This window comes from Castellaniella sp., from assembly GCF_049650445.1.
In the GTDB taxonomy this organism is placed as follows: Bacteria; Pseudomonadota; Gammaproteobacteria; order Burkholderiales; family Burkholderiaceae_B; genus Castellaniella.
In genome coordinates, this window is the sequence record NZ_JBASAD010000006.1 from 1 (window position 1) to 57448 (window position 57448).

Below are 57448 nucleotides of genomic sequence, written 5' to 3' on the forward strand. Positions count from 1 at the left end.
CACCTACCCCGTCCCGTGAGTCCGGCGACGGCCGCCGCCGTGGCGGCGCCTCCAACCGCAATGGCGGCCGCCGAGGCGAACGCCGCTCGGACGCCCCGCGCGGCGAACGCAGCGGCCGTGGCGAACGGTCTGACCGTACCGAACGTGGCGAACGCACGGAACGGTCGGAACACGCTGATCGCCCTGAACGCACCGAGGGCCGTCCGTCCTCGCGCCGCGAACGCCCGGTCGCTGAAACCGCCTTGCCGGTCCAGTCCGACCACACCGCCCTGACCGAAGTTCAGGACGACGCCGAGCCGCGTCGCGGCCGCAACCGCCGCGGTCGCGGCCGCAGCCGTTCAGAAGAAACCGCCGTCCAGACGGGTGAAGTGATCGCTCTCCAGGCCGACGAACTGAACGCCGTCCAGGCTCCCGCAGCCGTCCAGGCCCAGGCGGAAGCGAACCCCTACGGCCTGCCCGACGCCCCCCAGAGCCCGTCCACCGAACTGCAGGACGATGACGCGCTCGTCGCCGGCCCGGCCGTGGACGCGGATGCCGACACCGACCCGGACAATCCGGAACGCAAGCGCCGCCGTCGTCGTGGTCGTCGCGGCCGTCGCAGCGGTGAGGCCAACGATACGGCGTCCACCGAGGACACCTCGGCCGACAGCGATGCGCTGGCCATCGAAACGCACGAAACACCGCGCTTCGATCCCGAAGCCCTGGCCAGCGATACGCCTGCCGCCGCGGCTGAAGCCCCGGCTGCCCTGCCGGTGGATGCGTTCGAAGCCGCGCCTGCCGCCGAAGTCGTGACCCCGGCACCCGTGATCGCCGAAGCCCCCGCTGCCCCGGTCGAAACCGCTCCGGTCCAGGCCGAGCCCGCGCCTGCGGCCCCCGTGGCCGACGCAGCCCGCACCGAAGCGCCTGTGATCGTGGAAACGGCTCCCGCCGCCCTGGTACAGGCCGAACCCGCCCCGGTGGCTGAAGTGGTCGAGGTCGATGTGGCCGAAGCCGACGAGCCCGCTCCGGTTGCCACTCCGGCAGCGTCCGCTCCCGTCCAGGCCGCTCCGGTGGCCGCCCCCGTGGTGGAAACCCCGGCACCCGTGGCCGCCTCGGCCGCGCCGGTCGCGTCCCGCCCGATCACCCTGCCCTCGGACGAATCCCTGCAGGCCGTCGGCATGCAGATGATCGAGACCCGGTCCAGCACGCCTTACGTGCCGCCCGCGCCGCGCAAGCCTTTGGGTCGCGCCCGCAAACCGGTCGCAGCGGTGCAAGACGAACCGCTGCAGCAGGTGGAAACCTCGGACTGAGATCGTCTCAGGGAAAATGCCTCCCCTTAAGGGGAGGCGCTTTTTGCCCTGGGTCGGCCAGGCGGAAAAAAATGCCCGAAACTTCGGTTTCGGGCATTTTTTTGAGTGAAATATGAGCGTGCTCCAGGACACACGCCTGCGGCTGGTGACCGACCGCTACGGCCCGCAGCGCGGGCCTGATCAGGCTCCGCGCCGGAACCGATCAGGCAACCCGGACGACCTCGATCGGCTGACGGGTAAACAGCGCCAGCAGATGCGCCAGTTCAGCCTGCATTTCACGGCGGTCGATCACGCGATCGATGGCGCCCTTTTCCAGCAGGAATTCGGCGCGCTGGAAGCCTTCCGGCAGCTTTTCACGCACGGTCTGCTCGATCACGCGCGGACCGGCGAAGCCGATCAGGGCATTGGGTTCGGCCAGCACCACATCGCCCATGAAAGCGAAGGAGGCCGACACCCCGCCCATCGTCGGATCGGTCAGGATGCTGATGAAGGGCAGACCGGCTTCGGACAACTGGTGCAGCATGGCGGTGGTCTTGGCCATCTGCATCAGCGAGAACAGGGATTCCTGCATGCGCGCGCCGCCCGAGGACGACACGCAGACGAAGGGCAGTCGCCGATCGATGGATTCCTGGACGCCGCGGGCGAAGCGTTCGCCCACGACCGAGCCCATCGAACCGCCCATGAAGGCGAACTCGAAGACCGCCAGCACCGCCGGCACCGACAGCACCGTGCCGCTCATCACCACCATCGCCTCGGTCTCGCCGGTCTGCTTGACGGCTTCGGCCACGCGTTCCGGGTATTTGCGCGAGTCCTTGAATTTCAGCGGGTCCATGGGGCGCGTCTGGGCGCCGATTTCCACGCGGCCATCCTTATCCAGCAGCGCGTCGATACGCCCCCGGGCGCCGAGGCGCATGTGGTGGCTGCACTTGGGGCAGACGTTCAGGGTCGCCTGCAGGTCTTCCTTGTACAGGACGGACTCGCAGGACGGGCATTTCACCCACAGGCCTTCAGGCACACGCTTGGAGGCCGAATCGCTGTTGCGGTTGATGCGCGGAGGGAGAATTTTTTCAAACCAGCTCATGGTCAGCCTTGTTTTCGGATGGGTTCGATGGCCTGGCGCACCTGGGCCAGCCACTGGGCCGCCGCGCCGATGGCGGCCTGGGGGCCGTCGCGCAGGGATGCTTCCTCGATAATCTGGATGAGTTTGCTGCCGATCACCACGGCGTCGGCATGCTGCGCCACGCGTGCGGCGCTTTCGGCGTCACGGATGCCGAAGCCCACGCCCACGGGGATGCTGACATGGCGGCGGATGTCCGCCAGACGGCGCGCCACCTCATCGGTGTCCAGATGGCCGGCACCGGTCACGCCCTTGAGCGAGACGTAATAGACGTAGCCCCGCGCCAGGCGGGCGACCTCGCGGATGCGGGCATCGGCGGAGGTGGGTGCCAGCAGATAAATGGGGTCCAGACCGGACTGCCCCAGCAAAGCGGCGAATTCGACGGATTCCTCGGGCGTGTAGTCCACGGTCAGGACACCGTCCACGCCGGCCTGGGCGGCCCGCTGCGCGAAGGCTTCCTGGCCCATGCATTCGACGGGATTGGCGTAGCCCATCAGCACGACGGGCGTTTGGTCGTCCTGGCGGCGGAATTCGGCAACGATGTCCAGCACCGCGCTCAGGCTGACGCCTGCGGCGATGGCGCGTTCACCGGCCTGCTGGATCACCGGGCCGTCGGCCATGGGATCGGAGAACGGCACACCGAGTTCGATCACGTCGGCACCGGCCGCCGCCAGGGCGTGCATCAGCGCGGGCGTGGATGCCACCAGGGGATCGCCCGCCGTCACGTACGGGATCAAGGCCGCCCGCCCCTCCAGAGAGGCGAAGCGGGTCGCCAGACGGGCATTCGATGAAGTCATGGCTAGTGTTCCTAAACCTTTTAGAGCGTGATGCCGCTGTATTCGGCCACGGTGTGCATGTCCTTGTCGCCCCGGCCGGACAGATTGACCAGAATGATCTGGTCGCGCGGCAGGGTCGGGGCGAGCTTCACCGCGTGCGCGATGGCGTGCGAGGACTCCAGGGCGGGCATGATGCCTTCGATGCGGCAGCAGTCGTGGAAAGCGGTCAGGGCTTCCTGGTCGGTGATGCCCACGTACTGCGCGCGCCCGCTGTCATGCAGCCAGGCATGTTCCGGGCCCACGCCGGGATAGTCCAGGCCGGCGGACACGGAGTGGGTTTCGGTGATCTGGCCGCGCTCGTCCTGCAGCAGATAGGTCCGGTTGCCGTGCAGCACCCCGACCACGCCACGGTTCAACGACGCCGCGTGGCGGCCCGTCTCCAGACCTTCGCCGGCGGCTTCGACGCCGATCAGCTGGACGGACTCGTCCTCGATATAGGGATGGAAGATGCCGATGGCATTGGACCCGCCGCCCACGGCGGCGATCACGTAGTCCGGCTGACGGCCCGCGTCGCGCGGCATCTGTTCACGGCATTCGCGGCCGATGATGGTCTGGAAGTCGCGCACCATGCGGGGATAGGGCTCGGGACCGGCCACGGTGCCGATGATGTAGAAGGTGTCTTCCACATTGGTGACCCAATCGCGCATGGCTTCGTTCAGGGCGTCTTTCAGGGTGCGCGAGCCCGATTCGACGGGCACCACCCGGGCGCCCAGCAGCTTCATGCGGTAGACGTTGGACGCCTGGCGGCGGACGTCTTCGCTGCCCATGTAGACCACGCATTCCATGCCGTAGCGCGCGGCCACGGTCGCCGTGGCCACGCCGTGCTGGCCGGCCCCGGTTTCGGCGATCACGCGCGGTTTTCCCATGCGCTTGGCGAGCAGGGCCTGACCGATGCAGTTGTTGACCTTGTGGGCGCCGGTGTGATTCAAGTCTTCACGCTTGAACCAGATCTGCGCACCGCCCAGTTGCTCGGACCAGCGACGGGCATGGTAGACCGGGCTGGGCCGGCCGACGAAGTGTTCCAGTTCGTAGGCGAATTCACGCTGGAATTCAGGATCCTCGCGATAGCGATCATAGGCGTCACGCAGGGCGTCCAGGGCATGCACCAGCGTTTCGGCGACGAACGAACCGCCGAACTTCCCGAAATGCCCCCGGGCATCCGGCAGATGATAGGGTTTCAAGTCCAGTCTCGCATCAAAGGCGCCGCCGGATTCTGGGGCGGACGCACGGGCCAAACGAGCATTTTAGCAGTCCTGTCCGGCCTGGGGCGCCCAGGGGATCTCTCACTGCCGCCCGGCCTGGACCCCAGGCAGCTCGTTGACGGCGGCCAGCGCCTGACGGATTTCCTCGCCATCGCGCACCTCGACGGTGAACACCATGTGCGCCAACGACCGGCGACTGTGGGTCGTGACGCGCACCACCCGCAGCCGCAGGCGCGCGAAGACTTCGGACAGATCGCGCAGCAGGTTGGGCCGGTCCTGGGCGTGGATGCCCAGGTCCACGGGGTACATGGCCTGGCCGGTCTGCCCCCAGGCGACTTCGATGCAGCGTTCCGGGTGGCGCTGCGCCAGAGCCGCCCAGGAGCCGCAATCGCGACGATGGATGGACACCCCCCGGCCACGCGTGACGAAGCCCTCGATGGCGTCGGGCGGCACGGGCCGACAGCAGCGTGCCAGTTGCGTCATCAGGGAATCGACCCCCACCACCAGCACCCCGCTCTTGCCCGTGCGGGCAACGCTGCCGGCGTCACTGGCGTAGACGCGTGCCTCGTCGGGCTGCTCGCGCGCCGGTTCGGGCTCGCGCAGGACATGGTCGATCTGCCGCAGGCTGAATTCTTCCTTGGCCGCCGCGACGTACAGATCATCGGCGCGGGCGAAGCCCAGTTGCTGAGCGAGGTGTTCCTGGTTGACGGCGGTGCGGCCCAGGCGCTGCAGCTCTTTTTCGACCAGGGTCTGGCCCTGGGCGATGCGCTGCTGCAATTCGACCGCATTGAACCAGGCCCGGACCTTGGCCCGGGCGCGCGGGCTGGCCAGATAGCCCAACTGCGTGTTGAGCCAGTCGCGCGAGGGACCGCCGGACTTGGCGGCGATGATCTCAACGGTCTGGCCCGTGCGCAGGGGTGTGGACAGAGGCACGATCTGGCCATCCACGCGTGCGCCCCGGCAGCGGTGGCCCAGATCGGTATGCAGCAGGTAGGCAAAGTCCACCGGGGTGGAGCCGGCGGGCAGTTCCAGCACGCGCGCCTGAGGCGTCATCACGTAGATGCGTGCATCCGGCCGCGCCTCGGGCGCAGGCGCCGCGCCCCCCTCGTCCTTCCAGGACAGCAGTTGGCGCATCCAGGCGATCTTCTGGTCGTATTCCCCGGCGGCCGACACCTGGCCTCCCCGGGCACCGGCTTCTTTGTAGCGCCAATGGGCCGCCATCCCGTATTCGGCGAAATGATGCATGGCGCGGGTGCGGATCTGGACCTCGAAGGCCCGGCCCTCGGCGTCGGCCACCACGGTATGCAGGGACCGGTAGCCGTTAGGCTTGGGACGGGCGATGTAGTCATCGAATTCCTCGGGCACCGGCGTCCACAGCGCATGCACCAGTGCCAGCGCGGTGTAGCAGGCCCGCTCGTCCTCGACGATCACCCGCAAGGCGCGCAGGTCGAACAACTGGCGGAATTCCAGGTGCTTGAGGCGCATCTTGTTCCAGATGCTGTAGATGTGCTTGGGCCGGCCGCTGAGTTCGGCCCGGATGCCGGCCTCGGCCAGCGCCGTCTGCAGGCGCGCCATCACGTCTTCGATGAAGGCCTCGCGCTCGGCGCGTTTTTCCTCCAGTTGCCTGGCGATGGTCTTGTAGGTCTCGGGCTCAAGAAAACGGAAAGACAGGTCTTCCATTTCCCATTTCAGTTGCCAGATCCCCAGGCGGTTGGCCAGCGGCGTATACAGCGCCATGGTTTCCCGGGCGAATTCCGGCGGACAGGGCGTGCGGCTGGCGGCGTGCCAGCGCAGCGACTGCAGGCGGGACGCCAGCCGCATCAGCACGATCCGCAGATCCGCCGCCATGGCCAGCAGCATCTTGCGCTGCATTTCCTTCTGGTCGGCGCCCGAACCGTCGCCCGCGCGGCCCGCGACGGCGCCCAGGCGCAGCAGGGCGCGCACGCCCTGAACCAGCGTGGTGATTTCGGCGCCGAACGCCTTGCGCAGCGGATCGGTGCGCGATACCTCGCCCGCCGGCACCGGCTGCACCGCCAGCAGCGCCGCCGCGCGGGTGGCCGAGTCCGTATCCAGATCGCGCAGGATCAGGACCACGGCAGCCGCGTGCGCGTCCAACGCCTCGCCCGTACTGGCCCGCGCGCCGTTCAGGGGCTCACGCACCCAATCGGCCGCCTGGCGCAGGATGGCCGCGTCGGCGTCATCCAGTCCGCCCCGTGCGGCCTGGAACCACTCGGGGCCGAACGGATCTGCGGAAACAGGTTGCGAGGGGACGCTCATGATGCCGGATCAGGAAAAATGGGGCCTGGACTTGGAGCCTCTATACTACTTGATTGAGTGAGCCTGGCCCCGCGCAAACGACCTCCATGACGACCCAACTGCTGATCATCTGGCATTCCCGCACAGGGGCTGCGCTGCACATGGCCCGGGCCGCCGCCATCGGCGCGCAAGCCGTGGCCGACGAACTCGGGGCGGCCGACCGCTTCGACCTGCAGATCCGCCCCGCCGACACCGTGCGGACCGAAAACCTGCTCGCCGCCGACGGCTACCTGTTCGCCGCGCCGGAAAATCTGGCGGCACTCAGCGGCGCCATGAAGGAATGCCTGGACCGCACCTACTACCAGGTGCTGGAGCAGATCAATGGCCGGCCCTACGGCGCCATCATCACCGCCGGCTCCGACGGCGAAGGCGCCCGCCGGCAACTGGAACGCATCTGCACCGGCTGGCGTCTGAAAGCCGTCGCCCCGACCCTGATCGTGCCCATGCACGCCCAGACGCCCGAAGCCATTCTGGCACCCAAAACCGTACCCGACGACTGGCTGGCGCGCGGCACCGAACTGGGCGGCACCCTGGCTGCTCTGCTGCTGTAGCGGCATCGTCCACGTCGCGCCTTGCAAGGCGCTCCGATTCGTCAGGCATGGAATAGCCCGCAGGGGCTATTCCATGTCCTGCCTCATCCCTACCTCCCACACGGGCTCTCCGGGTCTTCCCTGATAAATTCGGTAAAATCCCGAAAGGCCTCTTTCTTTCATGGCCCTTGTCTGCAAGCCCGGAGCACCCTCATGACCCACGTCGTCACCGAAAACTGTATCAAGTGCAAATACACCGACTGTGTCGATGTCTGTCCCGTGGACTGTTTCCGCGAAGGGCCGAATTTCCTGGTGATCGACCCCGAGGAATGCATCGACTGCGCCGTCTGTGTGCCCGAATGTCCCGCCAATGCCATCTTCGCCGAAGAAGACGTGCCCCAGGACCAGCTCGATTACATCGCCCTGAACGCTGAGTTGACTCCTTCCTTCGGCCCTATCAACCGTTCCAGCAGCCCGCTCGACGGTGCCGACGACTGGAACGGCGTGGCCGACAAGCTCAAATACCTGGAACGTCCCTGATCAGGACGGGCGACCCCGCTCCTCCACAGGACGTGCAATCCTGCACCCGGCCGGCATACGTCGGCCGATCCGTCTGTAAAAGCCCACATCCGAACGGTATATGTTCGATATACGGGAAATTACGGTAGCGCCCTGTCACGATTCCCAGTACTTTAGGTCCGAATGACCGATACTTCGGCGCACGATCTGCGCCGGACCAGACCGACGGGAACGCCTACCCATGCTGTATGACTTGCACGAGCTTCAACGCTCAATCCTGGCCCCTTTCACGGCTTTCACTGAAACCGGTTCACAGCTGTTTTCCAATCCCTACAGCCCCCTGGCCTACACCCCGTTGTCGCGACAGTTCGCTGCTGCCTACGAGTTGGCCCACCGCGTGGGCAAGGACTACGAAAAGCCGGCCTGGAACCTGCCCTCCACCCAGATCGGCGGGCGCGACGTCGCCGTGACCGAGGACATCGTCCTGGCCCAGCCCTTCTGTCGGCTGGTGCACTTCCGCCGCGACACCCGCCGCCGCGATCCGCACGTGCTGCTGGTGGCTCCCCTGTCCGGCCACCACGCCACCCTGCTGCGCGACACGGTGCGCGCCCTGCTGCCCAACCACGAGGTCTACGTCACCGACTGGATCGACGCGCGCATGGTACCGGCCGCCGAAGGCACCTTCGGCCTGGACGACTACGTCCGCTACGTCCAGACCTTCCTGCGCCACCTGGGCCCCGACACGCACGTGATCTCGGTCTGCCAGCCCACGGTGCCGGTCCTGGCCGCGATCTCCCTGCTGGCGGCAGCCGACGACCCCTGTCAGCCGCGCAGCATGATCATGATGGGCGGCCCCATCGACACGCGCAAATCGCCCACCCAGGTCAATCGCCTGGCCATGACCAAACCCTACGAATGGTTCGAGAACACCGTGATCCATCGGGTGCCGCCCCGCTACCCGGGCGCCGGCCGACTGGTCTACCCCGGATTCCTGCAGCACGCCGGCTTCGTCGCCATGAACCCGGACCGGCACGTGAAATCCCACTACGATTTCTACCTGGATCTGCTGCGCGGTGACGACAGCGACGCCGAGGCCCACCGCCGCTTCTACGACGAATACAACGCCGTGCTGGACATGCCGGCGCAGTTCTACCTGGACACCATCCGCACCGTCTTCCAGGAATTCCGCCTGCCGCGCGGCACCTGGACGGTCGACGGCGAACAGGTCGATCCCTCTGCCATCCGCAAGACTGCCCTGCTGACCATCGAAGGCGAACTGGACGACATTTCCGGCCAGGGCCAGACGCATGCCGCCCACGAACTGTGTGCCAACCTGTCCCCGTCCATGCGAGAACTCCACACTGCGGCCAACTGTGGTCACTACGGCATTTTCTCCGGACGCCGCTGGCGCCAGCAGATCTGTCCTAAAATCTCCGAGTTCATCCGCGCCCACGCTTAAGAACACCCCAGCGCTTCACTCCGGGGGACGGCTCGCGCCGTCCCCCATGCGTTTCCACTGCCGTGCCCACACTGACCGACACCCTCGACGCCCTGCTGCCGCAGACCCAATGCACGCAATGCGGCTATGACGGCTGTCGCCCCTACGCCCAGGCCATGGCCGAAGGCGTGGCCGACATCAACCGCTGCCCGCCCGGCGGGCCGCGCGTCATCGAGGCCCTGGCGCAAGCGCTGAACCGTCCGATCCAGCCCCTGGACCCGGCCTGCGGCACGCACCAGCCTTTCCGGGTGGCGCTCATCGACGAGGCCCACTGCATCGGCTGCACTTTATGCATCCAGGCCTGTCCTGTGGACGCCATCCTCGGGGCCAACCAGTGCATGCACACCGTCATCGAAGCCGACTGCACCGGCTGCGAACGCTGCGTGGCCCCCTGTCCGGTGGACTGCATCGCCATGGTCCCCGCCGGCCGCGACTGGACGAGCGACGACGCACATGCCGCCCGCGCACGCTATCAGGCCCGCAACGCACGACTGCACGCACGCCACGACGAGGCCGCCGGACCCGCCGCGCGCACCCTGGCCAACAAGCCCGTCCTGGCCGCCCCCGCCCCCCACGACAAACAGGATCGCATCGCCCAGGCTCTGGCCCGGGCGCGCGCCCGACGCCCATGAAACGCGCCGCCATCGAAGAATGCTTTCGCCGGCTGCGCGAAGCCAACCCCGAGCCCCGGACCGAGCTGGAATACGGCAGTGTCTTCCAGTTGCTGGTAGCCGTCATGCTCTCGGCCCAGGCGACCGACCGTTCCGTGAATCTGGCCACCCGCCGCTTCTTTCCCGAACACGGCACCCCCGAGGGGTTGCTGGCGATGGGCGTCGAGGGACTGACCGAGGCGATCCGCACCATCGGCCTGTACAAGACCAAGGCGCGCAACGTCATTCGCACCTGCGAACTGCTGCTGGAACGGCACGGCGGCCAGGTGCCCGACCGCAGGGAAGACCTGGAAGCCCTGCCCGGCGTGGGCCGAAAAACCGCCAACGTGGTACTGAATACGGCTTTTCGCCAGCCCGCGATGGCCGTAGACACGCACATCTTCCGCGTCTCCAACCGGACCGGCATCGCCCCGGGCAAGACCGTGCTGGCCGTCGAGCAGGCGCTGCTGCGCCGGGTACCGAAGGCCTATCTGCTGGACGCCCACCACTGGCTGATCCTGCATGGCCGCTACGTCTGCGTGGCCCGCAAGCCGAAATGCCCCCAGTGCCCGATCGCCGATCTGTGCGACTACCCGGACAAGACCCGGTCGGCCTGAAGAACCCTTTTTACCGCCGGGCCGTCCCAAGGTAAAAAGCGCCCCCTTGGGGATGAGCCTGGACGCAGGACAGTCCCTTCGGACTGGTCTGCGCCTGGTGAATCCGAGCGGCATGCAGGCCGCGAGGTGGATGCAAGCGGCCGCAGGCTGCGCAGCGTGGGAGCCCTTTCTTATTGCGATGCAATATTCCAGCAAAGCCACGACAACTCTGTAAAACCCTTATGGAGCGCTGGCCCGGATCACTCCATACTTGAAGCACTCCGCCATCAGGCGCCGCACTGCGACATTGGACACTGGGCATCATGGGCACAGAACCCACCATCATTCTCGAAACCCGCCAACTCTCAAAGACCTTCCGCGGCTTCACCGCCGTGGACTCCGTGGATCTGAAAGTCCAGCGCGGCCACATCCACGCGCTGATCGGCCCCAACGGCGCGGGCAAGACCACCTGTTTCAACCTGCTCACCAAATTCCTCGTGCCCAGCCAGGGCCAGATCTTCTTCGAGGGCAAGGAAATCACCGGCGACAAACCGGCCGAAATCGCCCGCAAAGGCATCATCCGCTCCTTCCAGATCTCGGCCGTCTTCCCGCAGCTCACGGTGCTGGACAACGTGCGCATCGCACTGCAGCGCGCCACCGGCGTCTCCTTCCATTTCTGGCGCAACGTGTCCAGCCTGGACCGCCTCAATGGCCGGGCCATGGAACTGCTCGCCGAGGTCGATCTGGCCGAATTCGCCTCGCAGATGACCGTGAACCTGCCCTACGGCCGCAAGCGCGCCCTGGAAATCGCCACCACCCTGGCCATGGAACCCAGCCTGATGCTGCTGGACGAACCCACCCAGGGCATGGGCCACGAGGACGTCGACCGCGTCACGCGCCTGATCAAGCAGGTCAGCGCCGGACGCACCATCCTGATGGTTGAACACAATATGAAGGTCATCTCCTCCATCGCCGACCGCATCACCGTGCTGGCGCGCGGCGCGGTGCTGGCCGAAGGCGATTACGCCGCCGTCTCGAACAACCCCGCCGTGATGGAAGCCTATATGGGCACCACCCAGGGCGAACTCGAAGGGGCCCAGTCATGACCGCCGCACTCGAAATCTCCGACCTGCAAGCCTGGTACGGCGAATCGCACGTCCTGCACGGCGTGGACATGCGCGTCGAGCCCGGCCAGGTCGTCACCCTGCTGGGTCGCAACGGCGCCGGGCGCACGACCACGCTGCGCGCGCTGCTGGGCCTGACCAGCCGGCGCACGGGTTCGATCCGCATCCAGGGCACCGAATCGATCCACCTGCCCACCTACCGCATCGCCCACCTGGGCATCGGCTACTGCCCGGAGGAACGCGGCATCTTCGCCTCGCTGTCCTGCGAAGAAAACCTGCTGCTGCCGCCCACCGTGGGCGACACCCTGGGCGGGGGCATGTCGCTGGCCGAAATCTACGACATGTTCCCCAACCTGCTCGAACGGCGCGACTCGCCGGGCACGCGCCTGTCCGGGGGCGAACAGCAGATGCTGGCCGTCGCCCGCATCCTGCGCACCGGTGCGAACCTGCTGCTGCTCGACGAGATCTCCGAGGGCCTGGCCCCGGTCATCGTGCAGGCGCTGGATCGCATGATCCGCACCCTGAAGGCCAAGGGCTACACCATCGTCATGGTCGAGCAGAACTTCCGCTTCGCCGCGCCCCTGGCCGATCATTTCTACGTCATGGAGCACGGCCAGATCGTGGAGCAATTCCCCGCCAGCCAGCTCCAGGAAAAGCAGTCCACCCTCGACAGCCTGCTGGGCGTCTGACCGACGTCCGTTGCTCTCTTTTCCACTGATTCGCCGGCACAACCGGCACATACAGGAGACTTCCCATGAAACTACGTACTCTATCCGCCGCACTGGCCGTTGCCGGCCTGGGCTTCGGTCTCTCGGCCCAAGCTGCGGGGATTTCAGATGACGTGATCCGCATCGGCTTCATCGCCGACATGTCCGGCGTGTATGCCGACATCGACGGCAATGCCGGCGCCGACGCCATCCGCATGGCGATCGCCGACATGGGCGGCGAGATCAACGGGAAGAAGATCGAACTGCTGACCGCCGACCACCAGAACAAGGCCGACATCGCCTCGGCCCGTGCCCGTGAATGGTTCGACAAGCAGAACCTCGACATGCTGATCGGCGGCACCAACTCCTCCACCGCGCTGGCCATGGCCGCCGTCGCGGCCGAAAAGAAGAAACCCTTCCTGGTGGTGGGGGCCGGCTCATCGGCGCTGACCAATGCGCAATGCACGCCCTACACCGTCCACTACGCCTACAACACCATCGCGCTGGCCAACGGCACGGGCTCGGCCGTGGTCCGCGAGGGCGGCAAGACCTGGTTCTACCTGACGGCCGACTATGCCTTCGGCCATTCGCTGGAACAGGACACGATGAAGGTCGTGGAAAAGTCCGGCGGCAAGAACCTGGGCGCCGTGCGCGCGCCGCTGGCCACGACGGACTTCTCCTCCTTCCTGCTGCAGGCCCAAAGCTCCGGCGCTCAGGTCCTGGGCCTGGCCAACGCGGGCGGCGACTTCATCAATTCCGTCAAGGCCGCCAAGGAATTCGGCATCACCCAGACCATGAAGCTGGCCGGTTTGCTGGTGTTCATCAACGACGTCCACGCCCTGGGCCTGGACAACACCGCCGGCCTGTACCTGACGACCGCCTGGTACTGGAACCAGGACGACGCCTCGCGCGCCTGGTCCAAGAAATTCTTCGAACAGCACAAGCGTGCGCCGTCCTTCCTGCAGGCGGGCGACTATTCGGCCGCCAAGACCTACCTGGAAGCCGTCAAGGCCATCGGCACGGACGACGGCGATGCCGTCATGAAGCAGCTCAAGAGCATCAAGATCAACGACATGTTCATGAAGAACGGCTATGTCCGCAAGGACGGCCTGATGATGCACGACATGTACCTGGCCCAGGTCAAGAAGCCCGACCAGTCCAAGGAACCTTGGGACTACTACAACATCGTGCGCACCCTGCCGGCCGACGCGGTCTACGGCGACGAATCGACCTCTACCTGCGCCCTCAAGTAAGCGGCACATGACCCCCGGCTTCCCGCCGCAAGGCGGAGAGCCGGGACCCGCACCATCCTTCCCGCCCGCTTTCGCCGCAGCCCTATGACACAACTTTTCGGTGTACCCCTCCAGGCCCTGCTCGGCCAGCTTCTGCTGGGCCTGGTCAACGGCTCGTTCTACGCCGTGCTCTCGCTGGGACTGGCCGTCATCTTCGGCCTGCTCAACATCATCAATTTCGCCCACGGCGCGCTCTACATGCTGGGCGCCTTCGTCGCCTGGATGGGCCTGCAGTACCTGGGCCTGAACTACTGGGTCATGCTGATCCTCGCCCCCATCGTCGTGGGCCTGTTCGGCATCGTCCTCGAACGCCTGCTGTTGCGTCACCTCTACAAACTCGATCATCTCTACGGACTGCTGCTCACCTTCGGCCTGACGCTGCTCATCGAAGGGCTGTTCCGCAGCATCTACGGCGTCTCCGGCCAACCCTACAGCACCCCCGCCCTGCTCGCCGGCGGCGTGAACCTGGGCTTCATGTTCATGCCCATCTACCGCGCCTGGGTCGTCGTGGCCTCGATCCTGGCCTGCCTGCTGACCTGGTTCGTCATCGAAAAAACCCGTCTGGGCGCCCTGCTGCGCGCCGGCACCGAAAACCCCAAGCTGGTCGAGGCCTTCGGCGTGAACGTGCCGCTGATGATCTCGCTGACCTTCGGCTTCGGCGTCGGGCTGGCGGGCTTTGCCGGCGTGCTGGCGGCCCCCATCCTGCAGGTCTCCCCGCTGATGGGATCGAACCTGATCATCGTCGTCTTCGCCGTGGTCGTCATCGGCGGCATGGGCTCGATCCTGGGCTCGATCGTCACCGGCCTGGGCCTGGGCATCATCGAAGGCTTCACCAAGGTCTTCTGGCCCGAGGCCTCCAGCACCGTGGTGTTCATCATCATGGTCATCGTGCTGCTCACCCGCCCGGCCGGGCTGTTCGGAAAAGAATCATGAATCGTCAACTGATCGCCTATCTGGTCCTCTTCGTCCTGCTCGCGATCCTGCCCGCGCTGGGCGGCTATCCGATCTTCATCATGAAGGTCATGTGCTATGCCCTGTTCGCCTGCGCCTTCAACCTGCTGCTGGGCTACACCGGGCTGCTGTCCTTCGGCCACGCCGCCTTCCTGGGCCTGGCTGCCTACGCCTGCGGCCAGTCGCTGACCGTGTGGGGCTGGCCCACGCTCGGCGGGCTGCTGTTCGGCACTGCGGCGGCCGGCGTGCTGGGCCTGGTCTTCGGCCTGCTCTCCATCCGGCGCAGCGGCATCTACTTCGCCATGATCACCCTGGCGCTCGCCCAGATGCAGTTCTTCTACTTCCTGCAGGCACCGTTCACCGGCGGCGAGGACGGGCTGCAGGGCATCCCGCGCGGCAACATCCTGGGGCTGGACCTGACCCAGGACATCAATCTGTACTACGTGGTGATGGCGATCTTCGTGCTGGGCTACGCGCTCATCTGGCGCACCGTGCACTCGCCCTTCGGCCAGGTGCTCAAGGCCATCCGCGAAAACGAACCCCGCATGATTTCGTTGGGCTACGACGTGGACCGCTTCAAGCTGCTGGCCTTCGTGCTCTCGGCCACCCTGGCCGGACTGGCGGGCGCCACCAAGTCGCTGGTCTTCGTCTCGGCCACGCTGTCGGATGCCACCTGGCAGATGTCGGGCATGGTGATCCTGATGACGCTGATCGGCGGCATGGGCACGCTCACCGGTCCGGTGCTGGGCGCCATCATCGTCGTGGCCCTGGAAAACAAGGTCGGCGAATTCGGCCGCTTCCTGATGCAGCAGACCGGCATCGAGTGGTTCCGTGTGCTGGGTGAATCAGTCACCATCGTCATCGGCCTGATCTTCATCATCTGCGTGATGGCTTTCCGCCGCGGCATCGTCGGCGAATGGCTGGCCTGGCGCCAGCACAAGGCCGGTTGATCCCCGGAGCCGATCTCGATGGCTTTCCGCCTCCTCCCCCTGATCCTGGCGATTCCGATCGCTCTGGCGATGGGTTCGGGCCTCGCACAGGCGGACGGCCCGGTCTGCGGACCGATCAACGCAGTCACGGGCCAGCCTGTGACCGACGCCCCCGCCGTCGTCTTCACCGAAGGACTGGACGCCGCACTGGCGCAGACCTGCCGCGAACTGGCGGAGGCGGCAGACGATGTCGATCCGCCGGCTTGCCGCATCACCGAATCCGGGGCTGTCGACGCGGCCGGCGCAACGGGTACCGCCCAGACCCACTATGCCCTCTACTGCGTGGGGCCCGAGGCCGCCACCGGCACCTGCGAATGGCGGGGTGCGGCCCTGTTCCTGGACGATGGCACCGGCCGGATCAGCCGCTTTCTGACGCGTCTGGACGAGCTCGATCTGTACGCCAGCGCCCCGTCGATATCGACCAACGGCCCGGATACCCTGCTCGAGCTGCCGGTCGACGTCAGCGGCACCGGTGCCTTCAGCGACAACGATACGTTCAGATTCGACCAGGACCACTGGACACGGCTGGACATTCAGTGCTGGCAAGCCGATCTGGGCAAACGCATTCCGCGCGGCACATCCATCAACAAAGGCATCAACCTGAATCTGGGCAGCCTCACCGCTCAGGCCTGGCTGTACCGCGAAGCAGATGCGAATTGCTGCCCGACGGGCGGCTCGGTGGACGTCAAGCTGAAGCGGACCGACGACCGGCTGGTGATCGAATCCCTGCGGATCGATCGCACGGCCCGGCCGGATGGCTAGGTCCCGACCAGAAGCCTCTCAAGCCGTCATAGCGCCCCCACGTCGCCGCTTGCAAGCGGCTCCGACTCGCCTGGCGCGGAAGAGTTCTCAAGGACTTTTCCGCGTCCCGGCAAGTCCCAGATAACTCTCGATGACCCGGGGGTTGTGGGCCAGTTGCGCCGCCTCCCCCTCCAGGATCACGGCGCCGGTTTCCAGGACGTAGCCCCGGTCGGCCACGTGCAGGGCCGCACGGGCGTTCTGTTCCACCAGCAGGATGGACACGCCGGTGCTGCGCAACTGGGAAATGGTCTGGAAGATTTCGCGCACCACTCGGGGCGCCAGACCCAGGCTGGGCTCGTCCAGCATCAGCAGCGCCGGGCGCGCCATCAAGGCACGGCCCAGGGCCAGCATCTGGCGCTCACCGCCCGACAGCGTCCCCGCCGCCTGGGCCGCACGTTCTTTCAAACGCGGGAACAGGGCATAGACCTCGTCCAGCGTGTCGCGCCAGCCCCGCACACCGGCGCGGTACAGGCGAAAGCCCCCCAGCAGCAGATTGTCGCGCACCGACATGCTGGCGAACAGTTCCCGGCGTTCCGGCACCAGCGACAGCCCCTGGCCGACGCGGCGTTCGATGTCCCAACCCTGCACTTCGACACCCTGGAACAGAACCGAGCCCCGGCTGTGTCCCCGCAGGGGCAGAGCCCCCATGATGGCGCCCAGCAGCGTCGATTTTCCGGCGCCGTTGGCACCGATGACGGTCACGATCTCACCCCGGGCCACCGTCAGGTCGATCGGGTCCAGCGCGGCCACCTTGCCATAGTGCGCCGACAGGCCCTGGAGCCGCAGCAGGGGATCGGGCGCAACATCGCGCCGGGGGCGTCCTGGCACGCTCATGAGGCCTCTCCTTGCGGAACGACGTCGGGCACGCTCCAGGTCTCGTCGAGACCGCCCAGATAGGCTTCCAGCACGGCCGGATTGCGCTGGATGTCCGCCGGAACGCCTTCGGCCAGCGGCGTGCCGAAATCCATGACCAGCAGGTGATCGGTCAGATTCATCACGAAATCCATGTCGTGCTCGACCAGCAACAGACTCATGCCCTCGCGGCGCAACTGGTCCAGCACGGCGGCCAGCGCCTGTTTTTCCTGATAGCGCAGGCCGGCCGCCGGCTCGTCGAGCAGCAGCGCGATGGGATCGCAGCACAGTGCCCGGGCGATTTCCACGATGCGTTGGCGGCCCAGGGGCAGGCTGCCGGCTGGCTGGTCGATCACGTCACCCAGACCCACCCGCTCGATCTGGCGTGCGGCCTCGCGCAACAGCGAGGCCTCGGCCGTGCGATCCAGCCGCAGCGCGGCCGACACCACGCCGGCACTGCTGCGCAGATGGGCGCCCAGCGCGACGTTTTCCAGCACGCTCATGTCCGGCAGCAACTGCACGTGCTGGAAGCTGCGCGCCATCCCCCGGCGGGCGATCTCGCGCGCCGGCAGGCCGTCGATACGGTCCCCCATGAAACGTACCGTACCGCCGGACAGGGGCGTCACGCCGCTGATGAGATTGAAGGTCGTGCTCTTGCCCGCCCCGTTGGGGCCGATCAGCCCCATGATCTCGCCCGCCCGCAGGCTGAAGCTGATGTCGTTGACCGCCACCAGGCCGCCAAATTCCTTGCGCGCGCGGTCGACCTCGAGCACCAGATCGCCGGCCTTGGGCGTCGGCCGGCGTGGCAGTTCGGGGGCGACGGCCAGGCGCGCCGGGTCGTGACCGCTGGATTCGGCCCGCCCACCCAGCCGCTGCCACAGGTGAGCCAGGACGGGCCACAGGCCGTCGCGGGCGAACTGCAGCACCAGAATCATCAGCACGCCGAAGGCCAGCAGTTCCAGATTGGCCGTGGTGCCCACCAGGCCGGGCAGGACGTTCTGCAACTGATCCTTGATGATCAGGATGGCGGCGGCACCCGCCACGGCCCCCCAGACGCTGCCCGAACCGCCCACCACGGCCATGAACAGGTATTCGATGCCGTAGCCCAGGCCGAAGGGGCTGGGGCTGACGGCGCGCTGCATGTGTGCATACAACCAGCCCGACACGCAACCCAGCAGGGCCGCATAGACGAAGATCACGACCTTGTAGTGCGCCAGATCCACGCCGAAGGATTCGGCCATGGAACCGCTGCGCAGGGCGCGGATGGCCCGCCCGGCACGCGAATCCAGCAGATTGTGCGTGCCCCACAATGCCAGCAGCAGGACCAGCCAGATCAATAGATACATGCGCTCGCCCGTCCCCAGGGACCAGTCGCCCAGGGACAGCGGCGGGATGCCCGCAATACCGTCGTAGCGCCCCAGAAAATCCAGATTGCCGTACAGGTAGTACAGCGCCAGACACCAGGCCAGGGTACACAGGGGCAGATAGTGGCCGGACAGGCGCAGCGTGATGACCCCCAGCGCATACGCCACCAGACAGGTCAGCAGCAGGCCCGCAATCAGGCCCAGCCAGGGAGACACGCCGCCCGCCGTCGTCAGCCAGGCCGTGGTGTAGGCCCCCAGGCCGACGAAGGCCGACTGGCCGAAGGACGTCAGCCCGCCGACGCCGGTCAGCAGCACCAGCCCCAGCACCACCAGGCTGTAGAGCCCGATGTAGTTCATCTGGGTGATCCAGAAAGCGGGCACGCCCGGGATCCAGGGCAGCAGGGCCAGGATCGGGAGCAGAATCATGAGGAGGTGATGCGGGCGCATGAAAGCCTATTCCTCCTCGTCCAGGTGAACGCTGCCGAACGAGCGCCACAGCAGGACCGGGATGATCAGAGTAAAGACGATGGCTTCCTTGAAAGGACTGGCCCAGAAGGAGGAAAACGCCTCCAGGATGCCGACGAACAGGGCGCCCGCCGCCGCGACCGGATAGCTGACGAGGCCGCCGAAAATCGCCGCCACGAAACCCTTCAGGCCGATCAGGAAGCCCGTGTCGTAATAGATGGTGGTGATCGCGGCGATCAGCATGCCCGACAGTGCGCCGATGGCCGCCGCCAGGGTAAAGGTCAGGCTGCCTGCTACTCGCGTGCTGATGCCCACCAGCCGCGCACCGCGCCGATTGACGGCGGTGGCCCGCAGCGCGCTGCCGTACAGAGTGCGGCTGAAGAACAGCCACAGCGCGCCGATCAGCACGGCGCAAGTGGCCAGCACCGCGAAGGTCTGGGCCGTCCAGGCCACCGGCCCGATCTGCACCGAGCCCTCGACCAGGGCCGGTGTGCGCCAGCCCTCGGCGCCAAAGAACAGCAACCCCAGGCCGGTCAGGGCGAAATGCACGGCCACCGACACGATCAGCAACACCAGCACGCTGGCCTGCTCCACCGGCTGATACACCAGGCGGTAGATCATCGGCCCCATGGGCACCACCAGCGCCAACGCGCACAGCACTTGCAGGGCCAGCGGCACGTCCGGTCCGGCGGCCAGCGGCGTCAGGGCCTCCAGCGCCAGCGGCAGGATCAGCGCCCAGCCCAGGGTGCGGCCATAGCCGCGCCACTGGCGCGCGCGCCAGCACGACACCGCCTCGACCAGACAGACCAGCACACCCATGATCACCAGCAGGTGCGCCGTACCCGGCACCCGACCATTGGCCAGGAACGCCAGAGACAGCGCACCGAAAGTGACGAACTCCCCCTGGGGAATCAGGATCACCCGCGTCACCACGAACACCAGCACCAGTGCCAGGCCCAGCAGGGCGTAGATGGCACCGTTCAGGATGCCGTCCTGCAGCAGGATCAGCGCAATGGTCAGATCCATGCGCACGCCCTGCGGCCGGGGCACGCGCCCACAGGAACGGACCGGCGGACGGCCCGGGAAACGGACAGGAGGGCGTGCAAGTGCATGCTTACAGATCCGGCTGGTAGGTCCACTTGCCGTCGACGACCTGCACCATGACGCGGCCGCGCTCGTCCAGGCCGGCGTGATCCGTCGGGCTCAGGGTGAACACCCCCTGGGATGCAGGCAATTCCTTGACCTGCTCCAGCGCATCGCGCAGCGCCGAACGGAATTCCGACGTGCCCGGCTTGGCGCCGGTCTTCAGGGCGCGGGGAATGGCGTCGTTGATCAACTGGCCGGCATCCCACATATGGCCGCCAAAGGTATTGGTCGTGCCCGCGCCGTACTTGCCCTCGTAGGCTTTGACGTACACCAGGGCGCTGGCCTTGACCGGATTGCTGTCGGGCAACTGGGCCGCCACCAGCAGCGGGCCGGCCGGCAGGATCATGCCATTGCAGGCTTTGCCGCAGACCCGCAGCACGTCATTGTTGGCGGCACCGTGGGTCTGATAGATCTGACCCTTGTAGCCACGTTCGACCAGTTCGCGCTGCGGCAGGGCCACCGGCGTGCCCGAGGCGGCGATCAGGATGCCGTCGGGCTTGGCCGACAGCAGTTTCAGGACCTGGCCGGTGACGCTGGTGTCGGGCCGGGCGAAGCGTTCCGCGGCCACGACCTTGATGCCCTTGGCCTCGGCGGCGGCCTTCATTTCCTGCAGCCAGCCATCGCCATAGGCATCGCTGAAACCGATGAAGCCCAGCGTCTTGACGTTCTGCTTGACCATCGCATGCGCCAGCGCAGTGGCCATCAGCGCATCGTTCTGCGGCGTTTTGAATACCCACTTGCGCGGACCGTCCACGGGCTCGACGAGCTTGGCGTTGGCGGCCACGCTGATCATGGGCGTGCCGGTCTCGGCGGCCACGTCCGACATGGCCAGCGAGGCCGGCGTCACGGAAGTGCCCAGCACCACGTCGACGTGATCGTCGGCCGTGAGCTTGCGGATGTTCTTTACCGCCTGAGTGGTGTCGGTAGCGTCGTCCAGCACGATGTATTGCACGGTCTGGCCGCCGATTTCCGTGGGCAGCAAGGCCACGGTGTCACGCTCGGGAATGCCCAGCGAAGCGGCCGGCCCGGTGGACGACACCGTCACACCAACCTTGATTTGGGCCGTAGCGGCCAGAGGCAGCGCGGCCAGCAGCGCAGCCGCGCCCAGGGTGAGCCGCAGGGAAAGCGGGAATGTCATGTTTGTCTCCGAATGTTTTTTGACGGACCGTGCAATTCATGGCCACGAACCCGACGGGCTGGGGCATAAACACATGAACGGGCGTCATATTATCGCAGCCTGACGCAATATGCTGCTACACCGCACAGGCTCGACCCCGCAGCGGCGCCGGACGAACTCCGCCCCGGGCACCTGCCTCGGCGTCCAAAGTCGATTAAGATGGAGGATTGAAGTGAGATTCTGGACGTTTTCCTCGTGGACAAGATCACGCGCACGGACGCCGAATGGCGCGCGCAACTCTCCCCCGACGAATTCGCGGTCACGCGGCTGAAACACACCGAGCGGCCGTTCACGGGCCGCTACTGGGACACCGCCCAGGCAGGCACCTATTCCTGTGTCTGCTGCGGCACCCTGCTGTTCGCCTCGGATACGAAATTCGACGCAGGCTGCGGCTGGCCCAGTTATTTCGAGCCGGTCGCCCCCGACCGTGTGCGCGAACTGCGCGACACCAGCCACGGCATGATCCGTACGGAAATCCTGTGCGCCGTCTGCGACGCCCACCTGGGCCACGTGTTCCCCGACGGTCCACCGCCCACCGGATTGCGCTACTGCATCAATTCCCTGTCCCTGAAATTCATCCCGGCGCAATGACCGCACGTCTTGATCGCACGAATGCCTGAATGAAAAAATTCCTGTTCGACCTCTTTCCGCTGATCCTGTTCTTCCTGGCGTTCCGCTTTGCCGACATCTACGTCGCCACCGGGACCGCCATGGCGGCGGCCGTGCTGCAGATCCTGTGGCTGCGCCTGACCGGCCGCGCGATCGAACCCATGCACTGGATCAACCTGACGGTGATCGTCGTGTTCGGCGGCGCAACCCTGCTGCTGCACGACGATACCTTCATCAAGTGGAAACCCACGGTGCTGTATTGGCTGTTCGCCGCCATTCTGGTGGGCGCGCGCCTGCTCACCGGCCGCAACCTGATGCGCCGCCTGATGGGCGACAAGATCGCCCTGCCCGACCGCGCCTGGAACCGCCTGAACGACAGTTGGGCCGCGTTCTTCGTCGCCTCGGGCGCGCTGAACCTGTACGTGGCCTTCTCCGGCCACTTCACCGAGTCGCAATGGGTGAATTTCAAGGTCTTCGGCCTGATGGTCCTGCTGCTGCTGTTCGTGGTGGCGCAGTCCCTGTGGCTGAGCCGGCACATCCAAGCCGAACCCGACGCGCCCCAGGCCGACGGCCCCGACGGCGAGCCGCGCGGATGACGGCACGCCGCGATCTCACCGGAGCCCACCCATGACCCGCCCCACGCCCGATGGCGTCGACGATCTGCGCGCCCTGCTGCTCGAACGCCTGACTGCGCTCGAGCCCGCGCACCTGGACCTGATCGACGAATCCCATCTGCACGCCGGCCACGCCGGTGCGCAAGGCGGCGCACGGCACTTTCGCGTCCGCATCCTGTCCAAGCAATTCCAGGGGCTCGGCACCCTCGCCCGCCATCGTCTTGTGTATGATTGCGTGCGGGATCTGATGCCCCATCCGATCCACGCGCTGGCCATCGAGGCCGGCACCCCTCCCATCTAAGGATTTTCATGAAACGTATCGCTGCTGTCGCCCTGGCCTGCTCCCTGACGCTGCCGGTCTGGGCCAAGGACATCGCCACCGTCAACGGCCAGGGCATCTCCCAGGCCAAATTCGACCAGTTCGTCGGCATGCTGGTCACCCAGGGTGCCCAAGATACGCCGCAACTGCGCGATCAGGTCAAGCAGGAAATGATCAACCGCCTGGTGGCCGTCCAGGCCGCCGAGAAGGCCGGTCTGCAGAAGGACCCCGCCGTCCAGCAGGAAACCGAGCTGGCCTCGCAAAGCATCCTGGTGCGCGCCCTGATGGCCAAGTACCTGAAAGAGCACCCCGTCAGCGAAGCCGACCTGAAGAAGGAATACGACTCCATCAAGGCTGAGCAGGGTTCGCGCCAGGAATTCAAGCTGCGCCACATCCTGGTCAAGGACGAAGCCAAGGCCAAGGACCTGATCAAGGCGATCAAGGCCAAGAAGACCACCTTCGAAGCCGCCGCCAAGAAAGACTCCATCGACACCGGCAGCGGCAAGAACGGCGGCGAGCTGGGCTGGGGCCCGACCAGCAACTACGTGCCCGAATTCGCTCAGGCCGTGGAAAGCATGAAGAAGGGCGACCTCAGCGCCCAGCCCGTGCAGACGCAATTCGGCTGGCACGTGATCCAGGTCGAGGACGTGCGCCCGATCGCCTTCCCGTCCTTTGACGAAGCCAAGCCCCAACTGGAAGAAATGATGCGCCAGCAAGCCCTGGCCGACTACCAGAAGGGCCTGATGAAGGACGCCAAGGTCGTGGACAACAGCGCGGCGAAATAAACCCCCACGCCGCGCAGCCTGCGGCCCCGACATGGTTCAGAGAGGCGGCCTTCCTCAGGAAGGCCGCCTCTTTGCTTTTCCGGTTCAGCCTGCCACGCCCAGCAGCGCCTTCAGCCCGGCTTCGTCGAGGATGGGCACACCCAGTTCCGCGGCCTTGGCGAGCTTGCTGCCGGCCTCCTCGCCGGCCACCACCCATGCGGTCTTGCGCGACACCGAGCCGCTGACTTTGCCGCCGGCCGCCAAGACCAGGCGCGTGGCTTCGTCGCGGCTCAGGGTCGGCAGAGTGCCTGTCAGCACCAGGGTCTTGCCCGCCAGGGGCTTCTCGCCGGCGGGTGCCGCGTCGGCCTGGGGCTCGACCCCGACGGCCCGAAGCGCGGCGATGACCTCGCGGTTGTGCGCCTCGGCGAAGAAACGCCGGATCGAGGCCGCCACCACCGGGCCGACGTCCGGCACCTGCAGCAGGTCTTCTTCCGACGCGTCCATGATGGCTTCGATGGCGCCGAAATGCCGCGCCACGTCGCGCGCCGTGGTCTCGCCCACATGGCGGATGCCCAGGGCGTACAGCAAGCGGGACAGGGGCGGATTGCGGCGCTGGTTGATGGCCTCGACCAGATTGCGCGCCGACTTCGTCCCCATGCGGGGATAGGTGGACAGTTCCAGTTCGCCCCCGCCGGACGGGTCCGCCAGCTTGTACAGATCGGCCAGCGTGTGGACCTTGCCGTTGTCCACCAGTTGCTCGATCAGCTTGTCTCCCAGGCCGTCGATGTCCAGGGCCTTGCGGCTGGCAGCATGCCACAAGGTCTGCTTGCGCTGCGCGGGGCAGAACAGCCCGCCGGTGCAGCGCGTGATGGCCTCGCCCTCCGGACGCTCGACCGCCGAGCCGCATTCCGGGCACACAGGGCAGAGGGCCAGCAGATCGAAGACCGGCGCGTCGGCCGGGCGCAGTGCCAGCACCGGCCCGACGACTTCGGGGATCACGTCGCCCGCACGGCGCACCACCACCGTGTCGCCAATACGCACGTCCTTGCGGCGGATCTCGTCCTCGTTGTGCAGCGTGGCGTTGGTGACGGTCACGCCCCCCACGAAGACCGGCTGCAAGCGCGCCACCGGCGTCAGCGCACCGGTGCGACCCACCTGGACGTCGATGCCGATCAAGCGGGTGGTCTCCTCCTGGGCGGGGAATTTGTGTGCCAGGGCGAAGCGCGGTGCACGTGCGACGAATCCCAGGACTTCCTGGGCGCGCAGGTCATCGACCTTGTAGACCACACCGTCGATGTCGTAGGGCAGGCTCGTGCGGGACGCGCTCACGGCCTCGTAGAAGCGCAGCAGGGCCGAAGCCCCCCGGCACAGCGTCCGGCCCGGGCTGACGGCAAAGCCGAAGCCGGCCAGCCAGTCCAGCATCCCGGAATGGCTGGCACGCGGCTGCAACTCGGCGCCGGTGCCATTCTGGATCTGCCCCCAGCCGTAGGCGTAGAAGCGCAGTGGCCGGGTCGCCGTAATGCGCGGGTCCAACTGGCGCAGGCTGCCGGCTGCCGCGTTGCGCGGATTGACGAAGGGCTTGTCACCCCGGGCGACCTGGGCCTCGTTCAGCCGTGCGAAGTCGGCCCGCGTCATCAACACCTCGCCACGCACCTCCAACACGGCGGGCGCATCCCCACCATGCAGGCGCAGCGGCACCGAACGCAGCGTGCGGATATTGACGGTGATGTCCTCACCCTGAGCGCCGTCGCCCCGGGTCGCGGCCTGGACCAAGCGGCCTCGTTCATAGCGCAGGCTGACGGCCAGGCCGTCGAACTTGTATTCCGCGACGTAGGTCACGCCGGGGCCGGGCACCGCCGCTTGGGTCTCGCTCGTGTCTGGAAGCAGCGAACCCTGGGCCTGGGCAGCCCCGGCACCTGCGGCAGCAGCCAGCAGGCCGGATTCGATCAGGGTCGCCGTGACCCGTTCATCGAAGGCCACGACCTCCTCGGTCTCGAAAGCATTGCCCAGCGACAGCATGCGCACGGCATGCTGCACGGAAGCAAAATGGTCCAGCGGGGCCGCACCGACCCGCTGCGTCGGGGAATCGGGCGTCACCCAGTCGGGATGCGCGCCTTCGAGGGCCTGCAGTTCGGCCATCAACTGGTCGTACTGCGCGTCCGAGATGGAGGGCGCGTCCTCGACGTAGTAGCGACGGTTGTGGGCCTCGATGTCGGCGCGCAGGGTCTCCAGACGGCTCCGGTCGGCGGCCTCGCGGTCGGAGCCGCCTGCGCCGGAATCCAGGGTCACGAGAACACCCGCGCCGCGCGGTCGGTGCCGGCCAGAAAACCCGCCTGATCCAGTTGATCATACAGAGCGCTGATCTGCCGGTCGATGGCAGGCGCAGAGTCGTCCTGGAAGGTGCGGCCCTGGTCGTCCAGCACGTGGGCGTCCAGGCGCGCAGCCAGGTCGCGGCCCACGGTCACCATGCGGCTGAAGGCCTGATCGTCAGGCAGACTGTTGGGCACGTCAAGGACCAGATCGACGCGGTGCGCGGCTTCGCCTTCCGGGGCCTCGACCTGCAAGGCGAAACGCGGCAGCCCGTTTTCCGCCATCCAGGCCCACTGCCCGCGCGCCTGGACGAAGCCCACCTCGGCGGCCGACTGGGCGATCGCCGCCACCGCGCGTGGCTGAGCCAGTTGCAGGATCAGTCCGACCTGGGCGTCCATGGCGGCGCAGCGCGCGTCCAGATCCGCCGCCTGGCGCAGCACCGTGTCCTGATCCGGGGCCTCGATCAGACCTTCGAAGCGTTCGGCCAGATTCTGCGCCAGCGTCCACAGATTGGACCATTCGATGGCCGTCAGCGGACCGCTGCGGTTGGCCAGCACCACCGCCAGTTGCAGCGACACGTAGGATTCGCCCGGCAGCGCCCCGCCGCGGTGGCCGCCGCCCTCGCGTTCAGCGAATACGCGCACGGGCTTCTTGCCGACGCGGCCGATGGCCCGCAAGACCTCGGCCAGGGACTCGCCCGCCACAGGATGGGCCAGGGCAATGTCGATGACGGCCTCGCAGGCAGGATCGGCCTCAGGGCTGTCGTCGGCGGCAGGGCGGCCGGTCGGCCACAGACCCGGCTCGCGCCTCGGTTCCGCGTCGCGCATCAGCACGTCGTGGCCGGCCTCCGGCAGCGACTGACGCATGCTGCGTCGCGCCCGCCAGTCCTGCCAGGTGTTGTACAGCAGGACGACGACGATCAGCGCCACCCCGATCGAAATCAGCAAGATCTGCAAATCGCTCATAAAGTCCTCTTATTCGCTCAGGCCGTCTCGGCCGCCCATTGCAGGGCTGAATCCATGTCCACGGCCACGATCCGCGACACGCCCTGTTCCTGCATGGTCACCCCGACCAGTTGCCGGGCCATCTGCATGGCAATTTTATTGTGTGAAATGAACAGAAACTGCGTCTGGTCGCTCATGCCGCGCACCAGGTTCGCGTAGCGTTCGGTATTGGCGTCGTCCAGCGGCGCATCGACCTCGTCGAGCAGGCAGAACGGCGCCGGATTGAGTTTGAACAAGGCGAACACCAGCGCGGTCGCCGTCAGGGCCTTTTCACCGCCCGACAACAGATGAATGGTGCTGTTGCGCTTGCCCGGCGGCTGGGCCATGACCTGCACCCCGGCGTCCAGGATTTCCTCGCCGGTCATGGTCAGGCGCGCCTCGCCGCCGCCGAACAGACGCGGAAACAGTTCACCGAAATGGCCGTTGACCGTCTCGAAAGTCTGCGACAGCAGTTCGCGGGTCTCGCGGTCGATGCGACGAATGGCGTTTTCCAGGGTCTCGATGGCCGCCAGCACGTCAGCGTGCTGAGCGTCCAGAAAACCCTTGCGCTCGCGCGCCGCCGTCAGTTCGTCCAACGCCGCCAGGTTCACGGCACCCAGCGATTCGATGTTGCGCGTGATGCGCTGGACCTCGGACTGCAACCAGTCCAGACGCCGCCACTGAGGCGGCTGTTCGTCCAGGTGGCGGCGCAAGGCGTCGCGGTCCACCTGACGGGCGTCGAGCTGCTCGGCAAACTGCTCGACCGACAGGCGCGAAGCCTGTTCCTTGAGCTGCAATTCGGTGATGCGCGCCCGCAGGGGGTCCAGACCGCGTTCCAGCGTCAGGCGGCCCTCGTCGGCCTCGCGCAGGACGGCGGCGGCCTGATCCTGACTCAGCCGTGCCTCGCGCAAGGCTTCTTCGCACGCCGCCCGGGCTTCGAGCGCGTCCTGCAGGCCGGCCTGAGCCATGGACTCGTCCAGATCGAACAGCTCGCCCTGCAGGGATTCGAGTTCGGCGCCCGAGCGGCGGGCCTGGTCTTCGGCCAGTTGCAGGGTGCGGCGCAATTCGTCCAGCCGGTGGCGCAGGGTGCGCACGGTGTATTCGGCTTCCTGGGCGGCGCGTTCCTGATCGCGGCCCTGCTGGCGGAACTGCTCGGCCTGCCGGGACAGGTCCTCGGCCTGCAAGTCCAGTTCTGCCAGACGTTCCTGCTGTTCGGCCAGCACCTGGTCCAGCGACTCGAAGCGTGCCTCGGATTCGGCCCGCCGGGTGTCCAGTCCGGCTTGTTGTTCGGCCAGTTCCTTCAGGTCACGGTCCAGGCGGCGGGACTGTTCATCGGACTGAGCGGCCTGCTGGCTGAGCTGCTGGTGGCGGATCTGGGCGTCATGCTGCGCCCGCATGCGCTCGGCGATCTGCTGGCGCGCGGGCTGCAGCGCCTGGGTCAGATTGCGGCAGGCGGCGTCGGCCTGAGCGTGGGCATCCAGGGCCTGGTCGGCGATCAACTGCGCGGCGCGGATTTCCAGAGCCAGATTGTCGATCTGCTGGCGGCGCGCCAGTTGGCCGGCCTGATCGGAGTCGGCCGCATAAAAACGTACGCTGCACGCGTCGACCCGGTGGCCATCGCGCAGCACCCAGACACCGCCCGGCGGCAGTTCGCCGCGCCGGGCGATGGCGGTCCCCAGGTCGTCGGCCACGCGCACGTCGCGCAGCCACACGGCCAGCAGGGCCTGCAAGGCGGCATCACGCGTCTGAACGAAATCCAGCAGGCGCGGCGCGTCCGGCCCTGACGCCGCAGGCTGCCCGGCGGCGCCGGGCGTCTGATAAAAAGCCAGGCGCGCAGGCGGCGCATCCTGGGCGAAGGCGCGCACGTGGTCCAGCGTGCGCAGGCCCAGCGCATTCATGCGTTCGTGCAGCACGGCTTCCAGGGCGGTTTCCCAGCCCGCATCGACCTGCAACTGCTGCCACAGGCGCGTCAGACCACCCAGTTCCTGGCGTTGCAGCCAGGGTTCCAGCGCGTCCTCGGACTGGATCTTTTCCTGCAGCGCGATCAGGGCCTGGCGGCGTGCGTCCAGCTTTTCCAGATCCAGCCGGGCCGCCTGGCTGGCCTGCAGCGCCTCGTTCCGGGCGAGCTCCAGGTCCGGCAGACGGGACTCGAGTTCCAGCAGACGCGCCTGGGCCTCTTCCAGGTGTTCCTGGGCAACGGTGCATTCTCCCGCCCAGCGCTGCAACTCAGCCGGATCGGGCGCCCCCAGGGCGGCGCGCTCGTCGTCCAGTCGCGCACGGCGGTCTTCCAGGGCACGCCACTGGCCATCGGCGTCCCGCTGGGACTGCGCCGCCAGCGCCAGATCCTGTTCGGTGCGCGCCAGCGCCCGACGATCCTCGTCGCGCCGGGCCGCCAGATCGCGCAACCGGGCGTCGAGTTCGGGCAAACCGTCCTGGGCGTGCTGCGCCTGTTCGGCCAACTGCTCCGCCCGGGCCTCGGCTTCCTCGATCTGCGCCTGGGTGTCCTCGATCGAGGCCTGACTGTGCGTGCGCTGGTCGCCCCATTCCTGTTGCTGGGCCTGCAATTGGGTGCGCCGGACCTGCAGGCGGTTGCGCGAATCGACCACATGGCGGATCTCGGCTTCCAGGCGGCTGACCTGGGCGCCGGCTTCGAACAGGCGGCCCTGCGTCTGGTGGACTCGTTCGCTGGCCTCGAAATGCGCGGCGCGGCGGGTTTCCAGGTCGGATTCCAAAGCGCGCAGCCCGGCCACGGCGGATTCCAGTTCGGTCTGAGCGCGTTCGGTGTCCACGGCCAGGGACTGGCGGCTTTCGCGGGCGGCCTGCTCGCGCAGCAGCCACAGGGCGTGCTGCTTGAGTTCGCCTTCGGCCTGCAGCGCCCGGTAATCGGCCGCCACCCGGGCCTGGGATTCCAGTTTGTCGAGCTGGCTGGCGAGTTCGCGCAGGATGTCGTCCAGGCGGGTCAGGTTTTCGCGCGTGTCGCCCAGGCGGTTCTCGGTTTCGCGGCGGCGTTCCTTGTAGCGCGACACCCCGGCGGCTTCTTCGAGATAGACGCGCAGTTCTTCGGGACGCGCCTCGATCAGGCGGTTGATCATGCCCTGGCCGATGATGGCATAACCGCGCGCGCCCAGCCCGGTCCCCAGGAAGATGTCGTGGATGTCGCGGCGGCGCACCGCCTGATTATTGATGAAGTAGCTGCTGGCGCCGTCGCGAGTCAGCACCCGGCGCACGGCAATTTCCGCGAAGGTGGACCACTGGCCCGCCGCCCGGCCCTGGACGTTGTCGAACACCAGTTCGACCGAGGCGCGCGCGGCCGGTTTGCGCTGGCCGGAACCATTGAAGATCACGTCCTGCATCGAGGCGCCGCGCAATTCGGACGCCTTGGTCTCGCCCAGAACCCAGCGCACGGCGTCGATGATGTTGGACTTGCCACAGCCGTTGGGACCCACCACGCCGACCAGCTCGCTGGGCGTGGGAATCACGGTCGGATCCACGAAGGACTTGAATCCGGCAAGTTTGATCTGCGTGAGGCGCACGGTGCTGGGGCGAACGAAAAATCGAGGCGCGTGAGTGACAGCGTATGATAACGCACCAGACACGGGCAGCCGCCTGCGCGCACCCCCGCCAGTTGACCCGCAACCCGCTATACTGCAACTCTTTTTTACGAGGGTGCCTTACGGCAGCCGACCTTTTCGTCAACCACTTCGGGGTCCTCGCTTGAACAAGGGCTTTTTCATGGTCATGGCCGCGCAGGCGCTGTCGTCCATTGCGGACAACGCCCTGCTCATCGCCGCCATCGGGCTGATCGCCGACCTCAGTGGCCCGGACTGGATGGCCCCCATGATGAAGTGGTGGTTCGCCCTGGCCTATGTCGTGCTGGCGGCCTTCGTCGGCGCCTTCGCCGACGCCTTTCCCAAGGGCCGGGTCATGTTCGCCACCAATGCGCTCAAGACCTGCGGCTGTCTGCTGATGTTCAGCTACGGCGCTTTCGGCCTGGCTCACGATCAGCAACTGATCCTGATCTTCGCCGCCTACACCGTCGTCGGCATCGGCGCCGCCGCCTATTCCCCAGCCAAATACGGCATCGTCACCGAAATGCTGCCGCCCGAAATGCTGGTCAAGGGCAATAGCTGGATCGAAGGCCTGACCGTGCTGTCGGTCATTGTCGGTACGGTGCTGGGCGGACTGCTGATCAGCCCGTCGGTCTCGACCTGGCTGATGTCGCTGGCCTGGGTGGACAACCTGGTCGACAACGCCGCGCAAAGCGCCATCCTGATGATCGGACTGGTCTACATCGCCGCCGCGCTGTGCAATCTGCTGATCCCCGACACCCATGCCTTCTACCCCCGCCAGCAGACGCATCCGACGGCACTGATCCGCAATTTCGCCCGCTATGTCCGCATTCTGTGGTCGGACAAGCTCGGCCAGATTTCGCTGGCGGTCACCACGCTGTTCTGGGGGGCGGGCGCGACGCTGCAATTCATCGTCATCGAATGGGGTGCCCAGCACCTGGGCTACCGTCTGGATCAGGCGTCCGTGCTGATGGGCGTGGCCGCCTTCGGCACGGTGATCGGCGCGATCTGCGCCGGCCGGGTACCGCTGCGCCGCGCGCTGGCAGTCCTGCCGGTGGGCGTGGTCATGGGCCTGGTGGTGCTGCTGATGCCGGCCGTCTACACGCCCTGGACGGTGTACTGCCTGCTGCTGCTGATCGGCGGCCTGTCAGGCTTTTTCGTGGTTCCGATGAACGCGCTGCTGCAGCACCGCGGCCACGTGCTGCTGTCGGCCGGACATTCGATCGCGGTGCAGAACTTCAACGAGCAGTTGAACATCCTGCTGATGCTGGCCATGTACAGCCTGATGCTGTGGCTGGGTCTGTCCATCAACCTGATCATCGCCCTGTTCGGCATCCTGGTGGCCTGCCTGATGCTGGTCTTCATCCACTGGAACCGGCTCAACCACCGCGCCCAACCCGAACTGAGCCAACAGATCGGCCAGACCGGGCACGGGACGGCGCTCCATTGATTCAACGTGATTCAACGCCGCCGTCCGCCTCGCGCACGGCGGCAGCCAGTCCGGCCAGATCGCGCCAGGCTTCGGCTTTCCAGGCAGAGCGCACCAGCAGCGACGAAGGCTGATGCGTGACCCAGACCGGGATCGGTTCGCCCTGATCGGGCAGGTACCGATGCGGGCCGCCGCGCAGTTCGTCCAGATCCTTGTCCGTTCCGATCACCGCCCGCGCGGCCACCCGGCCCAGCGCCAGAATCCAGCGCGGCTGCAACAGGGCGATCTGCCGGTGCAGCCAGGGCAGGCAGGCGGCGATGTCCTGGGGAGACGGCTCCCGGCCACCCACGGCGCGGCATTTCACTCCGTGAGCCAGGTAGACCGAGTCGGCATGCGGCAGGCGTGCGGCCGCCAGCATGGCCGTCAGCAGGCGGCCCGGGTCGCCCTGGAACGGCAGGCCGCTGGCGTCATCCTCCATGCCGGGCTGCTCGCCGATGATCAGATAGTACGGCCGGTCGGCCTGTCCCGTCCCCGGCACCGCCCGGACGCGCTGAGTGTGTCGCGCACACCCGACGCAGACCGAGACTGCGGCATCCAGCGCGGACAAATCCGGACAGGCCTGCGGCGCGACGGCATCGGGTGCCGGGCCGGGTGGCACGGCGAGCCCCGCCGGGGCGCGCACCCGCGTCAGGCCGGGCGCCGTCGACGGTGTGCCGGATTCCGGCCGGCCGGCCGGGCGAACATCGGCGACGGGCGGCGGACCGGCCGGCGCAAATTCAGCGGACTTAGCAGAAAGCGCCGACTCGGGCACACGCGCCTGAGGCGCGGCGGCATCCTCGCCCACAGGGGGCTCCGGGCGCGTCGCCAGCCAATGGGTGCTCAGACCGATCTCGGCCAGCCAGGCGATCTGGCCCGGGCGCAGCAGGCGCGGCGTCATGAGCGCCCCCAGGGCCGGGGGGCGATGCCCTGCCCGCCCCCCGAGGGGGTCAAGGAAACTTGGGGCGGCCCGGCGTTTCCTTGGGTAGCGTCCGCCGCCAGCGTCAAAGTCATGATCCAGGCGTCTTCGCGACCCTGGACCGCCGGGTAATAGCCCCGCCGCAAGCCGACCTGGACAAATCCGTGTTGATGATAGAAAGCGATGGCGCTCTCGTTGCTGGGGCGGACTTCGAGCGTCAGGGCCGACTGGCCGGTCTGGCGGCAATGGTCGACACAACGGCGCAGCAGCCGCGCGCCCACGCCCTGGCGCTGGGCGTCCGGGCGCACCCCGATGACCAACAGGTGCGCCATGTCCGGCGCGTCCATCACCAGGGCGAAGCCGAGCAGCGCACCCATGCGGCGCACCACCCAGCCACGATAGCCGGCGGCCAGGCCATCGGCGAAATTCTTGCGGGTCCAGGGAAAGGATTGCACCCGGCCTTCGATGGCGGCAACCTCGTCGACGTCGGCCGGCATCATGTCGTGCAGGGTCAGGGTCGCGGCATCGACCAGGGGATTGCCCCCCAGCCCGCCGGCGCGCTCGACCGTGGTGTAGGCGACCTTGTCGCGCACATAGGCGGGCGAGGCCAGGGCGGCATCCACCGCGCGTCCTTCCCGCCAGGCCTGTTCCGCCAGTCGGGCGATGGTGCCGGCCTGGGCGTGGACGCTGTCGGACAGCGTGGACCCGCGCCGCCCCCCCAAGGCTTCGAGTTCGAGGTCCAGGCCGGGAAAGACGTCGAGCGCATCGCCATGCACCACCCAGCCGCCCCCGGCCCACATGCCCCAGCCGGCCGACTCGCGGGTGGCCCAGGCCGCCACGTCGGCGCGCGCCAGCAGGGCCGGCGCCTGCAGCGTGACCCAGCCCGCGCCATCGGCCCGGTAGACGGCGGCATAGACTTCGTTCATGCGCGCGTCCTGCAGCACCACATGGACCCCGGCCGGCTCCTCGCCAGCCCCCTGCAGCGCCACCGCGCACAGGGAATCGACCGGCAGCACGGGGACGTCCAGCGCCACGGCCAGGCCCTGGGCCACCCCACAGGCCACGCGCAGGCCGGTGAATCCGCCCGGCCCCTGGCCGAAGGCGATCGCCGACAGGGCGCGCCGATCCAGGCCGGCCTGCGCCAGCAGATCACACGCCATGGGCAGGATACGTTCGGCGTGCGCGCTCCGGCCCTCGTGCTGGGCCGTACGCAGCCGCGTCCGGCCGCCCGTTCGGGACAGCAGCGCAACGCCGCACAAAGTACTTGATGTTTCAAACGAGAGAATGTGAAAATCGTCCATGGCTTCGACATTTTAAAGGAGACTCCAAGGGGCCTTCCCACTTCCAAAACAAAGACCAAACGCTTATTGTGTAATTTGTTGTGATAGCGCTGGAACCCGTCTCCTGACCCTGTTACATTTTCCGCATGAACACGCAAAACCAGACCCTCACCCGCAAGATCCTGATCGTCGACGACGATCCCCGGCTGCGCGATCTGCTGCGCCGTTACCTGTCCGAACAGGGCTTCAATGTCTACGTCGCCGAAGACGCCAAGGAAATGGCGAAGCTCTGGCAACGGGAACATTTCGATCTCCTGGTGCTGGACCTGATGCTGCCGGGAGAAGATGGCCTGTCCATCTGCCGCCGGCTGCGCGGCAACCACGACAATACGCCCATCATCATGCTGACCGCCAAGGCCGAGGAAATCGACCGCATCGTCGGCCTGGAAATGGGCGCCGACGATTACCTGACCAAGCCGTTCAACCCACGCGAACTGCTGGCCCGGGTCAACGCCATCCTGCGCCGCCGCGGCACCGAGGAACACCCCGGCGCCCCCAGCCAGGAAAACGAATCCGTCGAATTCGGCCCCTACGTGCTCAACCTGTCTACCCGCACCCTGACGCGCAGCGGCGAAGCCGTCCCCATCACCACCGGCGAATTCTCCGTACTCAAGGTCTTCGCCCGCCACCCCAAAGTCCCGCTGTCGCGCGACAAGCTCATGGAACTGGCCCGGGGCCGCGAATACGAAGCCTTCGACCGCAGCCTGGACGTCCAGATCTCGCGGTTGCGCAAGCTGATCGAACCCAACCCTTCCAAACCGGTCTTCATCCAGACGGTCTGGGGCCTGGGCTACGTCTTCGTCCCCGACGGCGGCCAGTAACAGTGCCCCCACGCTGCGCCTTCGGCTTGCTGCCCCCCCAAGGGGGCGCTTATTGCCTTGGGGCGGCCCGGCGGCAATAAATAAACCCCTGGCGGCCTTCGGGCCGCGCGCATCTTCCCTCCCATGACTTTCCTAAGACGGCTGCTCCGACACGGCAACCGGCCCCGGCTGCGGCTGGGGCTGTTCAGCCGTTCCTTCCTGCTGATCGCCTTCCTGATGCTGGTCAGCCTGGGGGCATGGCTGCAGATCGTCTTCAACATCGAAGAAGGCCCCCGCGCCGCCCAACTGGCGCAGCGTATCGCCACCACGGTCAGCGTCACGCGCTCGGCCCTGATGTACGCCGCCCCGGCCGTGCGCCCCTCGCTGCTGCTGGACCTGGCCACCCAGGAAAGCCTGCGCGTCCAGCCCCGCGAGAGCTCCGACGTCCTTGAACCTCTGCCTCACACCGACTACTGGCACAACGTGTCCAGCGAGATCCGTGCCCGTCTCGGCAGCCAGACGGCCGTCATGTGGTCCGTCAATCAGGCTCCCGGCATCTGGATCAGCTTCCACATCAACGAAGATCTGTACTGGCTGGTCTTCGACCGCGACCAATTGCGCCTGACGACCGGCCGCGAATGGCTGGGCTGGGTGGCGGCGTCCCTGATGCTGGCGCTGCTGGGGGCGGCCATCAGTGTGCGCTTCATCAACCAGCCCCTGGCCCAGTTGGCCAAAGTCGCCCAGCAACTGGCGCGCGGTGAAATGCCCACGCCGCTGCCGGAAAAAGGGCCGATCGAGATCCGCGACATGAACATGGCCTTCAACCGCATGGCGCGCGACCTGCGGCAAAACGAGGCCGACCGGGAAATCATGCTGGCGGGGATTTCCCACGACCTGCGCACCCCCCTGGCGCGCATTCGCCTGGAAATCGAGATGAGCCACATGACCGACGAGGCACGCCAGGCCATCGACGAGGATCTGGCCCAGATCAACCACAGCATCGGCCAATTGATGGAATACGCACGGCCGGCCGGTCAGGTGCCGGAGACCGGCGTCGACGTCTCGCGGGCGCTGCAGGATCTGTTCGAGCGCGAGCGCAGCCACACCGCGTCCCTGGGGGGCGAATTGCAAGCCTCCATCCAGCCTGGTCTGCAGGCGCGCATCAGTGCCAATGACCTCAAGCGCATCGTCAGCAACCTGATCGAAAACGCGCGCCGCTACGGCCGCAGCGCCAGCGACGGACGCGCCCGCATCAGCCTGGCCGCCTTCCAGAGCGGAAACCAGTTGACCATCGAAGTCCGCGACCAGGGCGTCGGCATCCCCCAGACCGACATTCAGCGCTTGCTGCGACCCTTCGCGCGCGGCGAATCCGCCCGCACCGGGGTCAGCGGCGCCGGCCTGGGCTTGTCCATCGTCGAACGGCTGCTGGGCCAGGTGGGCGGGAAATTCACCCTGGCGCCCAATGCACCTCAGGGCCTGCTGGCGCGCATCGAGATCCCCAAGGCCAAGGCTCAGAGCAAAGCCTGACGCGGCGCATCCGCGCTGTGCCAGGCGGCCTCGGCGGAAGGAGCCAATGGCGTAGAATGAGAGGCGGCCCCGATGGCCGTACTCATCTCAGGAGCCCCGATGAAAACCATAGGCGACAAGCTCGAGGCCTTCCGCGTCACCGGCGTCAAACCCGGCTTCAATCAGCACGAGGAAAACGGCGTCTCAGCCTTCGAGGACATCACGGAATCGTCCTTCCCCGGCAAATGGAAGGTGATCTACTTCTACCCCAAGGACTTCACCCAGGTCTGCCCCACCGAAATCGTCGGCTTCAACGCCCTGGCCGACGAATTCGAAGAACGCGGCGCCGTCCTCATGGGCGGCTCGACCGACAATGAATACGTCAAGCTCGCCTGGCGGCGCGACAGCCCCGAACTGGGCAAGCTCAACCACTACCAGTTCAGCGATACGGCCGGCGCGCTGGTGGACCCGCTGGGTATCCGCGAAAAATCCGAAGGCGTCGCCCTGCGCGCCACCTTCATCGTCGATCCGGACAACATCATCCAGCACGTGGCGGTCAACAACTTCAACGTCGGCCGCAGCCCCGAGGAAACCCTGCGCGTCCTGGACGCACTGCAGACCGAAGGTCTGTGCGCCTGCAACCGTCCCATCGGGGGCGGCACCCTGTAGATCAGGCACGGCGCAGTCCGCAAGGACTGCCCCGTGTCCGGTCTCGCCCGCATCGCCGCTTGCAAGCGGTTCAGATTCGCGCCAGCAACGCCACTGCGCTGGTCGCGATGCCCTCGCCCCGCCCCAGATAGCCCAGACCTTCGTTGGTCTTGGCCTTGACGTTGACCAGTGCCGGATCGATCTCCAGGTCAGCGGCGATGCAGGCCACCATGGCCGGCGCATGCGGCGCGATCTTGGGCGCCTGGGCATGCACCGTGGCGTCCACGTTGACCACGGACCAGCCGGCCTCGCGGGCCAGACGCGCGGCCTCGCGCAGGAACAGGCGGCTGTCAGCCCCGGCCCAACGCGGGTCGCGGTCGGAGAAATGCCGGCCGATGTCTCCCAACCCTGCCGCCCCCAGTACGGCGTCGGTGATTGCATGCAACAGCGCATCGGCGTCCGAATGACCGACCAGACCCCGCTCGTAGGGGATGTGCACGCCGCCGAGGATGAGCGGCCGGCCCTCGGCCAGCACGTGCAGATCGTGGCCCTGGCCGATGCGGAAAGGAAAGGAGGACGTCATGATGGGATTGCTCCAATGGGATGTTGCTCAACGGCCGGGTGAGATGCGTGCGGTCGCCGGCGTGGGATGGGCTCAGCGGCTGGCCGGCACACGGCCCGCCGCCAACCGGTCCTCGAACCAGTCGAAATCTTCCGGCCAGGTCAGCTTGTCGTTGGCCCGTGCGCCGCGCACCAGCAACGGCGCACGGTCGGCGGCACCGGCCAGTTCCACCGCCGAAGCCTCGTCAGTCACCCGGGGATCACCGGCGCATGCGTCCAGCGCCGCCTGCAATTCCCCGGTGCGGAACATCTGCGGCGTCTGCGCCAGCCACAGCCCCTCGCGCGGCAGAGTCCGTGCCACCCGGGCGCAACCGGCCTGTGTGCTCCAGGCCTGCTTGACCGTATCGGCCACCGGCAGGGCCAGCAGCCCGCCCCGGCCCTGAGCCTGACAAGCATCGATCAGCCGGCCCAGTGCATCGGCCGGCAGACCCGGCCGGGCGGCGTCGTGCACCAGCACCCAGGTGGTATCCGCCAGATCCGCATCCTGCAGGGCGGCACGCACGGTCTCGGCCCGCGTAGGGCCGCCGCAAGGACGCCAGACCGTACGCGGCAGACCGGCCAAGGCCGCATCCACCCAGGGATCACCAGGCGCCACCGCCACTCGCACCTGCACGATGCGCGGATCGGCCAGCAAAGCCCGCACCGTGCGGCGCAGCATGGGCTCACCGCCCAGATCGCGGTATTGCTTGGGCCGGCCGTCAGGGCTGCCGGCACGCGCGCCGATACCGGCGGCCGGCACCAGGGCGATCAGGGCTTCGGTGAAAAGACCGGTCATGGGTTCGATGACAAGGGCGGGCGTGAGTTCATGGAGGGCGATTTTAGCCCACAGGGTATGCATCGCCCCGGATCCGATGGGCTCGAAGCCTGCCCGGTTCCAGTGGCCAGCCCATCCCAAAAAGTAGCTAAACAATCAAAACTATAAAAACTATCGATGATATGACCTTTAATCTGTAGAATGGCTACATATTCTCTTTCGGCACCCTGCCTCAGACATTCATGAATGCACTCGAACTGATCGAACTCAGCCCCGTCATGCCGGTCATCGTGGTACACGATCCAGACTCGGCCGTGAGCCTGGCCCGCGCCCTGGTGGCGGGCGGGGTCCGCACGCTGGAAATCACGCTGCGCTCGGCGGCCGCGCTGGACGCGATCAGCGCCATTCAGGATCAGGTCCCCGACGCCGTGGTCGGCGCGGGCACCGTGCGTACGCCGCAGCAACTGGACGCCGCCGTGCGCGCCGGCGCCCGCTTCGGCATCAGCCCCGGCCTGACCGAAGACCTGGCCCACGCCGTGCGGGATTCGGGCATTCCTTTCCTGCCGGGCGTCGCGACGGCCTCCGAGGCCATGCGGGCAGCCGAACTGGGCTTTCTGGTGCAGAAGCTGTTCCCGGCCGAGGCCGTGGGCGGCGCAGCGCTGCTGAAAGCCTGGCACGGCCCCCTGCCCGATCTGATCTTCTGCCCCACCGGGGGCATCCACGCGGGCAACGCCGCCCAGTATCTGGCCCTGTCCAACGTCGGCTGTGTCGGCGGTTCCTGGCTGACGCCCGCCGCCGCCATCCAGGCCGGTCAATGGGACCTCATCACCGCCCTCGCCCGCGAAGCCTGCGCGTTGTCGACGAGCTGACGCTTCGCCCGCGTTCAGCCGGGCTTGTCAGGCGAGCGGATAAGCCGCGCGCGGGGCTTCGCCCCGCAATACCATCAACAGATTATCGACCGCCATGGCAGCCATGGCGGTGCGCGTCTCGTGCGTGGCCGAACCGATGTGCGGCAGCGCCAGGATGCGCGGATGGCCGCGCAGCGGCGAATCCAGGGGCAGCGGTTCAACGTCGAACACGTCCAGCCCGGCGCCCCGCAGGCGCCCCCCCTCCAAGGCGTCCAGCAGGGCGCGTTCCTGGACGATGGGGCCGCGTGCGCCGTTGATCAGGATCGCACCGGGCTTCATGCGGGCAAAAGCCTGCGGACCGATCAGGCCACGCGTGGACTCGGTCAACGGCAGCACCAGCACGATGAAGTCCGCTGTTTCCAGCAGCGTGTCCAGACCGACGGCCCGTGCCTTGCCGTCCGGCAGGCCGCTGTCGACCGGACGGCGACTGTGATAGACCACCGGCATATTGAAGCCCAGGGCCGCGCGGCGGGCCAGCGCCTGGCCGATACGGCCGTAGCCGACGATGCCCAGGGTCTTGCCGTTCACATCCCAACCGTATTCGGCAGGACCCACGTTGTGCAGCCAGCGCCCCTCGCGCACCAGATTCGCCATGTCGCACAGCCGGCGGCTGGTGGCCAGCACCATGCCGAACAGCAGATCCGCCACGGATTCCGTCAGCACGTCCGGGGTATGGCACAGCACGATGCCGCGCTCGCGCAACGCGTCCAGCGGATAGGCATCGACGCCGACCGAAATGCTGGACACCACCCGCAGGTCGGGCGCCCGGTCCAGCATCGCCGCGTCCAGGCGCACGCTGGAGCCGATCATGCCCTGGACCCGGCCCAGCGCCTGGAAGAACGCCTCGCGCTCATCCTCGCGCCGGGGATCGGCCTGGATGACTTCGTGCTCTGCCTGAATCCGCGCCAATTGCGGCTCGGGCAGAGCGCGGTAGACGAGAACGGTTTGACGGGACGTTTGAACCGGCATGCAGGGACTCCCAGAAAATACGCGCTGGCGGCGGACTACAGGGCTATAGCCCTGCCGCCTGCAATTCGGCCCGCGTGGGCAGGCCCTCGGTATCGCCCGGCACCTGCACCGCGCGCGCGCCGATCCAGGCGCCGCGCGCCACGGCGCGCTCCAGAGACAGGCCTTCGAGCAGGCCGCTGATCACCCCCACGGCAAAGCCGTCACCCGCGCCCACGGTATCCACGACCTGCTCCACAGGACTGGCCGGCACGTGGCCGCTGTGCGTGCCATCGTCGTAATAAGCCCCGTCCGGACCCAGCTTGACGACCACCAGCCGCGCACCCAGGTCGAGGTAGAAACGCGCGATGGCCTCGGGTGCGCGCTCGCCGGTCAACAGCAGACCTTCTTCCACGCCCGGGAGCACCCAGTCGGCCAGCGCGGCCAGTTCGTTGACGCCAGCGCGCATGGCCTCGGTCGAGGCCCACAGCGTGGGACGCAGGTTCGTATCGAAGGACACGGTCCGGCCGGCCTCGCGCATCAGGCGCATGGTCCGCTTCGTGACCTGGAAACTGTCGGCCGACACCGCCGCAAACACCCCGGTGGCGTGCAGGTGGCGGGCCGACAGCAGCCAGTCCCGGTCCACATCGTCCGGACACATGCGGCTGGCCGCAGAACCGGCGCGGTGATATTCGACCTTGGGATCGCTGCCGTCCAGGACCCGGTCCTTGAACAGCAGGCCGGTCCGCTCACCCGCGGCCAGGACCACACGCGAACAATCCACGCCCTCGCCGCGCAGGCTGTCGAGCAGATAGCGGCCCAGGGAATCCTGCCCCAGACGGCTGCCCCAGCCGACCTGCATGCCCAGGCGGGCCAGACCGATGGCCACGTTGGTCTCGGCGCCGGCCGTGCGCTTGTAAAAGGTCTCCACCTGCTCCAGCGGCCCGGGCTGTCCGGCCACCAGCATGACCATGGCCTCGCCCAGTGTGACGACGTCGAGCGATTTACTTGTTGTCATAGAGAGGCTGTTCCAATCGGCGCAGCGCATCCAGCGCCTGGCCAGTGATTCGGGCAAGGTCCTCGCCCATCAAGGGATATTCGATGGCCCGGGGCGCCGTGGCAGGCAGCGCGCGCAGCACCGCGCGCCAGGGCGCGGCGGACGATTCCAGCGGCACGGCCACCCAGCGGTCGGGACGCCGCAGCGCCCCCTTGCAATGCACGTAGCGGACCCGGGACGCGAACGCGTCGGCCGCCCGCAGAGGACATTCGCCGACCCAGTGCCAATTGCCCATGTCGAAGGTCATGCCCAGCGGCACGCCTGCATCGTCCGCAGCACGAAAGAACGCCGCCAAGGCCGGAAGGGTACCCGCCGATTCCGTCTGGTCGTTTTCCACCAGCAGTTCGACCGGATGACCGACCAGCAGAGTCCGCAAGACGTCCAGGCCCGCCGGTGCACGCGGCGCGAAGCCGCCGATCGACATTTTCAGCCAACTGGCACCCAGCCGGAACGCGCGGTCCAGCCCCTCGTGGACCGCCGCCGCATCAAAGCGTCCGGTCGCGTCCCACATCCCCTGCGGACTGGAATAGACGCGGGCCAGGCCGGTTTCAGCGGCCAGTGCCGCCAGCGCGTCGAGTTCACCCGCCGCGTCTTCGCGCAGCAGCTCGCCGCGCACCTCGACACCGTTGGCGCCGGCCGTACGGGCCAGACGGGCGAACCAGACCTGACCATGACGCCGGACCTCGTCCGCGCCAAACGACGTCAGGGACACCAGCGCACCATGCACCGGAATCTGCTTGATCATGCCCGCTCCTCAGTGATTCAGAATCTGGCCGAGGAAACCGCGTGTCTTTTCGTGACCCGGGGACTTGAAGAACTGCTCTGGTGGCGCCTGCTCGATGATCTGGCCGTCGGCCATGAAAATCACCCGGTCGGCCACGCTGCGGGCAAAACCCATTTCGTGCGTGACGCACAGCATGGTCATGCCGTCGCGAGCCAGGCCGATCATGGTGTCCAGGACTTCCTTGACCATTTCCGGGTCCAGGGCCGAGGTGGGCTCATCGAACAACATGACCTTGGGGGTCATGCACAGCGCACGGGCAATGGCCACGCGCTGCTGCTGCCCGCCGGACAACTGGCTGGGGTATTTATGCGCCTGTTCAGCGATCCGCACACGCGACAGGTATTCCATCGCCAGGGCCTCGGCCTGCCGGGCCGTCAGCCCGCGCGAACGCATCGGCGCCAGCATGCAGTTGCGCAGCACCGTCATGTGCGGAAACAGATTGAACTGCTGAAACACCATCCCGACCTCCTGCCGCACGGCATCGACCCCGCGCCCATCGGCGCCCAGGGTGATGCCGTCCACCACGATGCGCCCGTCCCGGATGGTTTCCAGGCCGTTGATACAGCGGATCAGGGTGGATTTGCCCGAGCCCGAAGGCCCGCAAATCACGATGCGTTCGCCCGCGGCCACCGTCAGGTCGATGTCGGTCAGGGCATGGAACTGCCCATACCATTTGTTGAGCTTCTCGATCTGGATGATCGGGTCGCCGGAAGGCGTATTGCGGGGCGAGGTCGCAGTCATGGCGGTCGGTCGGGAATCGGTCGAGATTATTGCTTCAGTGCGGGCAGCGGCGAGCCCAGCCATTTCTGGTAGAGCTTGCTGAATTCACCGTTCTGGATGTTGCGATCGACCAGTTCGTTGACGACCTTGAGCGTTTCGGGCTGGTCCGGCCGCATCGCCACGGCCATTTCCTGCTGCAGCAGCACGAATTTGTTGTCGAAGCGGTCCGGAGCACGCTTGGCGATGCCGGCGGCCACCGTGGTGGAACAACCGATCGCGTCGACCTGGCCGGACAGCAGGGCCTGCATGGCCGAGGCGTCGTCATCGAAGCGGCGGATGTCGGCATCCTTCGGGGCGATCTTGGTGACGGCGATGTCCTGGGTGCTGGCGCGCGCCACGCCGATCTTTTTGCCCGACAGGCCTTCCGGACCGGAAACCTTCAGGTCCTTGCCGCCGAACACGACGATCTGCGCAGCCGAATACGGATGCGAAAACTGCACCTGCTTGGCCCGCTCCGGCGTGATCGCCAGCGAGGCCACCAGCAGATCGACCTTGTCGGTCAGCAGATAGGGAATGCGGTTGGGGCCGGTCACCGGCAGGATCTTGACCTTGACGCCCAGATCCTTGGCCAGCAGCTTGGCCACGTCGGCGTCGTAACCATCGGGCTGGTTTTCGGTATTCATGATGCCGTAGGGCGGGAAATCGACCAGCATGCCGATCGTCAGTTCGCCCTTCTGCTTGATCTGATCGATGGTCTCGGCCGAGGCTGCGGGCGCCAGGCCGATGGCCAGGGTGGCGCAGGCAGCCAGCAGCGTGCCGCCCAACATGCCGCGCAAGGTATGGTTCTTGAACATGGAACGTCTCCGTGAGTTTGTCGGCCTGAGGCCTGTTGACACTGAAATGGGGCGGGACCCGCCCCGAAACCTGGATGCTTTAACTGCTCGCCTGGGACAGTGCCAGGCGCCGCTCCATCCGCCCCGCCAGCAGCGACAGCGGCCAGCACAGCAGAAAATACAGGACTGCCACGATGGAAAATACCACCATGGGCTCGAACGTAGCGTTGTTCACGATCTGGCCCGCGCGGGTCAGTTCGGTAAAGCCGATGATGGCCGCCAGCGACGTGCCCTTGATGACCTGAACCAGATAGCCGACGGTCGGCGGCACGGCAATCTTCAGCGCCTGCGGCAGGATGACGTCGCGCAGGCGGTCGCGGTAATTCAGCCCCAGGGCGGCGGCGGCTTCCCACTGGCCACGCGGCACGGCCTCGATGCAGCCGCGCCAGATCTCGCCCAGAAACGAGCCGGCGTTCAGCGTCAGCGCCACGGCGGCGGCCGTCCAGGGGTCGATTTCCAGGCCGATCACCGGTGCGCCGAAGAACACCAGGAACAACTGCAGCAGCAGCGGCGTCCCCTGGAACACCTTGATGAATCCCGTGGCCAGCGCCCGGGCGGCCCGGTGCGTGCCGGTGCGCGCCAGGGCCACCGCCAGCCCGACCACCCCGCCGCCGATGAACGCGATGAGCGAGAGCAGCACGGTCCACTGGGCGGCCTGCAGGATGTACCAGAAATCAGAGGAGCCGAAGGTTCTCATGAGCGGCCGTCCGGATAGTGGAGGTAGCGATCGTGGACCCAGCGAAAGACGTAAGAAAAGCACAGCGTCAACGCCAGATAGATCAACGTGATGACGATGTAGATCTCAAAGCTGCGGAAGGTTTCGGACTGCAAGGTGGCCGCCACCGAGGTCAGGTCATCGGCCGAGATCACCGACACCACGCTGGAGGCCAGCATCAGCAGGATGAACTGGCTGGTGAGCGCCGGATAGATGGCGCGCAGCGCGGGTCTCAGTACCACGAAACGGAAGATTTCGACCCGCGTCAGGTTCAGGGCCTGGCCGGCTTCGATCTGGCCCCGGGGGATGGCCTCGATCCCGGCGCGCACGATTTCCGTGGCGTAAGCGCCCAGATTGACCGTCATGGCCACCAGCGCGGCCGTGTAGGGCGACCAGCGCACACCGACAGCCGGCAGGGCGAAGAAGAAAAAGAAAAGCTGGACCAGAAACGGCGTGTTGCGGATGAGCTCGATATAGACCTGGATCAGCGCACGCGCGGGTGCCGGCCCGGACGTCTTGCCCCAGGCGCACAACACGGCCACGGCCAGGCCGAACAGCATGGCCAGGCCCGAGAGCTGGATCGTCATCCAGGTGCCGTGCAGCAGCAGCGGCCATGCCTGGAATACCGGGCCGAACTGGAAGGTGTAATTCATGGGGATTACCGGAAATCCGCATTTATGAAACCGGTTTCATTATACTGAAATACGGTATCGGCGAAAATCGGGGCTAACCCTGGAGTCCCGGTCCCGGAGTTTACGGGGCCAGGCGCGTCGAGCCCCGCGCCATCAGCGCCCCGGGCAAGCGGATCGCGCGCGCAGGCACGGCCAGCCCGTCGATGCGCTCGATCAGGCAGCGCGCCGCCAGATTGCCCAGCGCGTCCGTCGGCTGCGCCACTGCACTGATACCCGGCCCGACGTACGGCGCCCAGGGCGTGTCATCGATGCCGATCAGGCCGATATCCGGACCCAGGCGCCAGCCCAGCGTCGTCACGGCGGCCACAATGCGCATGGTCACCACCCCGTTGCCCGCGATCACGGCGGGCGGTCGGGACGCGCCCGCACGAAAATCACGCAAGGCCTGCACCAGACCGTCCGGATCGTGGGCGCCGGCCTCGACCCACCGGCCCTGAGTCGCCGGCGCCAAGGCGGCCAGGCGGGCCTCGTAGGCGCGAGTGCGCTCGATGCGGGAACTGACGGCCCCCAGCGGTTCGGTGATGAACAGGAAATCCCGATAGCCTGCCTCCATCAGATGATCGAGACAGGCATCGATGGCCCGGACGTTGTCCAGCGAGACGAAATCGACTTCCAGGCCCTGGTGCAGGCGATCGACCAGCACCACCGGCCGGCCCCGCAGGGCCGGCGCCAGCACCGAACCCTGCTCCAGACCCAGGGTGTTCAGGATGAAGCCCTCGACCTGGTAGGTGGACAGCACCTGCAGACCCACGCTTTCGCGTTCGCGCTCGTTGCCCAGATTGAACAGCATCATCAGGTAGCCCGCCTGGCGGCAGGCCTGCTCCGCCCCGCTGAGGACGGCAACCGAATAGGGATTGGTGATGTCGGCCACCACCAGACCGATCAGCCGCGAACGGCCACGCTTGAGCGCCTGGGCCATCGGGCTGGGCGTGTAGGCCAGGGCCTCGATCGCGGCCTCGACCCGCTGCGCGATTTCCGGCGACAGCAGCGTGTCGCGGTGGTTGAGAAACCGCGATACCGTGGCCTTGGACACGCCAGCGTGGCGGGCCACGTCGGCGATCGTGCTGCGCGGCGGATGAGGGCTCATGAGCGAAAAGGCCTGGAGAGGGAACTTGGCGCCCCATTGTATCCACCAGGCCGGCAATATCCATCGGACCGGCGCAGGCGTAGTGCCCCGCCCGATCCCGTCCCTGTGGCACGCAACCCGCGCCCACGTCGCGGCTTGCCGCCACCTCGTGGCCTGCATGCCGCCTTTATACTGATGCCCACATGAACACATCCATCCTGCCCGAGTTGCGCGCCCGTCTGCCCGGACTGAGCCGCGCCGCCGCCCGCGTTGCACGTCTGGCCATTGCCCATCCCGGCGACGTCGCGCGCATGACCATCGGCGAGATCGCCCAGGCGGCCGAGGTCAGCGAACCCACGGTCATCCGTTTCTGCCGCTCGCTGGGCCACGCGGGATGGCCCGATTTCAAGGTCCGACTGGCCGCCAGCCTGATGACCGGCGTGCCCTACGTGCATTCCTCGCTGCGACCCGACGAAAGCGTGGCCGGCCTGACCGGCAAGGTGTTTGACAACGCCGTCTCGGCCCTGCTGCGCGTGCGCGACGCGCTCGACCCCGCCGCGGTCGAATCGGCCATCGATCTGCTGACGCAGGCCCGCCGCATCGAATTCTATGGCGTAGGCAATTCCGGCATCGTCGCCACCGACGCGCAGCACAAGTTTTTCCGCTTCGATCTGGCGGTCGCCGCCTACGCCGACAGCCACACCCAGGCCATGGCGGCCTCGTTGCTGGGTCCCACCGACGTGCTGGTGGCCATTTCGCACTCGGGCCGTTCGCGCGAACTGCTCGACGCCGTCGACCTGGCACGGGCCAATGGCTGTCCGATCATTGCCCTGACCGCCTCCGGCACGCCCCTGGCCGAGCGGGCGACCCTGATCCTGCGCGCCGACACCCAGGAAGACACCGCGCTCTACAGCCCCATGATCTCGCGGCTGGCGCATCTGACCCTCATTGACGTGCTGGCCCTGGGCGTGGCGCTGCGACGCGGCGACCAGGCCAGCCGCCTGCTGGAAAAAACCAAGAAAAGCCTGATCAGCAAACGCCGGCTGTAACCTCTTCCGAACACCCCATGGATTCTTCGAACACCCCTCTGTCCCTGCCCTCGATCGGCTCGACCCTGGCCGCCTTGCGACCCGGCCAGCGCTACGCCCAGCCGCGCCCGCCGGGCTCCGGCGACGCCCTGCTGCTGGCGGCACTGGCCCGCGAGGCCCGGCACCCGCTGGCCACCTTCTGTGCCGATCCCCTGGCCGCACGGCGCCTGGCCGACGAGATTGCCCTGTTCGACCCGGATCTGCGGGTGCGCTTTCTGCCGGACTGGGAAACCCTGCCCTACGACAGCTTTTCCCCGCACCAGGATCTGATTTCCGAACGCCTGCGGACCCTGCACGCCCTGGGCCAGGGCACCGTGGACATTCTGGTGGCGCCGGTCACGACCGCCCTGGTCCGCCTGGCCCCCCCCGCATTCCTGGCGGCCTACACCTTCCAGTTCCGCCAAGGTGACGCCCTGGACGAGGAACGCCTGCGCACCCAGTTGACCCTGGCCAACTACAACCACGTCACCCAGGTCGGCGCGCCGGGCGAATTCTGCATCCGCGGCGGCCTGATCGACCTGTTCCCCATGGGATCGGCCCTGCCCTACCGCCTCGACCTGTTCGACCGCGAGATCGAGTCCATCCGCAGCTTCGACGGCGATACTCAGCGCAGCCTGTACCCGGTGCGGGAAATCGAACTGCTGCCGGGCCGCGAGTTCCCCATGGACGAGGCCGCGCGCAACCGCTTCCGCGCGCGTTTCCGCGAAGTCTTCGAGGGCGATCCGTCGCGCGCACTGCCCTACAAGGACATCGGCAATGGCATTGCCTTTGCCGGCATCGAATACTACCTGCCGCTGTTCTTCGAGCAGACCGCCACGCTGTTCGACTACCTGCCGCCCGACACCATCGCCGTCACACTGGGCGACGTCTCGGCCGCCATCGACCGCTTTGCCCAGGACGCCCGCAACCGCTGGCAGTTCCTGAAGTCCGACCCTGAACGCCCGGTACTGCCGCCCGACGCCCTGTTCCTGGACGACGAAGCCTTTCACACCGGCCTGCGCGGCCTGGCCCGCCTGGCGCTGACCGACGAAGGCGCGCACCCGGACTTCAGTCCCTGTCCGGCCGCAGCCGTCAACCGCCGCGCCGACGATCCCCTGGCCGACCTGCGCCGCCACCTGGACGCGACCCCGTTGCGCACGGCGCTGTGCGTGGATTCCGCCGGACGACGGGAAACCATCGCCGAACTGCTGACCGACTACCACCTGAAGCCCGACGCGATCTTCGACACGTGGCAAGACTGGCTGCAAAGCGGCGAGGCCGACAGCAAACCGGACAGCAAGCCGCAGACGCAGCGTGGAGGCCATTTTTCCCTGGTGGTTGCCCCGCTGTCCGGCGGCTTCCAGTCGCCGCCCGCCGGGCTGGCGGTGCTGACGGAAAACGACCTTTATCCCGCCCAGGCCGGCCGACCCGCGCGCACGCGCCGCCGTCACGAGCACAGCAGCAACATCGACGCCATGGTGCGCGATCTGGCCGAACTGCACGTGGGCGACCCGGTGGTGCACGTGCAACACGGCATCGGCCGCTATCACGGCCTGGTCAGCATGGATCTGGGCGAAGGCCCCATCGAACTGCTGCACCTGGAATACGCCCGCGACGCCACCCTGTACGTACCGGTCTCGCAACTGCACCTGATCGCCCGCTACAGCGGCGCCGACCCCGATCAGGCGCCGCTGCATCCGCTGGGTTCCGGCCAATGGGAAAAAGCCCGCCGCAAGGCCGCCCGCCAGGCGCGCGACACGGCCGCCGAACTGCTCGCCCTGTACGCCCGGCGCGCCGCGCGCGAGGGGCTGCACTTCAAATTCCCCGCCCGCGACTACCAGGCCTTCGCCGAGGGCTTCGGTTTCGAGGAGACCCCGGACCAGGCCGACGCCATCAACGCGGTCATCCAGGACATGACCTCCGGCCGTCCCATGGACCGCCTGGTCTGCGGCGACGTCGGTTTCGGCAAGACCGAGGTCGCCCTGCGCGCCGCCTTCCTGGCCGTGATGAACGGCCGCCAGGTGGCACTGCTGTGCCCCACCACCCTGCTGGCCGAACAGCACGCCCATAACTTCGCCACCCGCTTCGCCGACTGGCCGGTCCGCATCGCCGAACTCTCGCGTTTTCGCACCGGCAAGGAAACGGCCAAGGCCATCGACGGTCTGGCCGAAGGTTCCGTGGACATCGTCATCGGCACGCACAAGCTCCTGTCCAAGGACGTGCGCTACAAACAACTGGGCCTGGTCATCATCGACGAGGAACACCGCTTCGGCGTGCGCCAGAAAGAAACCCTGAAGGCCCTGCGCGCCGAGGTCGACGTGCTGACCCTGACCGCCACGCCCATCCCCCGCACCCTGGGCATGTCCCTGGAAGGCATCCGCGACTTCTCCGTCATCGCCACCGCACCGCAAAAACGCCTGGCCATCAAGACCTTCGTGCGCCGCGAAGACGGCAGCACCATCCGCGAGGCCATCCTGCGCGAACTCAAGCGCGGCGGCCAGGTCTATTTCCTGCACAACGAGGTCGAGACCATCCACAACCGCCGCGCGCGGCTGGAGGAACTCGTCCCTGAGGCCCGCATCGCCGTCGCCCATGGCCAGATGGCCGAGCGCGAGCTGGAAGAAGTCATGAAGGGCTTCTATCAGCAACGCTACAACGTGCTGCTGTGCACCACCATCATCGAGACCGGCATCGACGTGCCCTCGGCCAATACCATTCTCATCCACCGCGCCGACAAGCTGGGCCTGGCCCAACTGCACCAGTTGCGCGGCCGGGTCGGCCGGTCCCACCACCAGGCCTACGCCTACCTGCTGACTCCGGGCGAGGACGCCATCACGGCCAACGCCAAGAAACGCCTGGAGGCCATCCAGTCCATGGAAGAACTGGGTGCCGGCTTCTTCCTGGCGATGCACGACCTGGAGATCCGCGGCAGCGGCGAAGTGCTGGGCGAATCGCAGTCCGGCAACATCCAGGAAATCGGCTACAGCCTGTACAACGACATGCTGGCCGCCGCCGTGCGCGCCCTGAAATCCGGCGAAGAGCCCGACCTGGAATCGCCCTTCGGCAGCCAGTGCGAGGTCAATCTGCACGCCCCGGCGCTGCTGCCCTCGGACTACTGCGCCGACGTACAGGCCCGCCTGGGCCTGTACAAGCGTCTGGCGCACGCCGCCGACGCCGACGCGCTCACCCTGCTGCAGGAAGAGCTGATCGACCGCTACGGCAAACTGCCCGAGGCCGGCCAGACCCTGCTGTCACTGCACCGCCTGCGGCTGCTGGCCGAACCGCTGGGCGTGATCAAGATCGACGCCGGCGAAACCCAGGCCGCCATCCAGTTCGCCGCCCAGCCCGATGTGGACCCGATCCGCATCATCGAACTGGTGCAGCAGGACCGCCAGATCCGCCTGAACGGCCCCGACCGCCTGAAGATCACCTTCGGCGGCACCGTCGACGTACCGGGTCGGGTGCAGAAGCTGAGGGGGCTGTTGCAGAGGCTGGGCGGGACAGCGTAGGACGTATGGCCACCAGGCTTGCACGGCCACCAGGCAAAACCCTGGCAGATCAAGCGCGCCGTCATTTCCTGCGCGCGCACCCGCTCTCCCTCGCTGATCTTCACAATTCCCACACAATTTGAACTGAGAACAATTCTTGTTTAGAATTCTATTTCTAATTAAGAATGATTTTCATGACACTTATCATTTCAGGGAGAATTTGCGTGGAAGACTCTAACGAGTTACGGGCGGGCAAGCTGGCCGGTGGCCTGGCCACGGCACTGGCCACCCCCGGTCTGTTCCTGCTGCCGCAGGCCGCCCAGGCTCAGAACACGGACCCGGCTCAGCTCAGCCCCATCAAGGTCCAGGGTGAACGGCCGGCACCTTTCCTGGTCAAGGAATCCGCTTCCGAAAAATTCACAGCGCCCCTCCTGGACACGGCCAAGTCCGTGCAGGTCATCCCGAAAGAACTGATCCAGAGCCAGGCCGCCACCACGCTGACCGACGTGCTGCGCAATTCTCCGGGCATCACCTTCGGCGCCGGCGAGGGCGGCAACCCCCTGGGCGACCGCCCCTTCATTCGCGGCTACGACGCGCAATCCAGCACCTTCGTCGACGGCATGCGCGACATCGGCGCTACATCCCGCGAAGTCTTCAACCTGGAACAGGTGGAAGTCATCAAGGGCGCGGATGGCGCCTACGCGGGCCGGGGCGGCGCGGGCGGCAGCATCGACCTGATCAGCAAGACCGCGAAACTGCGCGACTTCACCGACGTGGGCCTGGGCTTCGGCACCGCCAAGTATTTCCGCCAGACCGTGGACAGCAACTGGCAACTGGGCGAATCCACCGCCTTCCGCCTGAATGCCATGAACCATAGCCAGGACGTGGATGGCCGGGATACCGTGGACTACAAGCGCTGGGGCGTGGCGCCGACGATCTCCTTCGGCCTGGGCACGCCCACACGCGTGACGCTGAGCTACTTCCACATGGAATCGGACGATACGCCGGACGGCGGGATTCCGTATACGATTTCACCCAAAGGCTCGAACGACGCCGCCTTCCACCGCAGTCCGATCACCAGCGTGGATCGCGACAATTTCTATGGCCTGACCAGCGACTACCGCCGCACGCGCAACGACATGGGCACCTTGCTGGTCGAGCACGACTTCACGGACAAGCTGACCCTGCGCAACCAGACCCGCTACACGCGCGGGACACAACGCTATGTCTGGACGCAGCCCGACGACAGCCAGGGCAACGTCAACAACGGCAAGGTCTGGCGCCGCATGAACAGCCGCGACAGCCGCGTCAGCACCTGGGCGAATCAGACGGAACTGCTGGGTGAATTCCAGACCGGCCAGTTGAAGCACCGTTTCCTGACGGGGATCGAACTGTCGGTGGAGGATGGGCGCAGCGACAGCCTGAACGTCAATCGCGGCAAAGGTGCCGACTGCAAAACCGCCATCGTCGGCATGCCTCCCTACAACTGCACCAGCCTCTACAACCCCAACCCCGACGACCCCTGGGTGAACACCCTGAATGGCGGCCCCACCGGCAACCCCACCTACACCCGCACGCAGACCAGATCGATCTACGGCTTCGACACCATCGAGTTCAACGAACGCTGGCAGGCGACGCTGGGCCTGCGCGTGGACGACTACGCCACGCGGCGGGAGCCGACCAGCGGCGACCGCGTCGACCGTCACGACACCCTGTTCAACTACCAACTGGGTCTGACCTACAAGCCGGCCTCCAACGGCAGCATCTACGTGTCCTATGGCACTTCCTCCACCCCGGCGGGCGCCACCATGGGCGAAGGCAGCGAAGGGCAAAGCCTGACGCCGGGACGCGGCGGTGTCGGTCTGAACGCCGCCGACATGGCACCGGAAAAGAACCGCACCATGGAAGTGGGCACCAAGTGGGACTTCCTGGAAGACCGCCTGGGGCTGACCGCCGCCGTGTTCCGCGTCGAAACCACCAACGCGCGCATCACCCTACCCGACAATACGTATTCCATGGCGGGTGACAAGCGTGTGGATGGCTTCGAACTGGGCCTGTCCGGCAGCATCACGCCGCAATGGCAGGTCTACGCGGGCTACACCTACCTCAAGAGCCGCATCGGCAGCAGCGGCAAGAACAGCGCCAACGAAGGCAACGCCTTCCCCAACACACCGGAGAGCAGTTTCAGTCTGTGGAACACCTACGCCTTCACGCCGCAACTGACGGCCGGCGTCGGCGCCTACTACGTGGACAAGCAGTACGGCAACGAAGCCAACACCATCAGCATTCCGTCCTACTGGCGCTTCGACGCCATGGCCGGCTACAAGTTCAACAAGACCGTGGACCTGCAGATCAACGTGAACAATCTGTTCAACAAGACCTACTACGACAAGGCTTATCCGTCCCACTACGCCTCCATCGCGCCGGGGCGCTCGGCAGTCGCCACGTTGAACCTGCACTTCTGATGAACGGCGCCAGCGCGCTGGACAGCCACGCCATCAACCGGACCTCTCCGGAGGCCCTGGCTGCCGACCTGCAACGCATCCTGGCCGGTCCGCCCGAACAGGCGGCCGCCACGTTGCGCGCCGCCGCCGAAGGCGGCGTCGTCCAGGCGCAACTGGTCTACGGCCAGTGGCTGCTGGATGGCCGGGGCGTCGCCCACGACCCGGCCCAGGCCGTGCAATGGTTCCAGCACGCCGCCCGCAAGGGCGAGCCCATGGCCCTGAACATGCTGGGTCAATGCCACGCCCACGGCTGGGGCATCCCGGCCAATCCCCTGCTGGCCGTCTACTGGTTCCGCCTGGCGGCCCTGGGCGGCCTGGATTGGGGCATGTACAACTACGCCACTGCCCTGTCCCTGGGTCAGGGTGTCGCGCAGGACCGGGCCGCTGCGCTGGACTGGTTCCGCCAGGCCGCCGCGCTGGGGCACGCCAAATCCATGAACATGATCGGCAGTTTCCATGAGGACGGCTGGGTCGTGGACCGGGACGAGGATGCCGCCCTGACACACTATCTGCAGGCCGCCGAAGGCGGCGACTTCCGCGGCCAGTTCAACGCCGCCCGCCTGCTCATCGCACGCGACCGGCCGGACGAAGCCCAGGCCTGGCTGAACAAGATACCCGAGACCGCCACCCCCGCTTTTCTGCGTAAGGCCGCTGCCTGGCTGGCATCGTGTACCAAACACCGCATCGGAGCCTCTCCATGCTGATCTCCATCCCCGACCTGCTGCCCCCCGACGAAGTGCGGCACTGTCGCGCCGCGCTGGAAGCCGCGCCGTGGACGGACGGCCGCCAGACGGCGGGCCACGTCGCGGCGCACCTCAAGGCCAACCGCCAACTGCCCCTGGACGACCCCACGGGTCACCAGATCGGCCAAGGAATCGTCCAGGCGCTGAGCCGGCACCCCGTCTTCCAGTCCGCCGCCCTGCCCGCGCGCATCCTGCCGCCGCGATTCAACCGCTACGAGGGTGGCGAGCACTACGGCTTTCACATCGACAACGCGATCTTCCAGGTGCCCGGCACATCGGAACGCATCCGCACCGACGTATCCACCACCGTATTCTTCAGCGACCCGGACGAATACGAGGGCGGCGAACTCATCATCCAGGACACCTACGGCGAACAGCGCGTCAAACTGCCCGCCGGCCACGCCGTGGTCTACCCCGGCACCAGCCTGCACCGCGTCGCCCCCGTCACCCGGGGCGTACGCTACGGCGCGTTCTTCTGGACTCAGAGCCTGGTGCGCGACGACGGCCGCCGCACCCTGCTGCTGAACCAGGATGTCGCCATCCAGCGCCTGATCCAGGCCGGCGCCGACCCCGAAACCGTCGCTCGACTGACGGGGGTCTATCACAACCTGCTGCGGATGTGGTCGGAGCTGTAAGGCAGCACGCCGCCACACTGCATTCGTAGTTCTCCGCACGGACATTTCCGCACCGTCGACGCTCATGCGTCAACGGGAACTAGCATACTAATCTCGCTCGCGCCAATTCAGCGCAAAGCCCAACCTCTTGGCCCACCTCCAGCCCACGCCATGCCGCTACAGCTGACGCGGGATGATCCGTCACACCTATTCTTTTTTCTATGCCAGCGACATCGTCGGATTGCGGCACGAAGGTGAGCAATCGCTCGAGATATTCCTGGAAGAATGCCGTCGGCGCGGGGTCGAGCCGCGAAAGCGCTTCTCGGGCCGGTTCGTGCTCCGGCTCCCGGCCGATACACACGAAGCCGCAACCCTGGCGGCAGCTGCGCATGGAGAAAGCCTGAATCAATGGGCCGCCAGAATACTAGGCAGCGCACTGGATCGCCCCCCAAGCAAACCGACCCGGACCTCACTGCTGGACGCCTGATGCCGCAGCCTGAACCCGTTCAGCACCGCATCCAGCGGGCTGTGGTCCAGGGCAAAGCGCGCCTGGGCGCGCACCCCGACTTTATGATTTGACGCGGCATTCGCAGTTCTCCCCACGGATGTTTCCATCCCGCCAGCGTCCTAAGTTCCCCGAGTATCCGCATACTGTTCTGGCGACTCACAACAAGTGATACGTCGTGCAAGAACACATCACTTGCTCTCACCTTATTCAAATATTTGCATATTTATGCGGGTACAAGCATAATTTACCCATCGACATCATGAAACCTCTGAAGTTTCTCGGGTCCAGCCAGAAAGATCTGCGCGCTATGCCCGCTGACGTGCGGTACGAGCTCGGACTTGAATTGATGACTGTGCAGTTCGGCGGGGAACCGCGCGATTTCAAGCCCATGCCGGACGTAGGCCCGAGCGCTTATGAAATTCGCTACCGAGACGCCGCCAACGGTGCATTCCGAGTGATGTACGTCGCCAAGTTCGCCGATGCGATCTATGTCTTGCACGCCTTCCAGAAGAAGACGCAAAAGACAACCAAGGCAGACGTGGGCCTGGCCGCCAAACGCTACAAGATGATTAGAGTCTGATCATGAAAAAAACCGATCCCCGCTGGAATGACGAAAGCTGCACGCCCGGCAGCGGCAATGTCTTCATCGATCTGGGCTTCGATCCCGCCGAAGCTCAAGTCATGCAGTTGCGTGCCGAAGTCATGATCCGCACAGCCCAGCGCTTGAAAGAGCAAGGCTGGACTCAAGCCGAAGCCGCTCAAAAACTCGGCATTACACAGCCTCGCGTCTCTCGCCTGATCAGGGGCAAGGTGGAAGACTTCAGCCTGGATATGTTGCTGACGCTGGCAGCCCGCGCCGGCCTGCACCCGGAGCTGCGGCTGTCAACCTAATGCCGCAGCCTGAACCAGTTCAGCACCGCGTCCAGCGGGCTGTGGTCGAGGGCGAAGCGCGCCTGGGCGCGCACCACGGGCTTGGCCCGGTAGGCCACCGAATAGAAAGCCTGCGCCATCATCGGCAGATCGTTGGAGCCATCCCCCAGCACAATGATCTGCTCGGGCGTCGCGCCGACGGATTCGGCCAGCGCGCGTACGTGGCGCGCCTTGGCGGCGCCGTCGACGATGTCGCCCAGCACCTGGCCCGTCAGCACGCCGTCCACGACTTCCAGGACATTGGCATGGGCCTCGTCCAGCGCCAGCCCCCGGCGCAGACGCTCGGTGAAGAAAGTGAATCCCCCGGACACCAGAATCGTCTTCAGGCCATGCGCGCGGACGACTTCGATCAGGCGCTCGGCGCCGGGATTCAGCCGCAGGCGTTCAGTAAACACTTGTTCCAGCGCGGTTTCCGGCACGCCACGCAGCAGGGCGACGCGACGGCGCAGGCTTTCGGAGAAATCCTTGATCTCGCCGCGCATGGACGCCTCGGTGATCGCGGCGACCTCGGCCTTGCGGCCCACGGCGTCGGCGATCTCGTCGATGCACTCGATGTTGACCAGGGTGGAATCCATGTCCATGGCCAGCACCCGGCAGTCGCCCAAGCGATGCACGGTGTCCAGCCAGGCCGCGTCCATGCGGACGGCCGCAGCCTGCGTCAGCGCCTCGTCCCGGCAATCCGGATCCACGTCCAGCAGGCGCACGGCGGTGGGGCCCAGTTCCTGGACGCCACCCGCGCAGGCCACGGCTGCCAGCCGTTCAATGTCCGCCGCCAACAGGCGCGGCGCCTGCAGGATGATGTGTGCCATGTCAAAAGTCCTCGGGATTCAGCGCGGCCATTTTAGTGGATACTGACGACAAGACCAGGCGGGAACGCCCACGCGCCGCCAACCAGTCTATGACATCCTTCACCTTCCACCCCAAACCCCGGAACCCCTCATGATCGCCCCCCTCTGCGCCCAGGACTATGCCGAACAGGCCCACGCGCGTCTGGACCCCTCGGTCTGGGCCTGGCTGGAATCCGGCGGCGCGGACGAACGCACGGCCCGCGCCAATCTCGACGCCTGGCCGGCCCTGCGGCTGCGCGGCCGCGTGCTGCGGCCGCTGGCCGGCGCCCATACCCGCATCGAATTGCACGGCCAGACCCTGGCGCACCCGATCCTGATCGCCCC

The 57448-nt window shown here is 66.8% G+C and carries 53 protein-coding genes and 1 pseudogene; 30 read left to right on the forward strand and 24 right to left on the reverse strand.

Going from position 1 to position 57448, the window contains the following annotated elements; all coding sequences use genetic code 11:
• Positions 1–1289, forward strand: a pseudogene (locus WA983_RS01435) (hypothetical protein); the annotation flags it as partial.
• 202 nt (positions 1290–1491) lie between these two features.
• Here WA983_RS01435 and accD read toward each other — a convergent pair.
• The 4 genes from accD to WA983_RS01455 form a co-directional block, all read right to left on the reverse strand.
• Entirely contained in the window at positions 1492–2370 is an 879-nt protein-coding gene (gene accD, locus WA983_RS01440) for an acetyl-CoA carboxylase, carboxyltransferase subunit beta (RefSeq protein WP_424248009.1), read from the reverse strand.
• Positions 2371–2372: 2 nt separating this feature from the next.
• The gene (trpA, locus tag WA983_RS01445; RefSeq protein ID WP_424248011.1) at positions 2373–3203 is read right to left on the reverse strand and encodes a tryptophan synthase subunit alpha; all 831 of its coding nucleotides are present in this window, start codon (positions 3201–3203) and stop codon (positions 2373–2375) included.
• Positions 3204–3223: 20 nt separating this feature from the next.
• On the reverse strand, positions 3224–4423 hold the full coding sequence (gene trpB / locus WA983_RS01450) for a tryptophan synthase subunit beta (protein WP_424248013.1): 1200 nt from the start codon (positions 4421–4423) through the stop codon (positions 3224–3226).
• A gap of 102 nt (positions 4424–4525) precedes the next feature.
• The gene (locus WA983_RS01455; RefSeq protein ID WP_424248015.1) at positions 4526–6721 is read right to left on the reverse strand and encodes a RelA/SpoT family protein; all 2196 of its coding nucleotides are present in this window, start codon (positions 6719–6721) and stop codon (positions 4526–4528) included.
• A gap of 86 nt (positions 6722–6807) precedes the next feature.
• Here WA983_RS01455 and WA983_RS01460 point away from each other — a divergent pair, with 86 nt between their 5' ends.
• The 11 genes from WA983_RS01460 (at position 6808) to WA983_RS01510 (ending at position 16378) form a co-directional block, all read left to right on the forward strand.
• Positions 6808–7311 carry a flavodoxin family protein gene (locus WA983_RS01460; protein WP_424248017.1) on the forward strand — a complete coding sequence of 168 codons (504 nt, stop codon included), beginning with the start codon at positions 6808–6810 and terminating at the stop codon, positions 7309–7311.
• 192 nt (positions 7312–7503) lie between these two features.
• A complete protein-coding gene (fdxA, locus tag WA983_RS01465) occupies positions 7504–7830 on the forward strand; it encodes a ferredoxin FdxA (protein ID WP_424248019.1) in 327 nt (108 codons plus the stop codon).
• A gap of 220 nt (positions 7831–8050) precedes the next feature.
• Entirely contained in the window at positions 8051–9268 is a 1218-nt protein-coding gene (locus WA983_RS01470) for a polyhydroxyalkanoate depolymerase (RefSeq protein WP_424248021.1), read from the forward strand.
• A 62-nt stretch (positions 9269–9330) separates the two neighbouring features.
• Entirely contained in the window at positions 9331–9939 is a 609-nt protein-coding gene (locus WA983_RS01475; RefSeq protein WP_424248022.1) for an RnfABCDGE type electron transport complex subunit B, read from the forward strand.
• On the forward strand, positions 9936–10574 hold the full coding sequence (gene nth / locus WA983_RS01480) for an endonuclease III (RefSeq protein ID WP_424248024.1): 639 nt from the start codon (positions 9936–9938) through the stop codon (positions 10572–10574). Before WA983_RS01475 ends, nth begins: the two co-directional genes overlap by 4 nt.
• 302 nt (positions 10575–10876) lie before the next feature.
• The gene (locus tag WA983_RS01485) at positions 10877–11659 is read left to right on the forward strand and encodes an ABC transporter ATP-binding protein (RefSeq protein WP_424248026.1); all 783 of its coding nucleotides are present in this window, start codon (positions 10877–10879) and stop codon (positions 11657–11659) included.
• Positions 11656–12366 (forward strand): ABC transporter ATP-binding protein, encoded by a 711-nt coding sequence (locus WA983_RS01490; protein ID WP_424248028.1) that lies wholly within the window; start codon positions 11656–11658, stop codon positions 12364–12366. Before WA983_RS01485 ends, WA983_RS01490 begins: the two co-directional genes overlap by 4 nt.
• Positions 12367–12431: 65 nt before the next feature.
• Positions 12432–13637 carry an ABC transporter substrate-binding protein gene (locus tag WA983_RS01495; protein WP_424248030.1) on the forward strand — a complete coding sequence of 402 codons (1206 nt, stop codon included), beginning with the start codon at positions 12432–12434 and terminating at the stop codon, positions 13635–13637.
• Positions 13638–13721: 84 nt separating this feature from the next.
• Positions 13722–14609, forward strand: a complete 888-nt coding sequence (locus WA983_RS01500; protein ID WP_424248032.1) for a branched-chain amino acid ABC transporter permease — start codon at positions 13722–13724, stop codon at positions 14607–14609.
• Positions 14606–15577, forward strand: coding sequence for a branched-chain amino acid ABC transporter permease (locus WA983_RS01505; RefSeq protein WP_424248034.1), 972 nt, complete (start codon positions 14606–14608; stop codon positions 15575–15577). The genes WA983_RS01500 and WA983_RS01505 overlap by 4 nt, the downstream gene beginning before the upstream one ends.
• 18 nt (positions 15578–15595) lie before the next feature.
• Positions 15596–16378, forward strand: a complete 783-nt coding sequence (locus WA983_RS01510) for a hypothetical protein (protein ID WP_424248036.1) — start codon at positions 15596–15598, stop codon at positions 16376–16378.
• A gap of 87 nt (positions 16379–16465) precedes the next feature.
• Here WA983_RS01510 and WA983_RS01515 read toward each other — a convergent pair whose 3' ends face one another.
• The 4 genes from WA983_RS01515 to WA983_RS01530 form a co-directional block, all read right to left on the reverse strand.
• Entirely contained in the window at positions 16466–17251 is a 786-nt protein-coding gene (locus WA983_RS01515; RefSeq protein WP_424248038.1) for an ABC transporter ATP-binding protein, read from the reverse strand.
• Complete coding sequence (locus WA983_RS01520) at positions 17248–19080, reverse strand: ABC transporter permease subunit (RefSeq protein WP_424311507.1); 1833 nt, start codon at positions 19078–19080, stop codon at positions 17248–17250. Before WA983_RS01520 ends, WA983_RS01515 begins: the two co-directional genes overlap by 4 nt.
• A gap of 6 nt (positions 19081–19086) precedes the next feature.
• A complete protein-coding gene (locus WA983_RS01525; protein ID WP_424248042.1) occupies positions 19087–20124 on the reverse strand; it encodes a branched-chain amino acid ABC transporter permease in 1038 nt (345 codons plus the stop codon).
• Between the two features lie 88 nt (positions 20125–20212).
• Positions 20213–21382 carry an ABC transporter substrate-binding protein gene (locus tag WA983_RS01530; protein ID WP_424248044.1) on the reverse strand — a complete coding sequence of 390 codons (1170 nt, stop codon included), beginning with the start codon at positions 21380–21382 and terminating at the stop codon, positions 20213–20215.
• A 234-nt stretch (positions 21383–21616) separates the two neighbouring features.
• Here WA983_RS01530 and msrB point away from each other — a divergent pair, with 234 nt between their 5' ends.
• From msrB to WA983_RS01550, 4 genes are read left to right on the forward strand one after another with little or no spacing between them, the layout of a single operon-like run.
• Positions 21617–22012, forward strand: coding sequence for a peptide-methionine (R)-S-oxide reductase MsrB (gene msrB / locus WA983_RS01535; RefSeq protein WP_424248045.1), 396 nt, complete (start codon positions 21617–21619; stop codon positions 22010–22012).
• 29 nt (positions 22013–22041) lie between these two features.
• The gene (locus WA983_RS01540) at positions 22042–22626 is read left to right on the forward strand and encodes a septation protein A (RefSeq protein WP_424248047.1); all 585 of its coding nucleotides are present in this window, start codon (positions 22042–22044) and stop codon (positions 22624–22626) included.
• A 31-nt stretch (positions 22627–22657) separates the two neighbouring features.
• Positions 22658–22945, forward strand: a complete 288-nt coding sequence (locus tag WA983_RS01545) for a BolA family protein (RefSeq protein ID WP_424311508.1) — start codon at positions 22658–22660, stop codon at positions 22943–22945.
• A gap of 8 nt (positions 22946–22953) precedes the next feature.
• Positions 22954–23748: a peptidylprolyl isomerase gene (locus WA983_RS01550; RefSeq protein WP_424248051.1), complete on the forward strand. Its 795-nt coding sequence runs from the start codon at positions 22954–22956 to the stop codon at positions 23746–23748.
• A gap of 84 nt (positions 23749–23832) precedes the next feature.
• Here the strand turns inward: WA983_RS01550 and ligA are convergent, their stop codons facing one another.
• Genes ligA through smc form a run of 3 tightly spaced genes read right to left on the reverse strand, consistent with a single transcriptional unit; the run spans position 23833 to position 30553 of the window.
• Positions 23833–26010: an NAD-dependent DNA ligase LigA gene (ligA, locus tag WA983_RS01555; protein ID WP_424250970.1), complete on the reverse strand. Its 2178-nt coding sequence runs from the start codon at positions 26008–26010 to the stop codon at positions 23833–23835.
• A gap of 2 nt (positions 26011–26012) precedes the next feature.
• Complete coding sequence (locus tag WA983_RS01560; protein WP_424250961.1) at positions 26013–27002, reverse strand: cell division protein ZipA C-terminal FtsZ-binding domain-containing protein; 990 nt, start codon at positions 27000–27002, stop codon at positions 26013–26015.
• Between the two features lie 17 nt (positions 27003–27019).
• The gene (gene smc / locus WA983_RS01565) at positions 27020–30553 is read right to left on the reverse strand and encodes a chromosome segregation protein SMC (RefSeq protein ID WP_424250963.1); all 3534 of its coding nucleotides are present in this window, start codon (positions 30551–30553) and stop codon (positions 27020–27022) included.
• A gap of 181 nt (positions 30554–30734) precedes the next feature.
• On the opposite strand from smc, the gene lplT reads away from it, so the two are divergent.
• Positions 30735–32039 carry a lysophospholipid transporter LplT gene (gene lplT, locus WA983_RS01570; RefSeq protein ID WP_424250966.1) on the forward strand — a complete coding sequence of 435 codons (1305 nt, stop codon included), beginning with the start codon at positions 30735–30737 and terminating at the stop codon, positions 32037–32039.
• 1 nt (position 32040) lies between these two features.
• Here lplT and WA983_RS01575 read toward each other — a convergent pair whose 3' ends face one another.
• Both WA983_RS01575 and tsaB read right to left on the reverse strand, forming a co-directional pair.
• Positions 32041–32955, reverse strand: coding sequence for a uracil-DNA glycosylase family protein (locus WA983_RS01575; protein ID WP_424311509.1), 915 nt, complete (start codon positions 32953–32955; stop codon positions 32041–32043).
• Entirely contained in the window at positions 32952–34274 is a 1323-nt protein-coding gene (gene tsaB, locus WA983_RS01580) for a tRNA (adenosine(37)-N6)-threonylcarbamoyltransferase complex dimerization subunit type 1 TsaB (RefSeq protein ID WP_424311510.1), read from the reverse strand. The genes WA983_RS01575 and tsaB overlap by 4 nt, the downstream gene beginning before the upstream one ends.
• 125 nt (positions 34275–34399) lie before the next feature.
• Here tsaB and ompR point away from each other — a divergent pair, with 125 nt between their 5' ends.
• The 3 genes from ompR to WA983_RS01595 all read left to right on the forward strand — a co-directional run bounded on the left by ompR (position 34400) and on the right by WA983_RS01595 (position 37288).
• On the forward strand, positions 34400–35134 hold the full coding sequence (gene ompR / locus WA983_RS01585) for a two-component system response regulator OmpR (protein ID WP_376812764.1): 735 nt from the start codon (positions 34400–34402) through the stop codon (positions 35132–35134).
• A 123-nt stretch (positions 35135–35257) separates the two neighbouring features.
• The gene (locus WA983_RS01590) at positions 35258–36640 is read left to right on the forward strand and encodes an ATP-binding protein (RefSeq protein WP_424249890.1); all 1383 of its coding nucleotides are present in this window, start codon (positions 35258–35260) and stop codon (positions 36638–36640) included.
• Between the two features lie 99 nt (positions 36641–36739).
• Positions 36740–37288, forward strand: coding sequence for a peroxiredoxin (locus tag WA983_RS01595; RefSeq protein ID WP_376812762.1), 549 nt, complete (start codon positions 36740–36742; stop codon positions 37286–37288).
• 70 nt (positions 37289–37358) lie between these two features.
• On the opposite strand, the gene ispF is transcribed toward WA983_RS01595, so the two are convergent.
• Both ispF and ispD read right to left on the reverse strand, forming a co-directional pair.
• Complete coding sequence (gene ispF / locus WA983_RS01600; protein ID WP_424249892.1) at positions 37359–37850, reverse strand: 2-C-methyl-D-erythritol 2,4-cyclodiphosphate synthase; 492 nt, start codon at positions 37848–37850, stop codon at positions 37359–37361.
• Positions 37851–37922: 72 nt separating this feature from the next.
• Positions 37923–38663 (reverse strand): 2-C-methyl-D-erythritol 4-phosphate cytidylyltransferase, encoded by a 741-nt coding sequence (gene ispD / locus WA983_RS01605; RefSeq protein WP_424311516.1) that lies wholly within the window; start codon positions 38661–38663, stop codon positions 37923–37925.
• A 221-nt stretch (positions 38664–38884) separates the two neighbouring features.
• Here ispD and eda point away from each other — a divergent pair, with 221 nt between their 5' ends.
• Positions 38885–39511, forward strand: a complete 627-nt coding sequence (eda, locus tag WA983_RS01610) for a bifunctional 4-hydroxy-2-oxoglutarate aldolase/2-dehydro-3-deoxy-phosphogluconate aldolase (protein ID WP_424251466.1) — start codon at positions 38885–38887, stop codon at positions 39509–39511.
• 27 nt (positions 39512–39538) lie between these two features.
• Here eda and WA983_RS01615 read toward each other — a convergent pair whose 3' ends face one another.
• The 8 genes from WA983_RS01615 to WA983_RS01650 form a co-directional block, all read right to left on the reverse strand.
• A complete protein-coding gene (locus WA983_RS01615; protein ID WP_424251464.1) occupies positions 39539–40519 on the reverse strand; it encodes a 2-hydroxyacid dehydrogenase in 981 nt (326 codons plus the stop codon).
• Between the two features lie 43 nt (positions 40520–40562).
• Complete coding sequence (locus WA983_RS01620) at positions 40563–41513, reverse strand: sugar kinase (RefSeq protein ID WP_424311511.1); 951 nt, start codon at positions 41511–41513, stop codon at positions 40563–40565.
• Positions 41500–42297: a TIM barrel protein gene (locus WA983_RS01625; RefSeq protein WP_424311512.1), complete on the reverse strand. Its 798-nt coding sequence runs from the start codon at positions 42295–42297 to the stop codon at positions 41500–41502. Before WA983_RS01625 ends, WA983_RS01620 begins: the two co-directional genes overlap by 14 nt.
• Positions 42298–42306: 9 nt before the next feature.
• Entirely contained in the window at positions 42307–43077 is a 771-nt protein-coding gene (locus WA983_RS01630; protein ID WP_424252026.1) for an amino acid ABC transporter ATP-binding protein, read from the reverse strand.
• Positions 43078–43103: 26 nt separating this feature from the next.
• On the reverse strand, positions 43104–43910 hold the full coding sequence (locus WA983_RS01635; RefSeq protein ID WP_424252024.1) for a transporter substrate-binding domain-containing protein: 807 nt from the start codon (positions 43908–43910) through the stop codon (positions 43104–43106).
• Positions 43911–43989: 79 nt separating this feature from the next.
• Entirely contained in the window at positions 43990–44646 is a 657-nt protein-coding gene (locus WA983_RS01640; protein ID WP_424252022.1) for an amino acid ABC transporter permease, read from the reverse strand.
• On the reverse strand, positions 44643–45317 hold the full coding sequence (locus WA983_RS01645; protein ID WP_424252020.1) for an amino acid ABC transporter permease: 675 nt from the start codon (positions 45315–45317) through the stop codon (positions 44643–44645). The genes WA983_RS01640 and WA983_RS01645 overlap by 4 nt, the downstream gene beginning before the upstream one ends.
• Before the next feature lie 100 nt (positions 45318–45417).
• Positions 45418–46443, reverse strand: a complete 1026-nt coding sequence (locus WA983_RS01650) for a LacI family DNA-binding transcriptional regulator (RefSeq protein WP_424252018.1) — start codon at positions 46441–46443, stop codon at positions 45418–45420.
• 182 nt (positions 46444–46625) lie between these two features.
• Here WA983_RS01650 and hexR point away from each other — a divergent pair, with 182 nt between their 5' ends.
• The 8 genes from hexR (at position 46626) to WA983_RS01690 (ending at position 56237) form a co-directional block, all read left to right on the forward strand.
• On the forward strand, positions 46626–47471 hold the full coding sequence (gene hexR / locus WA983_RS01655) for a transcriptional regulator HexR (RefSeq protein WP_424311513.1): 846 nt from the start codon (positions 46626–46628) through the stop codon (positions 47469–47471).
• 17 nt (positions 47472–47488) lie between these two features.
• On the forward strand, positions 47489–50998 hold the full coding sequence (gene mfd / locus WA983_RS01660) for a transcription-repair coupling factor (RefSeq protein ID WP_424252014.1): 3510 nt from the start codon (positions 47489–47491) through the stop codon (positions 50996–50998).
• A 173-nt stretch (positions 50999–51171) separates the two neighbouring features.
• A complete protein-coding gene (locus WA983_RS01665) occupies positions 51172–53442 on the forward strand; it encodes a TonB-dependent receptor (protein WP_424311514.1) in 2271 nt (756 codons plus the stop codon).
• A 32-nt stretch (positions 53443–53474) separates the two neighbouring features.
• Positions 53475–54185: a tetratricopeptide repeat protein gene (locus WA983_RS01670; protein ID WP_424311517.1), complete on the forward strand. Its 711-nt coding sequence runs from the start codon at positions 53475–53477 to the stop codon at positions 54183–54185.
• Positions 54179–54859, forward strand: a complete 681-nt coding sequence (locus tag WA983_RS01675; protein WP_424252010.1) for a Fe2+-dependent dioxygenase — start codon at positions 54179–54181, stop codon at positions 54857–54859. Before WA983_RS01670 ends, WA983_RS01675 begins: the two co-directional genes overlap by 7 nt.
• A gap of 172 nt (positions 54860–55031) precedes the next feature.
• Positions 55032–55325, forward strand: a complete 294-nt coding sequence (locus tag WA983_RS01680; RefSeq protein WP_424252008.1) for a toxin-antitoxin system HicB family antitoxin — start codon at positions 55032–55034, stop codon at positions 55323–55325.
• A 280-nt stretch (positions 55326–55605) separates the two neighbouring features.
• Entirely contained in the window at positions 55606–55926 is a 321-nt protein-coding gene (locus WA983_RS01685; RefSeq protein ID WP_424252006.1) for a type II toxin-antitoxin system RelE/ParE family toxin, read from the forward strand.
• A 2-nt stretch (positions 55927–55928) separates the two neighbouring features.
• Positions 55929–56237 carry a helix-turn-helix domain-containing protein gene (locus WA983_RS01690; protein WP_424252004.1) on the forward strand — a complete coding sequence of 103 codons (309 nt, stop codon included), beginning with the start codon at positions 55929–55931 and terminating at the stop codon, positions 56235–56237.
• Here the strand turns inward: WA983_RS01690 and serB are convergent.
• On the reverse strand, positions 56234–57085 hold the full coding sequence (serB, locus tag WA983_RS01695) for a phosphoserine phosphatase SerB (RefSeq protein ID WP_424252002.1): 852 nt from the start codon (positions 57083–57085) through the stop codon (positions 56234–56236). The genes WA983_RS01690 and serB overlap by 4 nt on opposite strands.
• Positions 57086–57215: 130 nt before the next feature.
• Between serB and WA983_RS01700 the strand changes: the two genes are divergently transcribed.
• Positions 57216–57448, forward strand: a 233-nt coding sequence (locus WA983_RS01700) for an alpha-hydroxy-acid oxidizing protein (protein WP_424311515.1), incomplete at its 3' end; no start/stop codon positions are given.

Coding starts and splice junctions, on each gene's coding strand:
- WA983_RS01680 (WP_424252008.1), top strand. CDS start 55,032: ATGATCCGTCACACCTATTCTTTTTTCTATGCCAGCGACATCGTCGGA.
- WA983_RS01525 (WP_424248042.1), bottom strand. CDS start 20,124: ATGGATCTGACCATTGCGCTGATCCTGCTGCAGGACGGCATCCTGAAC.
- ispF (WP_424249892.1), bottom strand. CDS start 37,850: ATGACGTCCTCCTTTCCTTTCCGCATCGGCCAGGGCCACGATCTGCAC.
- WA983_RS01615 (WP_424251464.1), bottom strand. CDS start 40,519: ATGCCGGTTCAAACGTCCCGTCAAACCGTTCTCGTCTACCGCGCTCTG.
- WA983_RS01500 (WP_424248032.1), top strand. CDS start 13,722: ATGACACAACTTTTCGGTGTACCCCTCCAGGCCCTGCTCGGCCAGCTT.
- WA983_RS01635 (WP_424252024.1), bottom strand. CDS start 43,910: ATGTTCAAGAACCATACCTTGCGCGGCATGTTGGGCGGCACGCTGCTG.
- WA983_RS01690 (WP_424252004.1), top strand. CDS start 55,929: ATGAAAAAAACCGATCCCCGCTGGAATGACGAAAGCTGCACGCCCGGC.
- nth (WP_424248024.1), top strand. CDS start 9,936: ATGAAACGCGCCGCCATCGAAGAATGCTTTCGCCGGCTGCGCGAAGCC.
- WA983_RS01650 (WP_424252018.1), bottom strand. CDS start 46,443: ATGAGCCCTCATCCGCCGCGCAGCACGATCGCCGACGTGGCCCGCCAC.
- WA983_RS01560 (WP_424250961.1), bottom strand. CDS start 27,002: ATGAGCGATTTGCAGATCTTGCTGATTTCGATCGGGGTGGCGCTGATC.
- WA983_RS01665 (WP_424311514.1), top strand. CDS start 51,172: ATGACACTTATCATTTCAGGGAGAATTTGCGTGGAAGACTCTAACGAG.
- WA983_RS01640 (WP_424252022.1), bottom strand. CDS start 44,646: ATGAGAACCTTCGGCTCCTCTGATTTCTGGTACATCCTGCAGGCCGCC.
- WA983_RS01545 (WP_424311508.1), top strand. CDS start 22,658: ATGACCCGCCCCACGCCCGATGGCGTCGACGATCTGCGCGCCCTGCTG.
- WA983_RS01510 (WP_424248036.1), top strand. CDS start 15,596: ATGGCTTTCCGCCTCCTCCCCCTGATCCTGGCGATTCCGATCGCTCTG.
- accD (WP_424248009.1), bottom strand. CDS start 2,370: ATGAGCTGGTTTGAAAAAATTCTCCCTCCGCGCATCAACCGCAACAGC.
- WA983_RS01620 (WP_424311511.1), bottom strand. CDS start 41,513: ATGACAACAAGTAAATCGCTCGACGTCGTCACACTGGGCGAGGCCATG.
- WA983_RS01455 (WP_424248015.1), bottom strand. CDS start 6,721: ATGAGCGTCCCCTCGCAACCTGTTTCCGCAGATCCGTTCGGCCCCGAG.
- ompR (WP_376812764.1), top strand. CDS start 34,400: ATGAACACGCAAAACCAGACCCTCACCCGCAAGATCCTGATCGTCGAC.
- WA983_RS01675 (WP_424252010.1), top strand. CDS start 54,179: ATGCTGATCTCCATCCCCGACCTGCTGCCCCCCGACGAAGTGCGGCAC.
- trpA (WP_424248011.1), bottom strand. CDS start 3,203: ATGACTTCATCGAATGCCCGTCTGGCGACCCGCTTCGCCTCTCTGGAG.
- WA983_RS01505 (WP_424248034.1), top strand. CDS start 14,606: ATGAATCGTCAACTGATCGCCTATCTGGTCCTCTTCGTCCTGCTCGCG.
- eda (WP_424251466.1), top strand. CDS start 38,885: ATGAATGCACTCGAACTGATCGAACTCAGCCCCGTCATGCCGGTCATC.
- WA983_RS01520 (WP_424311507.1), bottom strand. CDS start 19,080: ATGCGCCCGCATCACCTCCTCATGATTCTGCTCCCGATCCTGGCCCTG.
- WA983_RS01470 (WP_424248021.1), top strand. CDS start 8,051: ATGCTGTATGACTTGCACGAGCTTCAACGCTCAATCCTGGCCCCTTTC.
- WA983_RS01540 (WP_424248047.1), top strand. CDS start 22,042: ATGAAAAAATTCCTGTTCGACCTCTTTCCGCTGATCCTGTTCTTCCTG.
- WA983_RS01490 (WP_424248028.1), top strand. CDS start 11,656: ATGACCGCCGCACTCGAAATCTCCGACCTGCAAGCCTGGTACGGCGAA.
- mfd (WP_424252014.1), top strand. CDS start 47,489: ATGGATTCTTCGAACACCCCTCTGTCCCTGCCCTCGATCGGCTCGACC.
- WA983_RS01495 (WP_424248030.1), top strand. CDS start 12,432: ATGAAACTACGTACTCTATCCGCCGCACTGGCCGTTGCCGGCCTGGGC.
- WA983_RS01630 (WP_424252026.1), bottom strand. CDS start 43,077: ATGACTGCGACCTCGCCCCGCAATACGCCTTCCGGCGACCCGATCATC.
- serB (WP_424252002.1), bottom strand. CDS start 57,085: ATGGCACACATCATCCTGCAGGCGCCGCGCCTGTTGGCGGCGGACATT.
- WA983_RS01550 (WP_424248051.1), top strand. CDS start 22,954: ATGAAACGTATCGCTGCTGTCGCCCTGGCCTGCTCCCTGACGCTGCCG.
- WA983_RS01590 (WP_424249890.1), top strand. CDS start 35,258: ATGACTTTCCTAAGACGGCTGCTCCGACACGGCAACCGGCCCCGGCTG.
- WA983_RS01645 (WP_424252020.1), bottom strand. CDS start 45,317: ATGAATTACACCTTCCAGTTCGGCCCGGTATTCCAGGCATGGCCGCTG.
- WA983_RS01485 (WP_424248026.1), top strand. CDS start 10,877: ATGGGCACAGAACCCACCATCATTCTCGAAACCCGCCAACTCTCAAAG.
- WA983_RS01595 (WP_376812762.1), top strand. CDS start 36,740: ATGAAAACCATAGGCGACAAGCTCGAGGCCTTCCGCGTCACCGGCGTC.
- hexR (WP_424311513.1), top strand. CDS start 46,626: ATGAACACATCCATCCTGCCCGAGTTGCGCGCCCGTCTGCCCGGACTG.
- tsaB (WP_424311510.1), bottom strand. CDS start 34,274: ATGGACGATTTTCACATTCTCTCGTTTGAAACATCAAGTACTTTGTGC.
- WA983_RS01685 (WP_424252006.1), top strand. CDS start 55,606: ATGAAACCTCTGAAGTTTCTCGGGTCCAGCCAGAAAGATCTGCGCGCT.
- ispD (WP_424311516.1), bottom strand. CDS start 38,663: ATGACCGGTCTTTTCACCGAAGCCCTGATCGCCCTGGTGCCGGCCGCC.
- WA983_RS01575 (WP_424311509.1), bottom strand. CDS start 32,955: ATGACGCCGCGCCTGCTGCGCCCGGGCCAGATCGCCTGGCTGGCCGAG.
- WA983_RS01515 (WP_424248038.1), bottom strand. CDS start 17,251: ATGAGCGTGCCAGGACGCCCCCGGCGCGATGTTGCGCCCGATCCCCTG.
- WA983_RS01460 (WP_424248017.1), top strand. CDS start 6,808: ATGACGACCCAACTGCTGATCATCTGGCATTCCCGCACAGGGGCTGCG.
- WA983_RS01625 (WP_424311512.1), bottom strand. CDS start 42,297: ATGATCAAGCAGATTCCGGTGCATGGTGCGCTGGTGTCCCTGACGTCG.
- WA983_RS01530 (WP_424248044.1), bottom strand. CDS start 21,382: ATGACATTCCCGCTTTCCCTGCGGCTCACCCTGGGCGCGGCTGCGCTG.
- fdxA (WP_424248019.1), top strand. CDS start 7,504: ATGACCCACGTCGTCACCGAAAACTGTATCAAGTGCAAATACACCGAC.